Genomic DNA, 57671 nt, shown 5'->3' with positions numbered 1-57671 from the left:
AGTTAAATATAAAACAGAAGATTTTCAAAATCATACTAGAAGTAAGACTTTAAATTTTTATACAAATAATTTTGATGACATATATAAGGTTTGTGAGGAAATATTAAATAATGAAGAAATTAGCGAAAATATAAGATTAATAGGTGTTACAGTATCATCTTTTAAGGAAAATATTGTAGAACAATTAACTTTATTTTAAAATTACTTTAATTATTAACGCTTTTACTATATAATGAGAGTGTTTGATATACAAGTATATATAGAGGAGGATATCTTTTTATGAACAAGAAAGATTTAGCAAGGATGATTGATCATACTATCTTAAAAGCAGAGGCTACTGAAAAAGAAGTTGAAAAGCTTTGTAAAGAAGCTTTAGAATATAATTTTGCATCAGTATGTGTTAACCCTTCAATGGTTGAAAAAGCTGCTAGTATATTAAAGGGTAGTGATGTAAAGGTTTGTACCGTAATAGGATTCCCTTTAGGAGCAACTACAACTGAAGTTAAAGCTTTTGAAACAGAAGATGTAATCAAAAAAGGTGCAACTGAAGTTGACATGGTTATTAATGTTGGAAAACTTAAAGAAGGAAATTTAGATTATGTTAAAAAAGATATAGAAGCTGTAGTTAATGCTGCTAAAGGAAAGGCGTTATCTAAGGTTATTATAGAAACTTGTCTTTTAACTGATGAAGAAAAAGTAACTGCTTGCAAATTATCAAAAGAAGCAGGCGCAGATTTTGTAAAAACTTCTACAGGATTTAGTACAGGTGGCGCTACTGCAAGTGATATTAAATTAATGAGAGAAACTGTAGGACCAGACCTTGGTGTTAAAGCTTCAGGTGGAGTAAGAAGCTTAGAGGATGCAATGGCTATGATCGAAAATGGAGCTACTAGAATAGGTGCTTCAGCATCAATTGCGATTTGTGAGGGAACTGAATCAAATGCTACTTATTAATATAAAAATAACAAAGGGCGTCTTAAAGACGCTCTTTGTTTTACTATTTATGAAATTATAAACTAAAGATAAAGGAGAAAAAATGGATTACATAATATTAATAATAGGTTTTATTTTACTAATAAAAGGAGCAGATATATTTGTAGAGGGATCTGCGAATATTGCAAAAAAATTTGGTATTCCACCTATTGTTGTAGGTTTAACAATAGTATCCCTTGGAACAAGTGCACCAGAACTTGCAGTAAGTTTAATATCTTCATTAAATGGTAGTAATGGAATAACTATAGGCAATGTACTTGGATCTAACATATTCAATACTTTAATGGTTCTTGGTATAACATCAATGATAATGCCAATATTAATTAAGAAAAGTACAATGTATAAAGATTACATAGTAAATATACTAGTTACAATTTTATTATTAGTTTTGACATTTGGAAGAACTTTGTTTAATAAGGAACCAGGACTAAGCAGAATATCTGGGATAATTTTGTTAATAGGATGTATAGCATTTACTATTTACTTAATAAAAAGTACTAAAGACGAAAGTGAAGATAATGAAAAAAGTGAAGAAATGAAAATTCTTCCTTCATGTATTAAAATATTAATTGGAATTATAGGAATAATAATAGGCGGAAATTTAGTAGTAAATTCAGCCTCAAATATAGCATATTCTTTTGGGTTAAGCGATAAATTGGTTGGTTTAACAATAATTGCTATGGGAACTTCACTTCCAGAATTAGTAACGTCTATAATAGCAGCAACAAAGGGCGAAAATGATATAGCAATTGGGAATGTTCTTGGTTCAAATATATTTAATATATTATTAATCTTAGGAGTTTCTTCAAGTATTAATCCTATTATAATTTCTTCAGCTTTATTTATAGATATTATATTTTTAATAGGAATATCGATACTTCTTGGAATTTTTATGTTTAAAGGAAAAAGTGAGAAATTATATTTAGGCCGAGTAGAGGGATTAATATTAGTTTTAATATATGTAAGCTATATGGCATATATAATATTTAGAAATTAGTTTGGAAATGAAAAGATTTCATTAATTATTAATCCATAAATGCAACATTTTTAGTAACATTAAATCTATTAAAAAACAAATAATAATAGTGTAAGTTATAGGAGGTGTTTGCATTGAATAAAGGTAAATGTGAAAGTAAGCATAAGAAAAATGAAGACATAAAACATGATTCAAATTGTGGATGTCATCACGAAGCTGAAAAAACAGCTACAAATAATCAATGGGGAAAGTAATGGTCAATTAACTATTTAAAACTTATATAAATTAAAAAGTAACTCGACAGTTTTGTCGGGTTACTTTATTTTTAAATATTATATTTTAATTTCAAATAGAAATTTGTTTTAGTAACTTTTTCATAAGGTTCAACCCATAGACTACCTATACCTAATGTTAATGCTGCTACTAACCACCAGCCAATAAATGAAATTTCTAATACAAAGAATTCCCATTTATAGCCGTACATAAGATTTGAACTTTCTCTTAAACATTCTATTATTCCCTTTTCAGGATCTTCAGCTAAAATATAAAAGGCTTGTGAATACATTAGAGCTACTATAATTCCAGGAACAATAAGTAAAAATGAAGCCAAAAGTATAGCTAATAATATTAAAATATTTAATCCGAGTGCTTTAAAAAATATATTAAATTGAGAAAATAAATCTGTAAATTTAGGCTCATCTCTATTAGTTATAAAGTTTAAAAGAAATTTACTCAATCCAACAGATATAACACCGCCCAAAATTATTGAAATTAAATCCAATGATGAAGTTAAATTATCTGATACCTCTACTATATAATCTAGTCCGTTTGTTATGTTTGAAGCATTTATAAAGAAATTTCCTACAAGCACAGTAATAATTGCTAGTCCCCAGCGACCTCTTAGTTGGTCTCTTGCTTTAGATTTTAATTCAGCCCTATTCATATAGTTACCCCCATAAATTATATATTAGGTAAATTATATAGTATTTACTATGAAAGGTTAATATAATATTGTAAATTAATATAAAAAGTAAAAAAAATATTTACAAATGATATTAAATACTATATTATATATTATATCATACTGATAAACGAAAATTTTAGGGGGATTAAGATGGAAAATCTAAGAGATTTTAAACCGAAAAAAAGCTCTTTTATAAAGTATTTAGGGCTATTAATTATTGCCTATATAGTTTCAGCAATAGTGTTAGTCTTTAACAGTAGTTTAATATTAGATGTAAGTTTAAGCATATCTTATATTGTAGGAGTATTTGTTATTATAACAGCAATTTATGCTTTTTTAACCTTTAATAAAAAATATGGATTAGCTGCATTAATAGTAGCTGGAATTTATATAATTTCTTTAATAGTATTTAGTCCGATATTTAGTTATAAAGCTCATAGAGGTTTAATTGGACAGGTAGAAGGTGTTGAGTTTAGTAATGAAATTGAACATATAGATTTAAAGCAATTACCAACTATAGATAAAGATGTTGCATATAAGTTAGCAGATAAGAAGTTAGGTGAAATACCTAGTTTAGGTAGCCAAGTTACCATCGGTGATTTAACGTTACAAAGTGTTGATGGACAACTTTACTATGTTGCTCCTTTAGAACATTCATCATTATTTAAATGGTTAACTAATAGAGAAGGAACAACAGGATATATAAAGGTTAGTGCAACAAATGAAAGTGATGTTCAATTAGTAACAGAGGTAAATGGAAAAGATATTAAAATCAAATATTTAGAATCCGCATATCTTTTTAGCGATTTGCACAGAGCAGCTTATTTTAGAGATATGAAAGCGGGACATACCGATTATACATTTGAATTAGATGATGATGGAAATCCATACTGGGTAGTTACAAGATATGATAATGCTATTGGAATAACAGAAGCAAAAGCAATAGGAGTACTAGTAATAGATGCTCAAACAGGAGAATCTAATACTTATGGAATAGAAGATGCACCAAAATGGATAGATAGAATTCAGCCAGATAGGTATATAAGAAATTATATAGATAAATGGGGAGAACTTGTTCATGGCGTATTTAACTTTAGTGATAAAGATAAATTAAAATCTACAGATGGAATGAATTTAATATTTAATAATGATGAGTGTTATTATTATACTGGAGTAACATCAGTAGGAAATGATGAAGGATTAGTAGGATTTACTTTAACTAATACAAGAACAGGTGAAACAAGCTTATATAAAACATCAGGAGCAACAGAAACTGCAAGTATGAAGTCTGCTGAAGGGAAGGTTCAACAATATGGATATACAGCAACTTTACCATATTTAATAAATATACAAAATGAACCTACTTACTTTATGACGTTAAAAGACTCTAATGGATTAGTTAAACAATATGCAATGGTAAATGTTAAGAATTATAATATAGTAGGTGTAGGAGATTCATTGCAATCAACTCTTAATAAATATTTAGAAGGCTTAACTAATACTAATATTTCACTTGAGGGAAGTAATAGTGAAGAGACCTTAGAAGGTGAAATTGAAAGAATTGGATTAGTTGTCAAAGATGGAACTAGTATCTATGATATAAAGATTAAAGGACAAGATAATATATTTTCAGTTTCCACAGAAACATCAAGAGAAGTAGCACTAAGTTCTATTGGAGATAAGGTTAGGATAAAATATATCAAAGTTGGAGATGGAAAATATATATTAACAAATTCCTTTGAAAACTTAAATACAGATAGTAAAGAAAACTAATAGAATTATTGAATAAAATATAATTAACAATGAGGAAATATCTATTGCATAAAAATGTTATCTATAAAGTGCAATAGTATGTTTCCTCATTTTTTTGGAATAAATCTATCTATTAAATCATAAAATGTGAAGAACATAATAAGATTTATATAGAGGTGAAATATGAAAATAAAAATAGATATTTTTTCAGGATTTTTAGGTGCAGGAAAAACCTTTCTTATTAAAAAGCTTATAAATGAAGGTGCATATAATGAAAATATTGCTATTATTGAAAATGAATTTGGAGAAGTAAGTATAGATGCATTAATTTTAAGAGATTCAAATATAAAAGTAAAAGAAATTAATTCAGGATGCATTTGTTGTGAAGTTACTGGTGACTTTAAAGAAGCTATTTTAGAGGTTATTAATAAGTATAATCCATCTAGGTTAATCGTTGAGCCTTCAGGAGTTGCAAAACTTACTGATATTATTAAAATTTTTAAAGAACCAAAATTAAAGGAAAAAATTCAAATAGATAATATAATTACTGTTATTGATCCAGAAAAATTTGATACTTACTTTAAAAATTTTAAGGATTTTTATGAGGATCAAATCTTAAATACAAAAAAAATAGTTATAAGTAGAGCACAAAACTTAGAAAAAGAAAATTTAGACAACATACTTATGAAGATCAAGAAGATTAATAAAAAAGCAGTAATAATAAGTGAAGATTGGAGAAAAATTAAAGGCATTAACATTTTATATAATGAAGAATCTAATAATATAAATATTAATGAGTATAGTGGAATAAAAGCTAAATTAAGGACTATAGAAAGTACAAAAGCTAAGGATGTCTTTGAAAGTTTTGCTATCTATCCAAATGATAAATTTTCAAAGTTAGAATTATTATCTAAATTTAAATTTATTTCTACCACCAGTAGTTTTGGCGATGTTATTAGGGCTAAAGGAGTAGTGAAGTTAAAAGATAATAGCTTTGGGCAATTCGATTTTGTAAAGGATGAGTTTGAAATTAGAAAAATAAATAATAGTAGATCTAGTGTTATTTCATTTATAGGGGTTAATTTAAATAAGAAAGAGATAGAAAAACTATTTCTTTGAGGTTTGAAATGAAGGCAAAACTTGAAGTGGTGAGCGGATTTTTAGGCTCAGGTAAAACATCCTTTATAAATGCGTATTTAAATACAGAGATGTGTTTAGGAAAAAATATATTAATTATTCTTTTAGAAAGTGGAGCAAGTAGAATTAGAAGCAATTTAAAAAATGTGAAGGTAGTATATCTAGAAGAGACAGAAAAATTGAAGAAATTATTACTTAAGGAAATTATAGAAAATGAATATAGTAAAATAATAATAGAATTAAATGGAACAAACAGTTTAAATATAATTGGTGAAGTTTTAAAGGACAAACAGTTGAGGCAAAAGATTAATTTTTATGGGAGTTATTATATAGGAGATTGTAAGAATCTAAAGTTATATCTTAAAAATTTAGGTGAAATAATTATACCATTTATTCAGTCTAGTAAATTAATTATATTAAATAATATAGCAATATTAGAGAAGAGTGAGCAAAATGATTTAATAAATATTATTGAGGAGATTAACCTTACTGCACCTATAGTATTATCTAATTCTCCATCAACTTTAGATACAGAAATAAAGTCATCTAAATATTTTAAAGAGGGGACTTCAATAAAAAAAATAAAATCCTTGCTGTACAAGAAGGAGGTAGTTAAATGATAAAATGGGCTAATATATTTATAAGTATGATATTAGAAGCACTTCCTTTTATATTAATTGGATCTATACTTTCCTCAGTGATACAAATGTATATATCTGAGGATGTGGTAAAAAAAATTCTTCCTAAAAGTAGAATTATATCCATAATATTTGCAGCTTTTCTAGGGATATTTATTCCTATTTGTGAATGTGCTATTGTACCTATAGCAAGGAGCTTAATAAAAAAAGGAGTACCTATTGCAGTTGCAATAGTTTTTATGCTGACAGTACCAATAGTAAATCCAATAGTTATTTCATCTACTTACTATGCTTTTAATGATATAAATATTGTATTAATAAGAGTATTCGGAGGAATAATTTCGGCTATAATAATTGGATTATTAATCGAATTATTAACTAGTAAAAAGGAACAGGTAGTCAATATTAAAAACGATTATAAAAATATATGTGACTGTGGCTGTGAGACAACGGACTATTTCTACAATAAATCAAAGCTAAGATTATGTTTAGAACATTCCAATAAAGAGTTTTTAAATATCTTTAGATACTACATATTTGGATCATTTTTATCTAGCTTATTTATTGTACTAGTTAAGGAAACATTTATAGAAAGCTATTCTGAAGGGGTAATAGTACCAATAGTTATTATGATGATATTAGCATTTTTACTATCTTTATGCTCAGAAGCAGATGCTTTTATAGCTAAGGGGTTTTTAAACTATTTTGGAGTTCCTGCGATATCAGCTTTTCTAATATTGGGACCTATGTTAGATCTAAAAAATTCTATAATCATGTTATCTTACTTTAAAAAGACCTTTGCTATTAAGTTAATTTCATTGATAGTATTAATTGTACTAGCCTTTTCTATAAGCTTAACTTTTATTTTTTAGGAGGCTAGCATGAGAAAATTTAATGTAGAAGAATTTATTTGGCTGCTTATATTAATTTTATTAACAATTTATGTAGGATACTTAATGTTATCAGGCGATATATATAATTATTTAAGTATAGAAACTGCAAAGAGTTTAAATATAGTATTTGTAATACTACCAGTGTTTATTATAGTTCAAGCTATGAGGGTTATTAGCTTTAATTCAAGAGTAGATACTTCATTAAAGTTTTTACCAATCATATTTACATTAGTAGTAGGTGTATTACTTTTAATAAGAGGATATATATATAATGATAACAGTAATCTTGTAAGTTTTAATAATATATTTGCTAATGATGCGATAGAAATAAATCATGAAACACACCATATTTTAGAGGAGTTAGAAGAAGATGGAGATAGATACTTAGGTAAATATATAGTCTTTACTGGTTTTGTATATAAGTATGAAGATGAGAAGTTCATCTTAGCAAGGGAAGAAATGAATTGTTGTGCAGCGGATTCATTTATTATAGGAATAAAAACCTTATCTGATGAGAAGTTTGAAGAAGGTCAGTGGATAAGAGCTTTAGGGAAAATATCTTATGATGGCGAATATTACTTGCAATTAGAAGAGTATAAAAAGGTGAATATACCTAACAATATATATTTTTAACGGAAAGTGACTAGCTCTATGTTAGTCACTTTTACTTTATATTAGGTTCAACATGGATAATTAAATCTACTTTTTTATTTAGTTTAGTATTTAAAGCATTTTCAATCTCATGAACTAAAGTATGAGCTTCGTCTACATTTAAATTTGAATCTACCTTTATATGCATATCTAAGAATATATGATCATTATATCCTCTAGATCTAATATTATGCACATCTTCAATGGCGGTAAATTCTTTAACAATATTAGCTATGACATTCTCTTCAACCATGACTTTATCAGTTAAAGATGAAATATTATCTCTTATTATTTCATATGCTGCATGCAAAATAAAGAAAGATATTATAAATGATGTTATAGTATCTATTATTGGGGGGAGACCAAGCCTTACAGTAATTAAAGCAACTAAAACGCCTAGTGATACAAAAATATCACTTTTAGTATGAAGAGAGTCGGCTATTAGAATCTTGCTATTAAGTTTATGACCTTGATTATTTTCGTATTTAGAGACGAATATATTGATAGCTAATGTTGCTGCTATTATTACTAAACTTTCAAGTGTAATATTCAGCACAACTGGTACAAATAGCTTGACTACAGAACTTTTAATTATATTAAATCCCAGTAATAATAACATTAATCCAATAATAATACTTGATATAATTTCAAACTTCTTATGTCCATAGGGATGTTCTGTATCTTTAGGTTTTGAAGCTAATGTAACACCTATTATACCTACTATATTTGATGCACTATCAGAAATAGAATGAAAGCCATCAGCCATAACACTAGAGCTATTAATAACATAGCCTACTATAATTTTAGATATTGCTACAAGTAGGTTAGCAGCTAAAAGCACTAGCAATATTTTTTTCACTTTCTTATAAGTAGCTTCGATTTTAATCTCTCCTTTCAAATAATATAATGTATACTATTCCTATAAAAATAAAAAGTTACAAAATAGAATAATAGGTATTTCAGAAATGATATTGGTTAAACTAATGATGAAATTTACTAAAGGTTGGTGTTCTATAGTGACAATAATAAATTTTATTATCTTCAGTTTTATATTATATTCCATTGTAGGTTTTTTAATTGAAGAAATTTACAGCTATATTACAAATGGGAAATTTAAGAAAGACGGATTTTTAAAGGGGCCCTATAAGCCTATGTATGGAATAGCTTTTACTGTACTTGTCTTAACAGATAATTATTATAATTTAAGTATAGTGTCTAGATTGATTATGTATTTAATTGTCCCAACCACTGTAGAATTTCTTAGTGGTTTTTTACTTTTAAAAATATTTAATGAAAGATATTGGGATTATTCAAATTTAAAATTTAATTATATGGGCTTGATGACTTTAAGATTTTCAATATATTGGATGATTCTTTGTTATTTAGGAATAAGATACATAGTACCATTTATTAATAATTTCTATATTAGTTTAAATAATTTATTTAGAGTGTTTAATATGATTTTATTATTGGTTATGATTATAGATTTTATCTATACTATAACAGTGAAATTAGAATTTAAAAAATCAAGGTTGATTAATCCTTAGTATTTTTATATGATATAGATAGGAAATTAATTTAAAAAAGGAGAATACTATGTCATTTGAATTAATAGATACAAAGGAAACTAAAGCTAATGATGGGAGAAGTTGCATATTATTATGCAATTTTAATATTAAGGAAATTAAAACTTTAAGTAATTTAGCAGCAATGCTTGGAATAAGAGATAAGGTAGTGCTTACTTATAAAAATGGAAATACTCTGATAAAAGATGTTTTAAGTGGAAATATAAAAAATGATTCAGAAGATGGAATGAAGAATAAAGCAATAATTTTTAACAATATTCCAGGAGCTAAAATAGGATTTTTTATAGATAGTTTAAAGAAGTTTAGGTTAAATAATGTTCTTAAAGCTGCAGTTACAGAAACATCACAAGAGTGGACAGTAAATGTACTATTAAAGAATCTAGAGGCAGAAAAGATAGCAATGCAAACAGGTCAAGAGTTTGATCACGAAGAATAATTAATAAATAACATAGTGGGTTGACTTGGAGCTTGCGAGGTCGAAACATAATTCCGAAGAATGAGGAATTATTACAATAAAATTAATAAAATAATTGGGTGCATATAGTTCCGAAGTATTGAGGAACTATTTCCTTTGGTTTGAAATAAAGAAATAACATAGTGGGTCGACTTGGAGCTTGCGACGGAGAAACCACTATGTTATTTCTTTATTTGTTAGATTTCGTTCATTACAGCAACAGCTAATAATCTTGGACCTGAGTGTATTCCAACAGCAGGAGTAATAGTTCCTTTATACATAAATGTAGTATTCTTATGTTCTTGTAAAATTTCCTTAAGCTTTTCTGCTTCTTCGTGCATAGTACCAGTCATTATAATAACCTTACTTTTACCTTTATTTAATATATCCGTTGCTAAAGAAGTAAGTTTATTAAAAGCTTGTTTTGAGCCTCTTGCTTTAGTATATGTTTTATAGGCACCATCTTCATCCATAGTGATTATAGGTTTTAAATTCAACAATTGTCCAATGCCACCAGAAACCTTACCTATTCTTCCACCTTTTATTAAGTATTCTAGGGTATCAACTGTAAAGTACAACCATAGATTTTCCCTTATCTTAGGAATCCTTTCGCAAATATATTCAAAACTCTTATTAGCTTCTATCATTTTTCCAACTTCAATTACAATTAAACCTACGGCCATAGATAGTATCTTTGTATCAAAAATAAATGTATTAATATTCTTATAATTTTCACTAGCAAGCCTAAAACTATTTATAGTTCCAGATAAACCAGAAGAAACAGGTAAAACAATTGCATGAGTATATCCATCTTTAACTAAATCTTCATATAAAGTAGAAACATCATCTACTGAAGGCATTGAAGTAGTAGGTAGTTCGTCTGGCAGTTTAGAATAAACTTCTTCAGGTGTAATATTAACTCCATCAATATATTCTTTTGTTTTGTATAGTATTTTAAGAGATACAATTTTAACATTATATCTCTCTACATATTCTTTAGGTAAACCACAAGTGCTATCAGTTATTAAAGCAATTTTATTCATACTCACATTCCTTCCATTTGTATTATATTAACATGATATCATGAAATGATTATAAATACAATATGTAGTCTTCTATACTATGTAATATTTAGTTCGTATCTAGGTATCAAAAAAGTAACTTATTCAATTAATTTATATATTATGATATGCTAATAAAAAAAGGAAAAGGAGTGGTTATTTGGATTATTTAATTCTTTTTTTAGAGGGGATTATAACTTTTATTTCCCCTTGTATTTTGCCGATGTTACCAATATATATTTCATATTTCATGGGAGAAAACGATGATAGAAAAAGTAGCAAAGCCTTAATTAATTCTATTGGATTTGTACTTGGATTCTCAATAATCTTTACTATTTTAGGTGCAGCAGCTGGAACCTTTGGCACTTTTATACAAAGATATATACAAGCTTTCAATATAATAGCAGGTATAATATTAATTGTATTTGGACTAAATTATATTGGTATATTTAAAATCTCTTTTTTAGAAAGAAGCTTTAAATTAAGGAACAAAACAAATTTAAATAAGTTGAATTTAGCTTCTTCAGTTTTATTTGGGATGATATTTGCAATTGGATGGACTCCATGCGTAGGAACTTTCCTAGGATCTGCTTTAATATTTGCAGCTAATTCACAAGATACTTTAAAAGGTGTTTTAATGCTTCTATCATATAGTTTAGGACTAGGATTACCATTTATTATATCAGCTCTATTAATTGATAGTATCAAGGCCACTTTGAAGTTTATTAAGAAAAATTATAAGATTATAAACACAATATCAGGGATACTATTAATAATAATAGGGTTAATGATGATGACTGGTTATTTAAACTTATTATTGTCTTGGTTAACATTTAATTAGGAGGGGATATTAGTGAAAGATAGAAATAGAATAATTGTATTAGTAGTTTCATTGGTGTTATTAATTGTTATTGTAAAGTTTGGATATGACTATTTATCAGGTTCATATACACCTAAAGAAAGTGATTCTACTACAATAGAAACAAAATTAGCTAAAGATTTTACAGTTTACGATGAAGAAGGAAATACAGTCAAGTTATCTGATTTTAAAGGTAAGAAGCCAGTATTAATAAATATATGGGCTAGTTGGTGTGGTCCTTGTAAAGCAGAGATGCCATATTTTGAAGAAGCAATAAAGAAATATGGTGATGAGGTTGAAATTCTTATGGTTAATTTAACTGATGGACAAAGAGAGACAAAAGAAAAGGCTTTAAAATTTTTAAAGGATAACAACTTAGAAATGGATGTAGTATTTGATGAAGATCTTAATACTGCCAATGCTTATAATGTTAGGGGGATACCTAGAACCATATTTATCAACATAGATGGAGAAATAACTTACGATAGAGAAGGCTTAATAGATGAAGATATGTTAAGAAATAATATTAAAAAGATAATAAGTCAATAAATATAATAGAGTGAAGAAATAGTTATATACTAATCATTTTATATTGATTAAAAAGAATATATTTCTATCACTCTATTTTTTTAGTAATATATTAATATAGACTTAAAATATTGGGGGGATCAAAATGGATAGCAGAAAGTTACTTAATCTAATAAAAAAAGAAGAAGGAGTAAAGCTAGACTTTAAATTAAAGCTATCCTTAGAGCATGAAAGTAGTAAAAAAGAGTTAGCAAAAGACATTTGTGCAATAGCTAATTCAAGAGGCGGAAGAGGTTATATAGTAATAGGAATTGAAGATAAGACAAAAAGGATAGTAGGATTAGATGAGAATGAAATAATAAGTGAAGAGCAAGTTCAGCAAATAATAACTTCAAGATGTGAGCCACCAATTCCAGTTTCAGTAGATGTCTTATTAATAGAAAACAAGAAAATATGTGTAATAACTATTTATGATGGTGAGCAAAAGCCATATCAAATAAGAGAAAGTGGAGCATTTTATATTAGAAGGGGTTCTACTACTGATACTATGAGAAAGCAAGAATTGATAGAAGCTTTTGAAGAAAATTTAGATTTTTTTATGGAAACTTCGAAGATAATAAAAAGTGATATTAGCTTTTTAAATGAAGATTTATATAAAGATTACTTTAAGAAAAAAGGTATAGAAATTAATGAAGATAATAAAGAATTTTTATTAGAGACATCAAGGATTATCTCTAGAGATAGGGAAAGTGGAGATTTTTATTGTACTTTAGGTGGATTACTTATGTTTTCTAATATTAATATTATGTGGTTACCACATAATATGATAAGAATAGTCAATAAAGTAAATAAAGATAAGAATGAAATTATTATAATTCAGGGAAATATATTAGATATGATTGATAAATCTGTAAAGGAAATTTCAGAAATACTTCCAAAGGATTATCCTTTAAATGCAATATTTGAATCTATAAATAATGCAGTATTATATAGGGACTATTCAGCCTTTGACAAGATAATTGATGTATATATTGGATATAAAGAAATTAGTATTAAAAGTCCTGGTGCTATTAGTAAAAGTAGTAGTTTAAGAAATGAAATAAATCAAAGTAAAAGAAATATGTGGCTATATGAAAAGATAATAACTATAGATAACAACAAGAGATTTTTAAATAATGGAATGGGACTTTTAAGAATAAAGAAATCTTTTAATAATAGTAGAAACGTTAAATTAATAAATTCTATTAAAGAGGATTATTTCAAAGTAATTTTACCAGGTATAAAGATATTTAATAAATAAATTTGTTAAATCTATAAAAAATGGCTCTAAATTAAAACTGTAGAATGTAAAATTTATTAGTTGAAAATCCACTATACTATGCTATAATAATCATTACTAAATAATAATATATTTAATTGTGTGATAAGGGAGTTTAATATGAATAGTAAAGTGGAATTAATATATGATAATAATGAGTATATAGTCACAGTGAATGGATCAGTTGTTAACAAAGGAAATGATTTAGACAAGGCATTTGAACAATTTAAAAATGTAATAGATAATAATAAAACAGCAGAAGCAAGAGCTTGGGATGATATAGTAGAAAAGTTTAAGGACATAGACAATAAGGATTTAGAAATAAATAATGAATATAGAACTATGACTTATGGAAATATGAAGTACTTTTATAATATGGGAAAAGTATTTTATATGGCTAATGGACAAATGATACCTTTAATTGGTGGGTATAGTTTATTTAAGTTTACTTTATTTGAAGTTTGTAAGGGCAATTTAGAAAAAGCTAATGAATTTATAGAGTTTTGTAAAGATGTTATGATAACAAATGTAAATTATAGAGTTACTGATTCTAGTATAATTGTTTCTAGTGCTAGTTTTAACTATGGATCAGCAGAGTACAATTTTTTAAGTGGAAAAATTAACAAGGGAGCATCTATAACTACAGGAAGTTTTGAAGATTTTAAAACTTATGTATTAGAAATTATAAAGAAATAGTAGTATTTATCATAAAAAGGAATCATTTATAATGATTCTTTTTTTATTTAATAAAATATAGAATCATTACTATTACTTTAAAAAAAAATAAATGCTTAAATTGCTATTATGTAAAATTTTAGTAATCAATTGAAGTAGTTTTAAAATATATAATATAATATGTATATAATTACTATTATATAGGAGGGTTAAACTTATGAATGATGGATATGAAAGCTTTGAATCGGACTTTAATATTTTCAATAATAGGATGTCATTATTAATTGATTCTAGAAATAAAGAAGAAATAATAAAGATAATTAAGGAAAAACATTCTTCAGAAATATATGATGAGGTTGATAAAGAACATAAAATAGATGATCTCATTATTTGGAATGCAATTTATACTAGAGAAATTATTAGGAATGGGATATCGAAGAAATATTTACATCCAATTTATAATAAGTTTTATAGAAGAATCAAAGAATCAAGTTCTATACATATCCTACAAGAAATAGAATTAGATATGATAAATGAATATATGGAACTACTTATTAATGATACAGAAATTACTGATAGTTTTACAGTTAATAAACTTCTACAAGCCCTTCATTTAAATATTGAAAATCATACATCACTAGAAGAAATATGTAAAAGTTTAAATATTTCAGTAGGATATGCTTCAACATGTTTTAAGAAATATAAGGGAGTATCAATAATGAAATATTTAAGAGAAATAAAAATTGAAAGGGCTAAAACTTTATTATTAAGCACTGAAAAAAGTATTTTAGAAATTAGTATTTTATTAGGATTTCATGATCAAAGTCATTTTACTAATACCTTTAAAAAGTTAGTTGGGGTTTCACCATTAAAGTTTAGAAATAAAAATTACTCAATATAAGTGGAAAATTATTGATAATATTATAAATAAATACTATAATGAGTAATAAAAATATATATAAGGGGGCAAGAATATGTCAGATAATTGGAGTTTGAAAGAACTTTATTCCTCATTTACATCTAATGATTTTCTTGGGGATTTAGATAAAGTTGATAAAAGTATTAATGATTTAATAGTCTTTTCAGAAAAATTAAATAGAGAAAGCGATGAGTTAAAATCATTAGAAGATGTAATAAATAAGCTTGAAAATCTATATCTTCTTATTAGCAAGATAGCATCATTTGCAAGCTTAACGATTAGCGCAGATTCAAAAAATGTAGAGGGAAGAAAATACCTAGATATTATTAATAATAAGATTAGTCTTTTAGCAGAACCATCAACTAAAATATATAAATGGGTTGCTAGCATAGAGAATATAGATGAAGTTATTAATAAATCAGAATTATTAAAAGAGCATGAGTTTATAATAAAAGAAATAATTTCTAAAAATAAATATATGCTAAGTGATAAGGAAGAGGCAATAATTGCTAAAATGAGAACTACAGGCTCAGAAGCTTGGTCAAATTATAAAGATTATTTAATATCAACTCATAAAGTAGATATTAATGTGGATGGAAAAGAAGAATCACTACCATTAACTGTTGTATTAAATATGGCTTATAGTAAAGATCCAGAAGTAAGAAAAAATGCCTATGAAGCTGAAATAAAATCCTATGAAAAAATAGAAGAAGGTGTAGCAGCTGCCCTAAATGGAATTAAAGGAGAAGTAATAACTACTTCAGAACTTAAGGGCTATAAATCTCCTCTTCATATGACATTAGAAGAATCTAGAATGGATGAAGAAATTTTAAATTCTATGCTTACAGCAATTAAAGAAAGCTTACCTACATTCAGAAAGTATTTAAGAAGAAAAGCTGAAATTTTAGGACATAAAAATGGCCTTCCATTTTACGATTTATACGCACCAGTAATAGAAAAAGAAATGAAGTTTGATTTTAAAGATGGAAAAGCCTTTGTTGAAAAGAATTTTAGAAAGTTTAGTGACAATTTAGCTAACTTTGCTTTAAAAGCTTTTGATAATAATTGGTTAGATGTTTATCCTAAGGAAGGTAAAGTAGGAGGAGCATTTTGTGCAAGTATTAAAGATATTAAAGAAAGTAGAATATTATTAAACTATGGAAATAGCTTTAGCGATGTTGTAACTATGGCTCATGAACTAGGTCATGGCTTCCATGGAGAATGTTTAAATAATGAAACTATGTTAAATTCGGAATATCCAATGACTTTAGCAGAAACAGCTTCTAACTTCTGTGAAATAATTATTAAGAAGAGTGCTGTAAAAGAAGCTAGTAAGGAAGAAGCTTTTGCTATTTTAGAAGCAGAAATTTCAGACTGTAATCAAGTAATAGTAGATATATATTCAAGATTTTTATTTGAAAGTGAAGTTTTTGAAAAGAGAAAAGAAAGCTCATTATCAGTAGAAGAAATAAATAATGCAATGCTTAGTGCACAAAAAGAAGCCTATGGAGATGGATTAGATAATAATTACCTTCATAAATATATGTGGACTTGGAAGCCACACTATTATTATGCAACTGCAAACTTCTATAACTTCCCATATGCTTTTGGAAACTTATTTGCTAAGGGATTATATGCAGAATACTTAAAGAGAGGCGATAGCTTCTGCAAGGAATATGAAGAGTTACTTGCAGTTACAGGTAAGAATAGTGTAGCCGATGTAACTAAGATAATGAATATAGACGTTCATGATGTGAACTTCTGGAGAAATTCATTAAAGCTTATTGAAGAAGATATAGAAAAGTTTATAGAATTAAGCTGTGAAATAAAGTAATAGAGATTAGTTAATAGAGAAGAGTTAAGATTGAAGAGTTAAGGAAAAAACTCTAAGGGAGTTTTTGAAATATAATAATAAAATTGAGCTGTTATTAAGACAGCTCAATTTTTCATTCTTTCATTCTTTCATTCCTAAGTTGATTTGTATTATTTCACTTCTACTTCCTAATCTAAGAGGTGGGCCCCAAGTGCCATAACCTGAGGAAACTACAACATTTAAATTATCTTTTTTAAAATATCCATAATCAACTTCAAATAGTTTATTGGTTACTATGTTACCAGGAATTATTTGACCTTTATGTGTATGACCAGAAAGCTGTAAATCAATATCAGCATTTAAACTTTCATTAATATACTTTGGATTATGATCAATAACTATTAATGGTTTAGATTTATCTAAATCCTTAGTTAATTTATCTAAGTTAGCTCGATAATTACTACTAATTGAATTTACAGTTATATCATCTCTTCCAATTATATAGAATTTATTATCAACTAAGGCAACTTCATCTCTTAAAATAGTAACAGAGTTTTCTTTAAGAATATTTACTATTTCAGATTCTTTTCTAGTGAAAATATCATGATTTCCTAAAGTTGCAAAAGTCCCATATTTAGATTTTAAATTAGAAAATTCTACTGCCATATTATTATTTAAAAAGGGCTCAATATCACTATCAATTATATCGCCTGCAATAATTACTAAATCAGGGTTAAGGTTATTAATTTCTTTCACCATGGATTTTAATCTATCATTCTTAACAATATTACCTAAGTGTATATCAGAAACCATAACTATATTTAAAGAATCTTCTAGGATAGCTTTTTCAATATTAATATCATAAGATTTCACATAAGAATTTCTAGCGTTATATGTACCAATTATAAGTACTACTATAAATATTAAAGTCATTAATATTGTTTCAATGGTATAAACTTTATTGCTGAAAATAGAGGCTTTTTTTAATATAAAGTTTACTAGGCCTAAAATTGGAAAGGTTAATAAGGAATACATTAATAAAATAAGCCAGTAAGAGCCAATTAATGAAAATAACTCTATTAAGTTGTAGGGCAAATATTTGTTTAAGAGCATAGAAAGTATATAGGATAGTGATAAAGTCAAAAATATTATCCAAAATATTATGGGGGAGATATTAAAAATATTATTAAAACCTTTTAAAATCACCTTTCCCACATAATAATTTAGAGTAAAATATAGACTGAAAAATATAGCAAAATAAATAATATATTTATCTTTCATATGTATCAACTCCAAAGCGTTTTTCTATAATTATAGCATATTGGAAATTTTTACAGTAGTAGTATAATATAGTGTGAAGATAGGAAATAAGTAAAAGAAAAGTTGTAATAAGCTATAATTGCAACTTTTTTTATTACTAGAAAAAATAGTATGATAAAATGTAATTATAACTAGGAGGTGGTAAATATGGCCTTAAATAAAGAGCAATCTTTAGTTGTAAATGAATTAGAAAAAAATATTTTACTTCTTGCTTCTGCAGGAACAGGAAAAACAAATACATTATCAAGCAGAATTTCTAATATTATTAATTCAAATAAAGCCAAGGCTGAAGAAATACTATGTATTACTTTTACTAATAAGGCTTGTGCAGAAATGAAGGGTAGAATTGAAGATATTGTTGGAGAAAATGCCGAAGGTATAACGATTAGAACCTTTCATAGCTTTTGTTTCGATTTAATTAAAAGTGAAGCTAAAAAAAGAACAGATATATTTACTGATTTTCTAGTATTTGATGAAGAAGATTGCAAAGAAATAATTAAAGAATGTAATTTTTATAATTACCCGATAAATAAGCTTCAGCAATTTATAGAACTAGTTAAAATAGAAAAAGCTAGGATGAATTTAAAAGAAAAAGATGTAATTAAGAATTATAATGAAGTTGTTAATTATCTATTTAAATTTCATGGTGAAAGGATTAAATCTATTTGTAGTAATAAAGGAAATCAAGATTTAAAAATGCGAGAATATCTAGAAAATAAAGGTGGAGAGCTTGTAACACTTTATAATTCTTTGCTATATAACAATCATGGATTGGATTTTGCAGATTTAACAACAAAAGCAAAGGAACTAATGACAGATGAAAATTTAGTAGAAGCTTTAAAAGGTAAATTTAAATATATTAATATAGATGAAGTACAAGATACCAGCACTTTAGAATATTCAATTATTAAAAAAATATTTGGAGATAATAATATTTTACTTTGTGGAGATATGTTCCAAACAATTTACGGGTGGCGAGGTTCAGAACCAGAAAAGATATTAGATTTATTAAAAAAAGAATATTCTCCATTGGAAGTTATTTTTACTAAAAATTATAGATCTACAAAACAAATTACTGATGGCTCTCTAAGCTTTTTAGAAAATGCTTTTAATAAGAAGTATTCAGCTATATATAAGGAAAAGATTACATCTATTACTGAAGTAGAGGGTCAAAAAATCAAATTAAAGAAAAGTAATACTTTAAGAGAAGAAGCAAGATTTATCTTTGAGGAAATAAGAAATCTAGAGAGAAAAGGAGAAGATCTTTCTAAAATTTGTATATTAAGTAGGGATAACAATTATAATATAAGCTTAAGTAGAGAATTAGGAAATATTATAGGCTATGAAGGAGCTAATTTTGAATTTATATTAGTTGATCAATTTAAGTTTTTTAGAAGGCAGGAAATAAAGGATATAATAGCCTTTTTAAAGCTTATTGCTAATAGATATGATAATGTCAGTTTGAAAAGAATAGTAAAAAGATTACCTACTGGTATAGGTGAATCAACTTTAAAAGCTATTGAATCTAAAGAATATAAAGAAGTAGGGATATCACTTACAGACTTTATTGATGAAAATGCAAAAGTATATGGAGAAAATTATTCTTTGTTGATTGAAGAATTTCAAAAAGATAATGTAATAGTATTTGATGTTGAAAGTACAGGAACAGATGTAACTGAAGATGAAATAATTCAGATTGCAGCTATAAAGATTAATTCAAAAGGGGAAGTAATAGAAAGCTTTGAAAAATTTTTAAAGAATAAAAAATCAGTAGAAAGTTCATTTAAGGTACATGGATTTAGTGATGATTTTTTAAGAGTAAATGGAGAAGATAAGAAAAAGGTATTAGCAGAATTTATAGAGTTTTCTAGGGATTCAGTTATTGTTGGTCACAATGTACAATATGATATAAATATATTAACAAGTGAACTTAATAGAAATTATATGGGTGGACCTAAGTTTAGAACTTTCTATGATACCTTGGATATATATAGGAGATTTCATACTAAATTACAAAATTATAAATTAGAAACCTTAAGTACTGTATTTAATACAAAGAATAAACCAAGCCATGATGCTATGGATGATATATTAGCAACTAAAGATTTATTAGTTAGAGCTATAAATGAAGATTTAATGCCAACATCTTTCAAAAGAATTAGCTTAATTAGTAAACATATAAAGTCATTTAATAAAATTAATACTGCTTTAAATCAATTATTTGAAAGAGCAAAAGATAAAAGACCACAAGATATAATAGTTGATATAATTAAAGGCTTTAATATACAAACTTTATATAGTGGTAGAAGTAGTGAACTTGAAAAAGAAGCAAATGAAAAAATGGAAAGGCTAAGGGATTTCTACGTATTAGTTAAGGAACTAGATGATAAAGGCAAAAGTAATAGAGATTCTTTATTAGATATTATTAGAATAACTGGACTATCTAATGGAGAATTAGAAAGCCTAATTGTAAATAGGACTAATAAAAAAAGAATACCTATTATCACAGTTCATCAAGCTAAAGGATTAGAATTTGATACTGTGTTTATATGCGGTTTACAAGAGGGGGTATTCCCATCCTATATGTCATTAAAATCAAATAATATTGAAGAAGAAATGAGAACTTTTTATGTAGCATTAACAAGGGCAAAAAAACATCTTTATTTAACATATCATCAATACGAAGATTATGGTAGAGAAAATAATATTAGTAAATTTATCAGCTATATAAATAAAGAATATATGGATAATAATTATTGATTATAGTATAATTAATTGAATTTATTTATACAGTGAGGAAGAAAGTAATGAAATATGAATTAAATATTTATGAGCTTGGACAATTATTATCTAAGGTTACAAGCACATATAATGTAGATGTATTAACTAAATTAAAACTAAGTGGTGGATGGATGACTATAACTGGAGCAGCTCAAGTAGTATCAGTACCAGAAAATAGAGTAGTATTAAAAGGTAATAATATTATTACTTTAAAAATAAAGGATACTGGATATGAAGGAAGTTCACTTAAGATAACTGGAGCAAAGGGTGGTTCATTTAACATAGATTTAGCACCAACTAAATATAGAGAATTCGGTAATTCAGGGCTTAGCTTAAATAAAGTAAAGATTAATAATAATGAGTGTAAGCTTAGAATTGATGAAGATATGATTTTTACAATTAGAAATGCATCAGTAGAAGATATAGATAATATTCTTAAAAGTATATAATTAATTTTGAAAACTCCATTAGGAGTTTTTCTTTTATATTACTATTATTCAGTTACATTGATTAATATCAATTTATATTATTTAATAATTTGAATAAAATCAATATAGACATTAGAAATATAGGGTTGTATAATATATGAGGTTAAAAATTAGAAGAGGGGAAGTAATATGGAGATAAATGAAATACTTGAAGTCGCTAGCTATGCAGGAAAAATAATGTTAGAGAGTGGTGCAGAGGCATATAGAGTAGAAGAAACTATGAATAGAATTTGTACATCTTTAGGCGTGGAATCTTCAAGCAGTTATGCAACCCCAACTGTAATAATATCTTCTGTATCACATAACGGTTCTATAAAATCTTTAGTAGAAAGAATTTCAAATAGGTCAGTAAACCTACAGAAAATTCATAAAGTAAATGATTTAGCCAGAAATATAAATAAGGAAAATATTACATTAGAAGAATTAAAAAAGAAACTTAATGAAATTGATAATGAAAAAAGGTACTCAAATAAGACAACTATTTTATTCTCAGCAATAGGGGCATTTGGATTTGTATTTTTATTTGGAGGTTCTTTTATGGATGCTGTTGCAGCATTTTTAATAGGACTAGCAGTAAAATATGTTTCTATAAAATGTGATAATATTGGAATAAATTCATTCTTTAATACAAGCATATCAGCAGGTATTTTAGCTCTATTGGCTATAATATCTATAAAAATTAATTTAGCTAATGATATGGACAAGGTTATTATAGGGTCTATAATGCTTTTAGTTCCAGGGCTATCAATTACAAATGCCATAAGAGATACAGTTGCAGGAGATTTAGTATCTGGGCTTGCAAGAGGTGCGGAGGCATTTTTAACAGCTATTGCAGTAGCTATTGGAACTGGTGTTGTTTTAAGCTTCTGGATTAGTATCTTTGGAGGAGTGTAAATGTTAATAGAAGTTATAGCTGCTTTTATAGCAGCATTTGCATTTGGAATAGTTTTTAATATAAAAGAGAAAAATTTGGTTTTTGCAGCTTTATGTGGTGCATTAGGATGGTTTGTATATAAATTTGCTTTAATTTTAGGATGTTCTGATATAACATCATTATTTTTTGCCTCACTAGCCCTTAGTATATATTCAGAAATATTTGCTAGAATACTAAAGACGCCTGTAACAACATTTGTTATTGCAGCTTTAATTCCTTTAGTTCCTGGAGGCGGTATGTATTATACTATGGTCGAAGCAATAACTGGCGATATTATGAAGTCATTAGAAATTGGGTTAGAAACTATGGCATCAGCAGGAGCATTAGCACTTGGAATTATATTAGTTTCAACACTTACAAAGACATTATTTAGAAATAATAAAGTAAAAATAGATATGAATAAAAATACTATTAGCCACAAATAATAGGTTTATAGTCACAAGTTATTTATTATTTTTTATTTGACTATGACTATGGGGCACTGCAGGACAAAATGTAGTGCCTTTTGACATTTTTGGAACTAGTAAATATAATATAATAATCCATAAATAAAGTAGGGGGAGTAAATTTTGACGAAAGAAAAGGATATAAAAAATGCTTTTGTAAAAAGTATGAAAAGGCATAAAGGAAATAAAAAAGCCCAGTTAATTACTATAATTGTATTTGCAATTATTGTAATATTTTCTGCTTTTTTTGGTGAAGATATTTTAGAAAATAATATAGGAACACCAAGTGGTAACATACAAATCTCTTATTTAGATGTTGGACAAGGAGATGCAGCATATATAAGGGTAAATGATTTTGATATTCTTATAGATGCTGGACCTAGTAGTGATTCTGACAAGCTAATGGAGCAATTAGAGGATAAAAATATAGATGATTTTGAAATAGTTATAGCAACACATCCACATGAAGATCATATTGGAGGTATGACAAAAGTTTTTGAGAAGTATGAAGTTAAAAGTTTTTATATGCCAAAAGTAACACATACTACAAAAACCTTTGAAAATATGATGAAAGCAGTAAGTAATGAGGGGTTGAAGGCTAAGGTGATAAAGGAAGGAACAAGTATTGATTTAGGAGAAGGAGCTAAATTTGAAACGTATTCTCCTATAGAAGATACTTATGATAATTTAAATAATTATTCACCTATTATGAAATTAACTTATGGAAATAAAACTTTTCTTTTCACAGGTGATGCTGAAAAGGAAGTTGAGACAGAAGTTGCTAAAAAATATTCTGATGAATTGAATGCAGATGTTATTAAGTTTGGTCATCATGGGTCAAGTACCTCTTCTTCTGCAGATTTTATAGAAGCAATTTCGCCACAGTATGGAATAATTAGTTGTGGAGTAGATAATTCTTATGGGCATCCACATAGAGAAACTTTAGATGTAATTAACAAATTGGGAATTGAAACTTATAGAACTGATAAGCAAGGCCAAATTACAGTTACATCTGATGGTAATACTATAAATATTACAACACAAAAATAAATAAAAGTAGTATAAAGAGGAAGATAGCTAAATTTTATCTTCCTCTTTGTTTTATTTAGAAATTTTCTTTTCATAAGATGAATATAAAACAATTGCTATAATGCCAAAAATTATTGGTCCAGCAATTTGAAATAATGTAGATACATAATCTTTAGTTTCTAATGCTGGCTGTAAAATTGTAAATATATTTGCAAAGCCTACAGTTAAAGTAACTATTATAGCAGCAGCAGTAGCAAAGGTGGTACTCTTATAGATTTCAAATGGTTTTTCTATATCTTTTTTCTTTTTAAAGTTGATAAAAGAAAAGGATAAGAACATATAAGGTATTGTCATTGCTACATTTCCCATTAATACGAGATAATTCAAAAATACACTAGCACTTTTACCACCAAAAGAAGAAATTAGAATAATAGCAACTACAATAGTGCATTGAACCCACATAGCATTTTTATGCATATTATTTTTATCTTTCATGGTCCAAGATTTTGGCCATATTTCAGATGGAGTTCCTTCAATTAATTGCTTAAGAGGGGAAAATGCCAATGTGAAAAAAGCACCAAGTAGAGCTAAGAACATTGCAAGACCAATATATCTGGCAAATAAGGAGCCTAAAAACATAATAGTATTTTGAGATAGGTTAAGTGATTTTCCAATCTCTATTCCAAGGTTCTTAATCACTATATAAGACACATTTGCCATATTGACCTCTTCACCTTTTAATACTTCATTCCAATTGATGAAAAAGCCTTCAAATAGAATTGCAAGAGAATAACCAATTCCGATGACTATAGCTGCAATCTTTACACCTTTAGGAAATGTCTTTTCTGGATCTTCCGTAGAATCAACTAATCCACCAACAACTTCTAATCCACCATATGCAAATAAAGCAAATACTAAAAAACCTAATATGCCAAGTGGAGTTTGATAAAATGGATTTGGAGATACAGTAAAAGCTTTTATATCTATAGGCTCCGCTAGTTTAAATTTATTTGCTACCAAAACTATTAATCCTCCTATTAGTAAGACTAAATTAGCACTAGTAACAAATATTCCTCCAATAGAAGCAACTTTTGCAATACTTTTTAATCCTTTTGAAGATATAAATGTAATTAAAATTACAAAAATTGAACCCAATATACCTAAGGTTCTAGGTGCATTAAGGCCTAATATAGACCAAGTTGATGTAGTATCAGTTCCAAATATCAAATTTGAAAATGGAACCCAAATAGAAGAAGATACATTAACCATCCATATTAAATAGGAACTATACCACATAAAGGTTCCTACAAATGCATATCTTGGTCCGATAGATTTATCCATCCAAGTATAGATCCCCCCCTTTTCCTTTCTAAAAGCAGCACCGAATTCTGCCATCATAAAGGCATAAGGAAGAAAGAAAAATATTGCTGAAAATATGTACCATGGAATTGCCGAATAACCCATTAAATAAAAGGCTCTTGGAATATTATTAAAGCCGAATACTGATGTGAAAATCATTAATATAAGTGCTGATAAGGTGAGTTTATCTTTGTTAGAATTTGACATTTATTTGACCTCCTTTATTTAGACCTAGTATATTTTGCTCAGAATTAAGCAAATACATTAAGGAAAGTTTAACCATTTTCAATATTTATAAGCTGAATAAGAATATTCGTATATGTCATAATTAACTTATTTATTGATAAATATAGGAGGTACAAATTTGGATACTGTTAAGTTGGGAGATGACCTAGAGTTTTCTATAATAATTCATGGTTACTGGAGGTTAATGGTTTGAAATATATGTTGCATCAAGAGGAGTAGATATTATATAAGAGTAATGAAAAAATGAAGAAATGAAAAAATGAAGAAATGAAAAAATGAAGAAATTAAAGAAGAAACTCCTTTCGGAGTTTCTTGAACTAATATGTTTTCAGTAATTCTACATTTTACATTATTAATTTTGAACTATTTAATATAGCTCAATGTATATTTTAAGTTCTAAAATCAAATTTATGTAAGCAACGCTTGCAAGTTACAACTATTTTGCCTTTTTTTCTTGGTAGTCTTAGTTTTTGACCACATTGTGGACATTTAGTGATTTTATAATTTTTCATTTCATTAAGTTTACTTTTAATTATTCTAAATGAATATGAAAAACTAGTAAAATCAATTGGTTGACTATTGTATGGGATTCGTACTCCTAACTTAGATAAAGGTTTATTTAGAAAAGTAATTAAAGAATTATTTTCAGCTTGTCTCTTAGCAATGTTTCTTGAAAAAATTCTTAATAACGATATTATTACTAGAGCAAATCCTATAAAATTTGTATATCTTGAGATATTAAATAGTGAAGCTACTAATAATAAAACTAAAGATAATAAATCAATACCATATATTCCATGTAAAAATTTCATATTAACACCTCTTAATATTATAATAAATATATTATATTACAAAGATATATTTCTAGCAATTAAGAGAATTTTACTTTTTCATAAACAAATTGGTATAGGCAATGATTATATAATCGTTATTTCAGAATTTATACATCAATTAGTTGCAAGTTTAATAAATAGATTTTTAAATCTTACTATTATAATAATTGTATCTGTGTTATTATTTATATTTGTAATGGATATTTCATTAACTAAACTAAAGATATTAATTAAGGAATCTATAGAAAATAGTTTGAAATTATAAAGTGGAGGTAATTATGTATATAGCTTTTGGAAGAAAAGTAGTTGATACTGAAGAAATAAAAGAAAAAATAGAAAAAAACTCTGAATTTAAAGTGTTAAAGGATATGAGTAAAGGAACTAAGAGAGAAGACACCTTTGCATATAACCTAAGTGTATCCATAGATATTTTAAATGAAATCATTCGTGATGACTATAATATAGACGATTTAAATGAAGATGAATTATTTGATGAATATATGAGCTTAAGCGAAGAACTAGCTACAGATATGGAAGAATTATTACCAGAAGAGTCTATAATAGATGTGAAAGCTTATAAATGGGATTTATCAGAAAATGATATAAGAGTAGTAATTGCAGGAGTTAATGAAGAAGTAGGAGAAGGAAAGCTAAAGGATGTAATGAGGAGATTAATAACTCAATTGGAGTAATTCTATATTTAAGTATACTAATCTATTGACTAATGAAAATTGAATAATGTAAAATGCAAAATTTATGTAAAAACTCCTTAAGGAGTTTTTTTTGTTTATATATTTTTAGTAATTTAGAACAAATTATATTAATAATTCTATATTTTGCATTCTACACTTTTAATTTGGTGCTGTTACAAAATTACTATAAATATTTTGTAACAGCTTCTGATTAACAGAGGCCACCGCCTCCACCGCCCATATTATTACCTCCACCACACATATTCATATTATTTTGTGAATTGTTTTGATTGTTGTTTTGTGAAGGATTTTGATTATTATTTTTTTGATAATAATTAATAATTTCACCGGATCTATTCCTAAGTGTTGTCAAAGTACTAGAATATTCATTATTTGATGGATCTAGCTCAATTGCTTTAAGTATATGCTGAATTCCAATATCAAACCAACCTTTTTTGAAGTAAACAAATCCCATTAAGTAGTTCCATTCTGCTGAGGTTTTCAAATCTAATAGATTCAACTTACTTTCTGCTATTGCAATATTGTTATTATCAATATAGGATCTAATTTCTTTATAGAAGGCTCCATTAACTAAAACATCATATGCCATGTTAGCATCGTTAATAACACCTTCAGCTAAAGGCCTAGAATCAATAGAAGAATTACCTAATGCATATTCTTCTAATATGTTTTTATAAGCTTTTTTTATTTCATCTTTAGAAGCTGTTGGAGAAACTCCTAAAACTTTGTATGGATCCAAATCTGTTTCACATCCTTATCTATTATTTTATTTATCTATACATCATAATATTAAATATATTGGAAGAATGAAAAGAATATGATAAATTAATTTTATAAAAGAAAAAAGGAGATTAGTAATGCCAAGATTTAAAAAAATATATATAGAAACAACCAACATATGTAATTTAAGCTGTAATTTTTGTCCTAAGACTAGTAGAGAGCTAGGATTTATGAATATAGAATCTTTTAAAGAAATAATAGATAAGGTAGAAGGGTACACAAATCATATATATCTTCACTTAATGGGGGAGCCGTTTTTAAATAAGAATTTAGAAAGTTTTATTAAGATAGCAAAAGGAGCAAATATAAATGTAAATATAACTACTAATGGAACTTTAATAAATAAGGTAAAAGATATACTAATTAATTCTGCTGGAGTTAGGCAAATAAATATCTCACTTCATAGTTTTGAGGCAAATGAAAATAATATAAGTTTTAATGATTATATAAATGACATTTTGCAATTCATTGAGGAAGCAAATGAAAAAACTGAAATTATATGCTCTCTAAGATTGTGGAATATTGATACTGAAGAATTAAAAGCAAATAATAATTTGAATTTAGATATATTGAAAATGATTGAAAAAAAGCTAAAAGTTGAATTTTCAATAAAGGATGCTTTATTAGATAAAAGGGGAATTAAACTAAAGGATAGAGTTTACTTAAATATGGCTGAAAAGTTTAACTGGCCTGATTCTACTATTTCACTAATAAGTGAAGAAGTTTTCTGTCATGGATTAAGAGATCAAATAGGAATTTTATTAGATGGTACTGTAGTACCTTGTTGTTTAGATAGCGAGGGGAAAATACCTTTAGGAAATATATTTAAAGAAAATCTTGAAGATATAATTAATTCAAAAAGAGCTAGAGATATATATGATGGATTTTCACAAAGACGTGCAGTAGAAGATCTTTGCAAAAGATGTGGTTATGCTAAAAGAAAATTTTAATAGGGAGGGGATTGTTTGAAATATATATATAATTTAGCATTTAAAATGTCTATATCGGCTACAATTGCCTTAGTCTTAGCAAATTTTATAAATTTAGAGTTTTCAACTGTAGCAGCTGTTATTGCCATCTTAAGTATTCAAGACACTAGAAAAAAGGCATTAATAGTTGGTAAAAATAGAATTATAGCATGTACAATAGCTATCTTTCTATCGTTGGTAATATATAAATTCATTGGACAAAATCCTATAACATTTGCATTATTTCTATTAATATTTATACCTTTCACATCGAAATTTAATATATCAGAAGGCATGGTACCAGCTGTAGTTTTATCTACTCATATACTAGTAGCAAACGAAATATCACAACAATTAATAATAAATGAGCTTTTAATAATGATAATTGGAGTTGGGGTAGCTTCTATAGCAAATTTATATATGCCTTCACTAAATCACGAATTTGAGAAGGATAAGGAGTATATAGAAAAAAGCTATAGACTTATATTAACTAAAATGTCTAAGTCCTTATTGACTTACACTGTGGATATGGATGAAGAAATAATTATTAGAGATATAGAAAATAGGTTAAATGAAAGTTTAGAAAGGGCATATAAGATTTATAATAATAATTTTTTTAAAGGTAACTACTATTATGTAGATTATATGAATATGAGAAAAAATCAGTTTGAAATAATTAAAAAATTAAGATCACATTTCAAAAGATTTTATATGTCCTTTGAACAAACTCATATGATATCAAAATTTACTAAAAATGTTGCTGATCAAATCAAAGATAAAAATGATTGCAGAGAACTTTTAGAAGAACTAAAATTACTGAAGTTAGGGTTTAGAAAAATGGCATTGCCTAAAACTAGAGAAGAGTTTGAAAATAGGGCACAGTTATTACAATTTTTAAATGATATGGAAGACCTATTAATAATGAAAAGAAACTTTATACTAACATATAATTTATATGACGAAAAAAATAATAGAGCTAAATTATAAATTTACAATTTGGTATATATTGGGTAAAATTATATAAGGGGTGATAATATGGATAATACTACGGTATTAGAGTTAATTGATTTAAGAAAAAGCTTTGCAGATAAAGAGGTTTTGAAAGGTATTAATTTAAAAGTTAATAAGGGGAGCATTATAGGATATATTGGACCTAATGGAGCAGGGAAAAGTACAACTGTAAAATTAATACTAGGATTACTTAAAGGTTATACAGGAGAAATAAAAGTTTTTGGAGAAGAAATATCAAAAAGTGATGAAAGTTATAAGAAAAGAATAGGATATGTACCTGAAGTGCCAGAAATTTATGATAGTTTAACTGGAAAGGAATATTTGACATTTGTTGGACAACTTTATGGTATGGACTATGATAGAGCAGATGAAAAGGCGAAAAAATTAATGGAGATTTTAGGTATCTTAGATGCATATGGGAAGAGAATTTCATCTTATTCTAAAGGAATGAAGCAAAAACTTATTTTAATATCTAGTTTAATTCACAATCCAGAAGTTCTATTTTTAGATGAACCGCTAAGTGGGTTAGATGCCAATAGTGTAATGATTATAAAAGAGATATTAGCACATCTTGCAAATGAAGGGAAGACTGTATTCTACTCATCACATATCATGGAGGTAGTAGAAAAAATAAGTGATAGGATTATTTTAATAAATAATGGTGAAATAGTTGCTGATGGTAATTTTGAAGAACTAAAAAACAGTTATAAAGAAAGTTCTCTTGAAAATATATTCAATGAAGTTACTGGTTTTCATGAGTATAAAGAACTTGCTGAAAGTTTTATTTCAATAGTTAAAGAGGTATAGTCATGAAAGAATTTAAGGTTTTGAAAATCGTAGACAAGCTATCTTTTCTATATAAAAAAGCTGGTGTGGATTATGATATGTTTAGATTAATATTAAATATAAAATTAACTATGGATGGAAGAAGAAAAGCAACTGTTTTTAATGATACTAGAAAAAGTAAGAAAGATTCTAATGAATTTTACAAAGCACTAATTATGTATGCTTTTTTGGGAACCTTTATAGGTCTTATGCTTATATTTAATATTAATAAAATGTATATAATGACAGTGTATTTTACAGCAATTATGTTTATGGTTTTAATGGTTTTTATTTCAGATTTTTCTTATGTAATATTAGATGTAAGAGATAAAAATATATTATATACCAAGGGTGTTGATAGTAAAACTATAAATGCTGCAAAAATAACTCACGTTTTTATTTATATGCTTTATTTGACATTAGCTTTAGTAGGGGTTTCTTTTATAATATCTTTTAAATATGGAGTAGGATATAGTTTGATCTTCTTATTAGAGATTATATTATTAGACATATTTATGATAATTATAACTGCTTTAGCTTATCTTTTAGTGTTAAAATTCTTTGATGGGGAAAAGCTTAAAGATATAATTAATTATGTACAAATTGCATTAAGTATCTTTATGGTAGTGCTTTATCAAATAGTCCCAAGATTCTTTGGAGTTATCGATACTTTTAATATTACTTATAATGAAAAGTTATGGCATTTATTAATACCACCAATGTGGTTTTCAGCACCATTATCTATTATTTCAGGAGAGGGAATTACATTATTAAAGATAATAATGTGTGTTTTAGCTATAACTGTTCCAATAGCATCTATTATTATTTATATAAAACTAATACCATCCTTTGAGAGGAATCTTCAAAAGTTAAATAATAATGAAGATAAAGTAAAAGAAAAAAATAAGTTATGGATACAAATTAATAATATATTTTGTAATGATAATACAGAAAGAGCATTTTTCAATTTTTCTCTTGGTATTATGAATTCAGAAAGAGAATTTAAGCTTAAGATTTATCCAAATTTAGCTTTAGGAATAGTTTTACCATTAATTTTTCTTTTTCCTGGGGTAAGTAGTAATGGAAGTGAAATATTCGAAGGCTTAAGAAACTCAAGATTTTATTTATCTATATATGCATTTGCACTAGTTATTCCTAATATTATTGTTATGCTTAGATATTCAGAAAAATATTTAGGTGCATGGATATATGAAGTTGCACCAATAAGAAATACATCATCAATATTTAGAGGTGTAATAAAAGGTGCTTTATATAAACTTATGTTAGGACCGTATATAATTATTTCTATTATATTTACTTTCATATTTGGACCTAAAGTGATTATTCATTTAATTGTAGCATTTTTAGTTTTTATATTATTAATGATAATAAATTTTGGAGTTTTTAAGAAGGAGTTTCCATTTTCGAAAAAGTTTGAGGCAACTAATACTGGAGAAAGTATGTTGGCTTTAATGGTTTCTTTTGGGGGTATTATTATGCTTCTTGCTATTCACTTTTTGATTAGTAAAAATATATTATTAATATTTATATACTTAATCTGTTTAATTATAGTTGACTTATTATTATGGAAATTTGCATTTAATATTTCAAAGGATAAATTAAAAAGTTAAAACAAATATGTTGTGTGAAATATAGTATTTTTAGTTTTTATAAAAACACTAGAAGGAATATTATATTTCACTCTTTTTATTTTTAGTATATAATAGATTTCAAAGATTTAGATAAAATTAAGGAGAAACGATATGTCAAAGGTTATAGTAGTTGGAGCTGGACCGGCAGGAATTATGGCTGCACTTTCAGCTTCGAAAAATAATGAGGTTATTTTAATTGAAAGAAATAACGAAATAGGTAAGAAGTTAAAGCTTACTGGTGGGGGAAGATGTAATATCACCAATAATAGAGATATAGAAGAGTTTTTTGATAAAATAGTTACTAATAAAAAGTTTTTATATAGTGCACTTTATACTTTTTCTAATACAAATTTATTAGAGTATTTTTCTAGTAAGGGCTTGGAGTATAAGGTTGAATATGATCAAAAAGTATTTACTAAAAGTGATAAGGCAGATGAAGTAATTGAAATATTTAAAAGAGATCTTATGAAAAATGATATAAGAGTTTTTTATAATACTAAGGTTGCAGATTTAATAATAGAAGAAAATACAATTAAAGGTATAGTAACTGAAGAGGGAAATGATATTTTAGCTGATAAGGTTATAATTACAACAGGTGGAAAGAGTCACCCTACAACAGGCTCTGATGGGAGTATGTTTGAAATACTTGATAAACATGGTCATACTATAAATAATTTTTATCCAGCGTTAATACCTTTAGTTACTAAAGATGGTTTTGTTAAGAATCTTCAAGGTATAGCTATGAAAGAAGTAGTAATAAGCACTACAATAAAAAAGAAAAAAATTCAAAGACAAGGAGATATGATTTTCACACATTTTGGAATATCAGGTCCAGGTGTATTAAAGTTTTCTTCTTACATAAATAAAATATTAAAAGATAGAGAAGTTGATATAAAAATAGATTTCTTACCTGATCTATCGAAAGAAGAAATATCTAATATAATAAGAAGTAATAATAAAAGCATATTAAATAATTTAAAAGAGTATTTACCTCAAAATTTTATAAAAGAGATATTAAATATTTTAAACTTAACTGAAGTAAAAACTGCAGAGTTAAAAAAAGAAGATGAATTAAAATTAATAGAATATATTAAAGAAATGAAGCTAACAATAGAAGATACTATTACTATAAAAGCCGCTATGGTTACAAGTGGTGGGGTTAGCGTAAAAGAAATAAATTCTTCCACTATGGAATCTAAAATAATTAATAATTTATTTTTTGCAGGAGAAGTCATAGATATAGACGCTGAAACTGGTGGATATAATCTACAAATGGCTTTTTCAACTGGGTATCTAGCTGGAATGTTAGGAGAGTAATAAAAAAAGATAATTTGCAGCTGCAAATTATCTTTTTTTACTAATTGTTTGGAAGTGGTTGGTAAGTACTTCTATCTAGATATTGATTAAAGACTAGTTCACCATTTGAATTATATCCATATAAATAAGCATCTGCACTTAACGGACCTAAAGGTACAGAAACAGGTTCATATGTAATACCGTTTTTAACAGTATCATTAGACCATAATTCTATAGTTAAAGTGCCATTACCTGCATATGAATTTATTACTATAGGATAGTCAAAATCATTAACAAATTTTAAGTCTATAAGATTATCAGCTAATGTTGCATCTAGGCCAATAGGAACATAAGAAACTTTCATCATATGATTAAGTCTTTCAGTAGGTATTATACCGGCTCTTAATATACTGTTGTATAAAGTTGAAGCAACTTGACAAACACCACCACCAACACCAGGAACTACTTCACCACCAACATAAGTGTTAGCTTCAACAAAACCATTTTCTATAGTTGTTGGACCAATACCCTTCTCAGTTGAAAATACCTCACCTGGCATAACTAAAGTATTGTCAATGTTTCTAGCAGCTAATTGAAGATTTGTCCCACTTGGACCAACGGTATAATGTGTTGTAAAAGTAGAAATTTTATTGTTAACAGTTGCCAAAGTACTGGCTTTTATGTTTGCTTCTACAACCTCTATATTTCCAGTAACTTCTACAATATTAGGAGCCTTCATATCTTTAATTTTACTTTTAATATTTTCAAGCAATTCAGATGAATTTAATTTAAGTCCTGTTGAATCATTTGAAATACTAACTCCTCCATTAATACTAATAGAAGCATCAATAGGTAAAACATCTACTGTAGTTGATATATTAGATACAAAATTAGTTAAATTCTCTTCATTGAAAAGAACTTCGAATTCATATTCTCTATTAGTAGGTTTTTTTATTAAGTTAAGTTTATTAAAGAACCCCTCATTTTTACCGAAGCTTAAGATTTCTTCTTCTAGCTCATTGTAGTTTATATTAGCATCTAAATCTTTATAAGAAATATTGAACTTTTGATCTTTTGCAGTTACAGATATTTCTTTATTACTTATATCATTAAGTAAAGCAACAAGAGTATTGTGTAAATCTTCACTATTTAATCCGGATAAATCTTTATTTAATATATAGGCTCCTGGATAAACTTTATCACTATAACTATTAATTAAATTACCATTCCTAAAAAACCAATAGCCTATACCAATAGACAAGATTAAACAAACTATAAGTATAATTTTAAAGAACTTCGATTTGAAAATTGTACTTTTCTTTTTACCTTCTACCACTTCCTTTGGTGTTTCAGTGTTAAGATTATTATTTTCCATAAGTACCAACTTCCTTTTATTATTTAAATAATACATACATATATAGTTTAACTCGAATGGACAAATTTTTCAATGAAAAATGGTAAAAAATGCTATAATATTATATATTTTTTTTATTTATAAAATGTTTTTATTTACAAGATGTTTGCAAATAATTACAATTATAGAATATATTTATTTTAATGGGGGGCAAATATGATGTTGAAAAAGAGAAAGAAAGAAGAAACTAAGTCGAAAAGTATAGGTAGAAAGATACTTACAACAACCATTATAGTAACTGTTATAGCTATGGGGGCACTCCTTTCTATTAACACATTAAATTTTGACAATTTATTAAGTTCTATAGAAAAAAACGTAATGACACATGGCAAGAATGTAAGGGGGGCCGTATCAACAGCAGATATAGAAGTAGTTTTGAAAAATAAAATTACAGGTAGCTATGATTATGAGAAATTAAAAAAGGATTTAATAAATGGGAAAAGTAATGAAAATATTAATTACGCTTCAATACTAATTAAGGATAGCAATGGGGAAGGTGAAATACTAGTTGATACAGAAAGCAATCTTCTTAACTTTGGTAAAAAAATAAAAATAGCTAACGAGGCTAATAAAGCATTTAATGGTGAGATAATTTCTGTTGAGATGAAAGAGAAAAATAAAACAAGTATTAATGTTTATTATCCTATGAAAACTTCTAATGGAGAAATAATTTCAGTACTACAAATAAGTAATGATATTACCGATATAATCATGATAAGAAATACAATTTTATTACAACTTTCAATAATATCATTAGTATTACTACTTACATATTCTATAATGTCTTTATTAATTTCAAAGTCTATTAATAAAAAGGTCAAAGATATTATTAGTAGCTTAGTAACAATTTCAGAAGGAAATTTAACTAATAAGATTAATATTAAAGGGAATGATGAGATCAATTTAATAGCAAACTATATAAATAAACTACAAGATAAAATATCTATAATGATAGATAAGATAATGATTTCTTCAGACAAGGAAATTGAAAGTATAGGGGTTCTATCTGACTCTAGTAAAGAAATGGCAGCAGCTGCTGAAGAGGTTACAGCAATAATACAGGAAGTAGATTCAAATATTTTTATTCAAAATGAAGACACAAAAAGAATTAATAGTCTATTATATGGGTTTGGAAAATTAATTGAAGAAGTAAAAATATCTGTAAGTGAAATAAATAAATTGTTATTATCAATTAATAATAAATTAGATTTAAATAACAAATCTTTAATAGAGCTACAATCATCTAAGAGAGATATACAAGATTCATCTCTTACCATGAATCAAAAACTTGAAGGGTTACATAATTCTCATAGTAAAATTAAAGATATAACTACTTTTATAGATTCAATTGCAGACCAAACTAATTTATTAGCATTAAATGCTGCTATAGAAGCAGCTAGGGTAGGAGAAAGTGGTAAGGGGTTTACAGTAGTAGCAAATGAAATAAGAAAGCTAGCAGAGGAAGTTAAAAGTTCATCTTTAGATATAAATAATATTTTGAGAAATGTAATTTATGAAGGTGAGGAAGCACAAGCTTTATCTTTAGTGGTTAATAATAAATTATTTAATCAATTTGAAGTAATAGATAATTCAATAGTATCATTTAATGAAATAGTAAATAGTTTAGTAGAACTATTCCCGAAAATAGTAATTGTTAATAATGAAATGGATACTGTTTTAGAAGAAAAGAATATAATTTTAAAAGCTATAGAAAAATCAAGAGATTTATTAGATGGAATTTCTAGATCTTCTGAAGAAATCAAAAACTTCTCAAAAGAATTAAGTATAATGGCACAAGGGATTGCTAATGTAGGAGAAGAACTTAGTGAAAATACAAATGGAATGAATGAAGAGATTAATAAATTTACGGTAAAATAATATAAATATAAGTATTAATATATTGAATGTAAGGTACTTTTATGCTTTTTATAATTATAAAAGAAAAGGCAAATACCCATATTAATAGATTTAATAGATTATATTAATAAGTTGAGTAAAAGAGTTCATAATAGTAAACTGTTATTAAGAATGTGATTTAAGGAGTGATATTATGAAAGCGGAAAACAAAATGCTTAAATTTTCAGCTTTTGGTGGATTGTTCTTCGCTATATTAGGTATAGCATGGGGATGAGCTATAAATTCTGAAATGATTCAATTTGATGGTCTATACTCATTTATAAGTTTGGGACTAGCTTTATTTGCAATAACAGCAACTAATTTTATTAATAAGAAGGATATCATTAAATATCCTTTTGGAAAGTGTAATGTAGAGCCTATAATAGTTATTGTAAAATCTTTAGTTCTTTTAATAATGTGTTCAATAACTATGTTATCAGCAATTAAGCAAGTTATGAATGGTGGAAATAATGTAGAAGAAGGTTTTGCTTTAGGGTATGCCTTGATATCTTCTGTTGGATGCACATTAGTATATTTATATATGAAAAAAACATCAAAAAATCTTAATTCAGAAATTGTAAAGGTAGAGAGTAATCAATGGCTTATGGATGCTATGCTGAGTATAGGTGTATTAGTTGGATTCTTAGTTTCAATATTACTTAAGTATATAGGATTAGCAAGTATTTCAAAGTATGTTGATCCAGGTATGGTAATATTATCTTCATGTATATTTTTAAGAATGCCATTAACATCTATAATAGAGGCCTTTAAGGAACTTATTTACTCAAGTGCAAATGAAGAGATAAATTATGATATAAAAACTTTAGTAAAAGAGATAGAAAAGGAATATAACTTAGAAGATTCAATATCAAGAGTAGCTAAGATAGGAAGAGAATTAAGAATTGAAATAGACTTTATTATATCTAATGAATCTAAAATAAAATCAATCGAGGATATGGATAAAGTAAGAGAGATTATTGATAAAAATACAAATCATTTTGATTTGAAGAAATGGTTAAATATATCATTTACTAAAAACAAAAAATGGGCAATTTAAATCGTTATAATGTGTACTTTATATTATATGCTTTTGTAGCTATATATAAAGTACATTTTTTTATATATAAATATTTTACTATTTCATAAATTTATGATATTTTTATAATAATTAAAATTTTTTGAAGAAAATGTTAGGAGGCTATGTCGAAAATGAAATACTCTGATAACAATATAAAAGAGATTGTTAATAATGTTATCGAAGAAATAAGTTTAGGGAAAAGTAAAATTTTTAATATTTCAGATAAAATGAGAGATGAACTTCAAAGAAAAAAAACTGAATTGAATGAAGTTAAAATAAAGCTATATAAAGTGATAGAAGAGGTAGACTATTTAGAAAAAGTTGATAAATCTATGAGAATTAAACTAGTAGAAGAGTCTAGGAATATTTTGTATTCTGATCAAGAAGGCTTTAAAAGTATTTATGAACAAGCTTTAGAAATAAGGGTTAAGTATATTACTAAACAAAGTGAAGAAAAGGAACTGATAACAAGAAGAGATGCATTAGAAAGATCACTAAAGAGATATTATTCAAGTATTGAAGAGGCAGAAAGTGCTGTTAATCAAATAAATATTGCACTTGGATATTTAGAAGGAAATATTCTAGATGAATTAAAGGAAGAAAATAAAAATTCTAGAATGATAAATGAAATTAATATATTAGAAAAACAAGAGATAGAAAGAAGAAGGATAGCAAGAGAAATACATGATGGTCCTGCTCAATATATTGCCAATGCAATGATGAGAATAGATTTTTGTAAGGTAGTAGTGAGAAAAGATTTAGAAAAGGGAATAAAAGAACTTGATGATGTAAAAGGAAATGTAAAAATGGCCTTAAAAGAAGTTAGAGGAATAATCTATGATTTAAGACCTTTATCTATAGAGGAGAGGGGATTAACGGAGGCAATTAAAGAGATGATTGGTATTGTATCTTCAGAGAATAATATACAAATTAATTATTCAGTTGAAGAATTTCAAGGCGATATAAATAAAATAATACAAATAGCAGCATATAGAATAATACAAGAAATACTTAATAATATAAAAAAGCATTCTAAAGCAAAAATAGTAGACTTAAGAATTAATTTTACAAAAGAATATATATTTATATTTGTAAAAGATAATGGTATTGGTTTTAATCTTAAAGAAACTTTAGCAAATACTAAAACAAAAGGAAATTGTTATGGATTATTAGGTATATATGAAAGGGTAAAGTCTTTAGGAGGAAGAATAGAAATAAAATCTTCTCCTAACGAAGGAACTGCGTATAAAATAAAACTCCCAATAATAGAAAGGTGAAAAAAGATGAGTAATAGTAGAATTAATGTTATGGTAGTAGACGATCATGATTTAATAAGAGAAGGACTAAATAGAATAATTAGCTTTGAAGAGGATTTGATGATAATTGGTCAATATAATAATGGAAAAGAGTTCTTAGATGATATAGAGAATAAGAATCCAGATGTAGTATTGTTAGATATAAATATGCCCATAAAAAATGGGTTGGATACTTTAAGAACTTTAAAAAACTTTCATATGGATATTAAAATTGTAATGTTAACAGTAGAAGATGATAAAGATACTATCATGGAAGCTATAGATCTTGGTGCAGATGCATACATATTAAAGGAATCAGCAGGAGCTGAGGTTGTAACAGCAATTAGAACTGTATTTTTAGGGGATAAGTATATAGATAAATCTTTAGTAAAAGTAATATTTTCTGATTATAAGCGTGGAGGAACTTTTATAAATAAAGAAAATCATACTCTAAATTTATTAACGAATAGAGAATTAAGTATTTTATATGAAATATCTAGAGGGTTAAAAAATAAAGAAATTGCGGACAAACTATTTTTATCTGAAAAAACTATAAAAAATTATATAACAAACATTTTTAAAAAAATAAATGTAGAAGATAGAGTACAAGCCACTATATATGCAATAAGAAATAATATAGATGAGTTCTACAAAAATAAATTTAAGTAAAGATTATGTTAAATAAATAGCATAATATGTATGTAATTCGATTAAAATGTAATATGATAAAAAATGATAAAATAATTAGTAGATTTCATGAAATATAGTATTTTAATAATAAATTTATGGTTTTATGGAGATATTATCAAAATAAGTGAGATATTATTAAAATTTTAACAAAAAATGGCATATAAGATAGATAATTTATCATAACAAGATAGATTGTTAATTAACAAACATATTGAAAAATGTACAAACTAATTATACAATTATTTTGAGTTAAAAGTTAGGGGGAAATTTTATGAAATCAAAAAAAATAATTGCAATTTGTTTATTATCAACTGCTTTATTAGTTGGTTGCGGAAGCAAGAATGAAGAAGGCACAAATACTAATGGATCTAATGTAGAGCAAAGTGAAAAATTCACAGGTACAAAGACTTATGAAAAATTGTATGATGAAACTGGTAAAAAAGGTGATGTTGTACTAGCTGAAGTTGAGTTTAAGGATGGAGAAGCTGTAAAGGTTTCACTAGATGTTCGTCAAGAAAATGGAACAATGAAAAAAGAAGAAGCTAAAAAAGGTAATTATGTAATGAAAGAAGGCGAAGCTAAAAACTGGGGAGAACAAATGGAGTTATTAGAAGCTTTCTTAAATGAAAACAAAGTTGATACTTCTAAAGTAAAATTAACTAATGATGAAGGAAATACAGATGCAGTATCTGGTGTATCAATTAAGGTTGGTGCATATGTTAATACAGTTAAAGAAGTTATCGATGCAGTTAAAGAAGGTAAGGAATTAGAAAGTGGATTCACTGGAGCTAAAATAGCAGAAACTCCATATGATCCAAGTGGAAAGAAACAAGATATGGTAGTTACAAAAGTTGTATTTAACCATGGAAAACCAGTTGCAGTTAATGTTGATGTTAAACAAGAAGATGGTTCTATGAAGAAAAAAGCTTCTGAAGAAGGTAAGTATGTAATGAAGGAAGGCGAAGCTAAACATTGGCATGAACAAATGGCATTATTAGAAGCTTTCATAGTTGAAAATAACTTTGATCTTTCAAAAGTTAAATTAACTAACGATGATGGAAATACTGATGCAGTATCAGGAGTTTCAATAAAAGTTGGAACTTATGTAAAAGCTGTTCAAGATGTTTTAGATTCAGTTAAATAGACATATTATAGCCACCTATTTTAGGTGGCTTTTTTTATTTTATCTGAAAATAGAATACCTTAACTGGAATATTATTACCTTTCATTTATTATAGTAGATAATTTGTATATTAATGAGGAATATTATTGACATTGCAAATAATAATAGTATAATAACATTATACCACACCCCTGGGGGGTGGATTAGGAGGGGTTAATTTGAAAGAAGATAAAGTTAAGATATCAGGAATGACATGCACTGCATGTGCAAGCAGGATTGAGAGAGTAATAAATAAACTTGAAGGTGTAGATAAGGCAAATGTAAATTTTGCAACAGAAACTTTGAGTGTTAAATATGATAACTATAAATTGAATAGTTCTGATATTGAAAAGGCTATAGAAAAAGCAGGATATGGGGTTGAAAAAAACACTAAGAACTATAGCTTTAAGGTTGAAGGGATGACTTGTTCAGCATGTGCAAATAGGGTTGAAAGGGTTACTAAAAAAGCAGATGGAGTTGTAAGTTCATCAGTAAATTTTGCAACAGAAAAATTAAATATAACTTTTGATGAAAATAAGATATCTATTAGTGAACTAAAAAGTATAGTAGAAAAAGCAGGGTATAAATTAATAGTAGAAGAAAAGAAGGATAGTAAATCAAATAAGATTCCTGAGCATAAAAAGCTTTGGTATAGATTTATTTTATCTATAATATTCACAATTCCATTATTAATAATATCAATGGGCCATATGGTAGGGATGCATTTGCCAGACATTATAGATCCTATGATGAATCCATTAAATTTTGCATTAATTCAGCTTGTATTGACTTTACCTGTTATGATAGCAGGATATAAGTTCTATGTCATAGGTTTTAAGAATTTATTTAAATTAAGTCCTAATATGGATTCCTTAATAGCTATAGGGACGTCAGCAGCTGTGATTTATGGGCTATTTGCTATATATAAGATAAACATGGGAGACCATGATTATGCAATGCATTTGTATTTTGAATCAGCAGCAGTAATACTTGCATTAATAACCTTAGGAAAATATTTAGAAGCAGTTTCAAAGGGTAAAACTTCAGAAGCCATTAAGAAACTTATGGGGCTAGCGCCTAAGACTGCTAATATTATTAGGGATGATGAAGAACTTACTATTCCTATTGAAGAAGTAAAAGTACTTGATATTGTAATTGTAAAGCCTGGAGAAAAATTACCTGTTGATGGAGAAGTTATAGAAGGAAATACATCAATAGATGAGTCTATGCTTACAGGAGAAAGTATTCCAGTAGAAAAGAGTGTAGGAAGTAAGGTAATTGGAGCAAGTATAAATAAAACAGGATTTATAAAATATAAAGCCACTAAAGTAGGCGATGATACAGCACTTGCACAAATTATTAAATTAGTAGAAGATGCTCAAGGCACAAAAGCACCAATTGCTAAACTTGCAGATGTAATAGCAGCTTATTTTGTACCAACAGTAATAGGATTAGCGATTATAGCAGCATTAGCTTGGTATTTATCAGGTGAATCAGCAGTCTTCTCTCTAACTATATTTATAGCAGTTTTAGTCATAGCATGTCCATGCGCTTTAGGGTTAGCAACTCCTACAGCAATTATGGTAGGGACAGGTAAAGGTGCAGAAAATGGTGTTCTTATAAAAGGTGGAGAAGCTTTAGAAACAGCCTACAAAGTTGAAACTATAGTCTTTGATAAAACAGGAACTATAACCGAGGGGAAACCTAAAGTAACTAATATAATTACTAAAGATATAAGCGAAACAGATATTCTTATATTAGCAGCAAGTGCTGAAAAGGGTTCTGAGCATCCATTAGGAGAAGCTATAGTGAAGGCTGCTGAAGAGAAAAATCTTAAGTTAAAGCAAATAGAAGATTTTAAAGCTATCCCTGGTCATGGTATAGAAGTAAAAATAGAGGGCAATATTATTGCTTTAGGAAATAAAAAATTAATGATAGAAAGAGCAATAGAATTAGGAGACCTACAAGAAGAATCTAATAAGTTAGCAGAAGAAGGAAAAACTCCTATGTTCTTAGCTATAGATAATCAGATTAAAGGTATTGTAGCTGTTGCTGATACAGTTAAAGAAAATAGTAAAAAAGCTATAGAGGCTCTTCACAATATGGGAATAAAAGTAGCTATGATAACTGGTGACAATGAAAAAACAGCAAGAGCAATTGCAAGAGAAGTAGGTATAGATATTGTATTAGCAGAAGTTTTACCTGAAGATAAGGCAAATGAAGTTAAGAAGTTACAAGGTGAAAATAAGAGAGTTGCTATGGTTGGTGATGGAATTAATGATGCTCCGGCATTAGTTCAAGCTGATGTAGGAATAGCCATAGGTTCTGGAACAGATGTAGCAATAGAATCTGCAGATATAGTATTAATGAAGAGTGATTTAGTAGATGTTATAAAAGCAATACAATTAAGTAAATCAACTATTAAAAATATAAAACAAAATCTATTTTGGGCATTTGCTTATAATGTTTTAGGAATACCGGTTGCAATGGGTGTACTTCATATTTTTGGTGGGCCGCTACTAAATCCTATGATAGCAGCAGGTGCAATGAGCTTAAGTTCTGTTTCTGTATTATTAAATGCTCTAAGACTTAGAAATTTTAAAGCAAACATTTAATTATCAAATAAATATAGACAAATCTATAAATTCTGATAAACTTAGATTTTGTAATCAATATAGTTTATATAGGTTTCAATAATTAAAAGTATTATTAATTAAGTAATCAATAGATTTATTTTAAAGTAAATATTACTAAAGTATATTAATTATATTTGTAATGTGACAGTTTTGCATAAAATCTATGCAAAACTGTCACAATAAATTTATGGAGAAATATCTATGGAATTTCTAAGCTTATTAATAAATACAAGTTTTAAAATTTTTAGAGCATATTTAGGAGATAAAGATGAAAGAAAAACAAATGAAAAAAGAAATTAGCTTATTTATGGCAACAATGCTTGTATGTGGAAATATGATAGGCTCAGGTGTATTTATGTTACCAGCTACATTAGCAGAAGTTTCTGGGCCTTTTTCCACTATGATTGCTTGGGGAGTAACAACTTTAGGATCCATATTAATAGCAATATCATTTGCAAATTTAGGAACTAAATATCCTTCAACAGGAGGAGCTTATCAATATGTTAAGGAGGCATTTGGAGAATTCGCTGGATTCTTAAGTGCTTGGCTATATTGGAATGGATCATGGATAGGAAATGCAGCAATAATTGTAGCTTTAGCTAGTTATAGTTCTGCAATAATACCTGCTTTAAACAATCCAACAATATCAATAATTTATACAAGTTCAATTTTGTGGATTTTCACTTTTATTAATATCGTAGGTGTAAAGAAGGCTGGGAAAATTCAATCCTTTGTAACTGTATTTAAAATAGTCTTTTTTGCTCTATTTATAATAGTAGCATTTCTTAATTTTGATAGTTCAAACTTTTTACCTTTGATGCCAGAAGGAAAAGGAATTGAAACTATCCCACTTGCGGCTACATCCACACTATGGGCTTTTGTAGGTTTAGAAAGTGCAACAGTAACAGCAGGCGAAATAAGAAATCCAGAAAAGAATATTAGGAAAAGTACAATTTATGGGCTATTAATTTCAGCAATAATTTATATATTAATTAGTGTAACTAGCATGGGTGTTATGTCTAATAATGAATTAGCAGTAAGTTCAGCACCATTAACTGACATATTAACAAAAGTGCTTGGAAATGGAATAGGAAAGCCATTAGCTATTTCAGTTGTAATCTGTATATTAGGTACAACTATAGGTTGGCTTTTATCTACAGCTAGAGTATCTTATGCGGCAGGAGAAGATGGAGTTTTCCCGAAGGCATTCGGAAGACTGCATCCAAAGTATAAAACTCCATCAAATTCATTAATTATTGGTTCTGTGTTAGTAAATATATTATTAATTATGAATTTCCAAAAAAGTATGGTATCAACATTTACTTTCATAACAATTTTAGCAACATTAACTTTCTTACCAGTTTATTTATTAACAGCTGCAGCTGAGATTATGCTTATTTTTAAAGATGAGAAAGAGATTAATTTAAAACTATTTATTAAGAAAAGTATAATACCACTTTTAGCATTTATATATGCATTGTGGACAATATATGGTTCTGGTGCAGAAATAGTTATGTGGGGATTTATATTAATGTTAGTAGGTGTTCCATTTTATATTTATAATCATCATAAAAACAAATAAATTATTAGAAAGCTATATTTTATGCTACATAAAATATAGCTTCTTATTCATATTTATATTAGTGCAAAATATATACATATATGCTAAATTGAATTAATAAATAAATCTATGTTAAAATTAAATATAGAATAATTAATTCAAGAGATAGGAGGGAATAAAATGAGTAGAATATTATTAGTTTGTTTAGCTGGAATGTCTACATCATTATTGGTTACAAAGATGCAATCGGTTGCAGATGAACACGGAATAGAATGCTCTATAAAAACTGTAGGTGAAGCTGAATTAAAGAAATATGAGAATGAAATAGATATATTATTGTTAGCCCCACAAGTCAGGTATTTACTAAATAAGATGAAAACCAGATTTGAGACTAGAGGAATACCTGTTGAGGTAATAAATACTTTAGATTATGGTACAATGAATGGAGAGAAAGTTTTAAAACAGGCACTTTCAATGATAAATAAGTAATATAATAGAATAAAAAATGAGGGGGAATGTAAAATGCGTAGATTAGGTATTTCGATTTATCCTAATAATTCAACTGTTGAGGAAACAAAAGATTATATAAGGTTAGCAGCTAAATATGGATTTGAAAGAATATTTACATGTTTAATATCAGCGAGTAGTAAGAATATAGATGAAGTAGTAAATGAATTTAAAGACATATTAAAAGTTGCTAATGAAAATAGTATGGAGGTCATTGCAGATATAGACCCAACGGTATTCAATAAACTAAATGCGTCAATTTCAAATCTAAAAGTTTTTAAGGATATGGGACTTTCAGGCATAAGGTTAGATATGGGGTTCAGTGGCTATGAAGAGTCAGTAATGTCTTATAATGAGTATGGACTAAAAATTGAACTTAATATTAGTAATGGTACAAAGTATGTTGATAACATAATTTCATATAAATCAAACATAAATAATATATATGGATGTCATAATTTCTATCCTCATATTTATACAGGATTATCTTATGATAATTTTATAGCTTCAAGTAAACAATTTAAAGAATTAGGTATAAGAACGGCTGCTTTTGTAAATTCTCCATCTGCAAAGTTTGGACCTTGGCCAGTATCAGAAGGATTATGTACATTAGAAATGCACAGAGACTTACCTATAGAAGTTCAAGCGAAGCATTTATTTGCAACTGGATTAATAGATGATGTGATTATAGCAAATGCATTTGCATCTGAAGAAGAACTTAAGTCATTAAGTAAAATTAATAAGGAAATGTTAGAGTTTGAAGTTGAATTAATTAATGAAATAAGAGATTTAGACAAAAAAATAGTTTTAGAAGAATTTCATTTTAATAGAGGGGATTCTTCAGAATATATGGCAAGAAGCACTCAAAGTAGGGTGAAGTATAAAGGTGAAAGTTTTCCACCATACAATGTAGTAGATATAAAAAGAGGAAATATATTAATTGATACAGATTTATACACTAGATATGCAGGAGAATTACAATTAGCTTTAAAGGATATGAAAAATACTGGGAAAACTAATGTAGTAGGTAAGGTTATAGATGAGGAAGTATTTTTACTTGATTACATTAAGCCATGGAGTAAATTTTCATTTAAAATTAAAGGGTAATACTTTATTTTTCATTTGATTAATATATAAAATTTGTGCGACTAATAAGTTTATTATTAGCACTCTTTTAATTAATAGAAAAAAAGTAAAATCATAAATAATTTATTTAAATATGGGAAAATTATTAATGATTAAATTTTAGGAGGTTTTTAATATGAAATTTAAGGCATTAATAATACCTTTAGCTGTGATAACTTTATTATCTGTTGGTTGTGGGAGAACTAATAATACAAATGAAAGTAATCCTGATAGTAATAAAACTGAAACTGATAAGAATGGTGGAAATGTTGATACAGTAACAGCACCATCTAGGGTAACAGATGAAGCAAAACTATTAAAAGCAGTTAATGAAAGTTGGATAGTTATCTTAGAAAATGATGTAGCAACTTCTAAAGATATAGTTTTAGAGTCAGGTTTTCAAAAGACAGATAAAGATAATAAGAAGGTTGACACTTCAAGAGTAGTTGCTCTATATAAGTCTAATGATAGTAATGAAAAAATTGCAGATTACACTTTAACAGTTCCTAAATTAACTATTAAAGATGAAAATGCTAAAGTAGAAGGTGGAACTATTAAAGGTGATGTTTATATTGAGGCAAAAAATGTAAAATTAGAAGGTACGACTATTGATGGCAATGTATATTTCAATAATGAAGAAGAACAAAGCACATTCCATATGGACGAAGCTTCAAAAGTGACAGGTGTTATGGAAATTAAATAAATTTAAAAGAGTAAATGAAGTTTCATTTACTCTTTTTATATGAAAATTAGTAAGACTGTAATAGAAATTACAGTCTTACTAAATTTTCCAATGCTCTTTAAATTTTAAGACTTCTTTTAAACTTTTAGCTGACATTTGCTGAGTTAAAACTAATTCATCTTCAATTTCAGTAATTCTCTTACCTAAAACTTGATCTAAAATATTCAAGTCTTCCTCTATTTTATCTATATTTGAAAATTTGTTTGAAACAATATTTAAAGCACGAGTTACATCCTTTTTAAATTTTTCTTGCTCAGATTTCATTATATTAACTTCAGCCTGGAGTAGAGCCAAGTTGTTATTAGTACTTAAAATTATGTTTTTCATTTGATTTAGAATTTTAGGTAGTTGTTTCAATACCTCATTGGTTTCATATAATGTAAGATAAGTATTATCATTAGGTTGAACTTTTTCATTGTTATTATTTATATTTTGCTCTTCCACGACTTATCACCTCATTATAGTATATGTTCTTTAACTTATAAGTTACATAAAATATTATAATAGAAGTTTGTAATGAATAGTATTTTGCAACTAAATACAATATAATATATAATGAATATCAAATAAGAATATTTTTCTTCATTATGTAGCAAAAGGAAAAATGGAGGAGTTATTTTGGAAACTAATTCAAAAGTAATTGAAAGATCAAATATTAAAGTTAAAGTACCAAAGAAATATAGGGTTATTATGTATAATGACGATTTTACAACTATGGAGTTTGTAGTTGCCATTTTAAATATCATCTTTAATAAGGATTTTGAACAGGCTAATAAAATTATGATGGAAGTCCATAAAACTGGTAGAGGTATTGCAGGGGTATATCCTTACGACATAGCGATGACAAAGGCAAATAAGGCAATGGCTATGGCAAAAGATGAAGGATTTCCATTTAAACTTACAGTAGAGGAGGATTAAAATGGATATAAGTAAAGTAGTAAGAGATGTTTTGCTAAGAGCTTATAGCACGGCAAAAGATTATAAAAATGAATATGTTACACCAGAGCATTTGCTTTTAGGTGCATTAGAAGATGATGTATTCAAAGATGTAATAATTAAATTAAACGGAAATATTGATGAGTTAAAAGAAGACTTGATAAGTTATATTAATGATAATTTAGACAAAATAGAGGATGGTGAACCAGAAGAGAGTTTTGGTATTAAAAATGTATTAATTGTTGCCACTCAACAAGCTGCATTTAGCGAAAGAAACTATGTTGCATTAGAGCATATTATATCAGCAATTTATGCTTTGAAAGACAGTTATGCAGTATATTATTTAGAAAAGCAAGGAATAAGTAAACAGGCCCTATTATTTGAACTTTCACACAATAAGTCAGAAGAAGATAATTTAGCAAAAGATGCGATAAAAATTATTAAAGTTAATAAAAATGAAGAAAAAAAAGAAGCAAGTATAGTAAGTAATTTTTGTACTAATTTAACTGAATTAATTGAAGAAGAAGATAATTATCCTTTAATAGGAAGAGAAGATATAATAAACAGAACTATACAAATTTTATGTAGAAAAACTAAAAATAATCCAATTCATATAGGTGAACCAGGAGTTGGGAAAACTGCAATCACAATGGGGCTTGCTAGATTAATTAAAAAGGGGAAAGTTCCACAAAAATTAAAGAATGCACAAATATTTTTACTAGATGTAGGAACATTGCTAGCTGGAACAAAATATAGGGGAGATTTTGAAGAAAGGATTAAGCAGATATTAGATGAAATAAAAACTTATGATAATCCTGTAGTTTATATTGATGAAATTCATAATATAGTTGGGGCAGGGGCTTTAAATGGAAGTTCATTAGATGGGGGAAGCTTAATAAAAGGATATTTACTAGAAGGTAAAATAAGATTTATAGGGGCAACTACCTATGATGATTATAAAAAGTATTTTGAGAAAGATAAGGCCTTGGTAAGAAGATTTCAAGTAATAGAAGTTAAAGAAACTTCAATTGATGAAACTATAAATATTTTAAAGGGCATTAAGGAGAGTTTCGAAGAGTATCATAAGATTACTTATACTAACGAAGCTTTAGTATCTGCAGTTAACTTAAGCTCTAAATATATAAATGATAGATTTTTACCAGATAAAGCTATTGATATTATAGATGAAGCTGGTGCATTTGTAGATATAAATAGAGAAAAATATCCAGATGCCATTGTGGATGAATTAGTAATTGAGGAAATTATATCTAATATATGTCATATTCCTAAACAAACAATAGAAAAAACAGAGATAAATTCATTGAAGGTATTAGAAGATGAACTTAAAAACAGAATATTTGGTCAAAATCAAGCGATACAAGAAGTCGCAAGATGCATTAAGTTATCACGAGCAGGATTAAATGACGAGAATAAACCTGTGGCATCTATGCTGTTTGTAGGACCTACTGGTGTTGGTAAAACTGAAATAGCAAAAGTTTTAGCAAAAACTTTAGGAGTAGAATTAGTAAGGTTTGATATGAGCGAATATGGAGAAAGACATGCAGCATCTAAACTTATAGGTTCTCCGCCAGGATATGTTGGATATGAAGAAGGTGGATTATTAACAGATACAATTAGAAAGAAACCTAATTCTGTACTATTATTAGATGAAATAGAAAAGGCTCATCCTGATATATTGAGTGTGCTATTACAGGTGATGGATTATGCAACATTAACTGATAATAAAGGTAGAAAAGCTGATTTTAGAAATGTAATCTTAATTATGACATCTAATGCTGGGGCAAGAGATATTGGTAAAAACTTAGTCGGTTTCGCAAGAGGGTCTATAAATATAGAAGCTATAGGGGATGAAGTTAAAAGAACTTTTACTCCTGAGTTCAGAAATAGATTAGATAAAATAATTGTATTTAATCAAATAAATAAGGAAATGAGTATAGATATAACTAATAAAGAATTAAATAAATTTAAAGACAAATTAAAAGAAAAAGAAATAGAGCTAAGTTTTAGTGATAAAGTGATTGAGTTTATTAGTGAAAAAGGGTTATCTAAAGAATTTGGCGCAAGAGAAATACTAAGGGTTATTAATTCAGAAATAAAACCATTATTAGTGGATGAACTGCTATTTGGAGATCTTTCTAATGGTGGGGAATGTAGAATAGATTTAGAGAATAATAAGTTTAAGATTAGTAAGATATAAATTTAAGGCCTATTTGCTAAAAATAGGCCTTATTTTAGGTATATAGTTTAAAAAATATATAATATACTATAAAATATATATGATATATATAAATCAAAATGGAGGGGTAATCTTGACAATAAATATATTATTATTAATATGGGGCTTAACAGAACTTATAATAGGTGGAATCGTGGTAGCAAAGAAGGATTTATTAATATTGAAATCAATAGTAGAGAGCTTTTCTTTTATAAATAGAGAATTTAAACTTGAAAAAATTACTGATATTAAAGGCTTTTCAAGATGGATTGGTGAAATAGTTCTTGTTGAAGGGGCAATATATATATTTCTCGCTTCAGCAGCGATATACTTTAATATGAATTTTTTGATAGTTATTATTTTTATTTGTATTATTGAAGTAACATTTTTTAATATAATTATAAAAGGAATACAAATTATATCAAAAGAATAAAGAGGTGAAAAATGTCAGATAAAAGATATCTATTTGAGAATAACTTAAATATAGCAAGAAACTTTGTTACTGAAAAGGAATATGTAAAAGCATTGAAGTTTTATAAAAAATCATATAGGCATAATGAAGGGAAAAAAGATATAGAGCTTGTACTTGATATAGCATTACTATATGATAAGCTTGGATACAAAAATGAAGCAGAAGAAAAATATAGAGAAGCTATAGAATTAGATAAGAATGATGCAAGAGCATATTATGGTATTGGAGTTTTATATGATGAAGATGGATTTCTGGAAGAGGCAATAGAAAATTATAAAGTTGCAATAGAATTAGATAATAAATATGATAGAGCTTACTTCTTTTTGGCTAATGCATATGATGAACTGAAAGATGTGGATAATGCAATTAAATATTATAATGAAGTCCTTAATTTAATATCTAATGATTTATGGGCTAATGCTAACTTAGGTTGTATTTATGAAGAGCTAGGTAACTATGAAAAGGCTTTGGTATATATGGAAAAAGCTTTAGAAATAGATTCAACTAATTTTAGAGTTTTATTTAATATGGGAGTATTACTTAGAAATTTAAATAGAGAAGATGAGTCAAAAGAGTTTTATCGTAAGTCAATAAGTGAGAATCCTGAATATCCATACAGTTATTTAAATTTAGCAGTAATATACAGAGAAAATAAAGATTTTAAAACTGCTATAGACATAATTAGTAGTGGAATAGATAATAATCCAGATTCGAGTTTTTTATATTATAATAGATGTTGTTTTTATACAAATATTAATGAGCTTGAGCTAGCTTTTAAAGATTTATTAAGAAGTATAGATAAAAATGATTTGTTTTTTGAATATATGAAGAAAGATGATGAATTGCAGAAATTAAGAGAATTACAAGAATATAAAGATTATATAAATAGTAAGCTTTGATAATAGCTTACTATTTTTTTATAACCGTAAAAAATATAAGATTATTAGCAGAAAAATGGAGAATTTTTTAGAAAAAGTGACAATTTATAGGAGTTTTTTAAAGCAAACTTAAAATTTTGAATAAAAAAATTATTAAAAGCAATACAAAAGTTGTGAAAAGGCGTTATTTGTGATAATATGAAAATGTTCGTCAATTTATGCGCTAAATTAGTGTGTTTAATGGTAAAGATTATATATAGGAGGTTTTTATAGTGTTAATTAATCTTTTTAATAGTGTAGATGTTTCAAATAAATTATTTACATTAACTGACTCTAAATTATCACAAACTTTAGTAGAGAAAAACAACTTAGAAGAATCAACTGCTAGAGAAATTGATGAAAGTTTAAGCTTATATTATGAAAAAAACAAAGGTAAACAAGTAATAATTAAAGCATTTAGCTTTCAACCAAATTTAAATGGATATGAAATTATAGTAAATGAAAAAAAAGAAGAGTTAAAGAAGGGATTGGAGAAAATCAATTCTTTAAACGAAATAAAATTTGTAGTTAATAAAAAAGATAAAAGATTATTTGAAAAATTAAAAGTACATGGAGACGTTATTAAAGTTCCTGCTATGACAGATTTATATGATAACAAACTTATAAGTAAAGTTTATGGTGAAACTAATAACGTTATAATATACGACATTTTAGATGTTATTAAACTTGGACAGGCATTGTTAGGAAAAGAAATTGAAAGTTATGTTACAGTTTATGGTAGTGCGGTTGAAGGCAATAAAGTGATTGTTATTAATAGTGATACAACCTACAATGACGTTTTTAAAGCATTAAACGGAAAAGAAGATATTCTTACAAAAGTTATAGATGGAGGAAGTTTAAATGGTACTCCAGTATATGACATAAATTCAAAAATAAATAAGGATTCAAAGGGATTGTTATTTTTAAGTAATGCAGACTTACCATCAAGTGAAAAATATAGTTGCATTAATTGTGCTAAATGCTTAAGAGTATGTCCAGAAGGTTTAAGTCCTGTTAAACTTATGGAATTATCAAAAAGAAATGAAAAAGAAGAGTTTATTAAATTTGGAGGAGACAAATGTATAGATTGCGGATTATGTAGCTTTGTATGTCCTTCAAATATTGAAGTTGCACAAATAATAAAGACTTCAAAAGTATTTAACTAAAAAAATCTGAATAGGAGTGAAAAGTGTGGAAAATAGAAATCTTAAAGTATCACCAGCACCTTATGTTAAAAAAGGGCTTGAGATTAATAAGATAATGATTGATTTTATTATAGCATTAATTCCAGCTATAATTGCAGGTATTTACTTTTATAAGATAGATGCTGTTAAAATAATTGTTGCTACAGTTTTAACTAGCATTATTGTAGAAGGTATTTGGAATAAATATGTTAAGAAAACTTCATTTTTAACAGATTTAAGTCCAATAGTTTTAGGTATAATATTGGCATTAATTATGCCAACGTATGTTCCATTATGGATACCAATTATAGGATCAGTTTTTGCAACTATCGTTGTAAAACAATTCTTTGGTGGATATGGACAAAATTTCATGAATCCAGCAGCAGCAACTAAGGCTTTCTTGATAGCTTCATGGGCAGGTGTTATGGCGAAACCTGCAACAGATGCAACTTCTTCAGCATCAGGAACAACAGAAGTAGCTTTATCTTTAGTAGATAAAATTATAGGGCAAGCTTCTGGAAGTATTGGAGAAGTATCTATTTTAGCCTTATGTTTAGGGGGACTGTACTTAGCACTTAGAGGAAGGATTAGTTTAAGAGGTCCAATTACATTTATTTTATCAGCAATGATTATGTACAATATTTTTGATAGAGATTTATTATTACCAGGTACATTTTTTATGGCAGCAATTTTTATGACTACAGATTATGGAACAACTCCAATGACAAGAGTAGGACAATACATATTTGGAATAATTGCAGGCATCTGTGCTGCATTTATTGCAGTAAAGGGATTTAATCCTGAAGGCCCATATTATGCTATCATAATTATGAATTTATGTACTCCTCTAATAGAATATTTAACTACTAAAAAAATTAAGGTTAAGAAGGAGGCTTAAGAATATGAAAAGAAATTTTAAGCTAGGAGGAATCCTTCTAATAATAACTATGATTTCAGGTTTATTACTTGGATTTGCTAATGACTTAACTAAAGAAGCAATTATTGAAAATTCTAAAATAAGTAAAGAGGATTTGAATTATATAATGCCAGCAGCAGAAAAAATTCAAGATACAACTATTGAATTAGATTCTGAAAGTGGTATTAAAGAAATATATGAAGCTGTAACTGGCAATGATGTAATAGGTTATGTTTTTAAAGTAACTAGCAAGGGTTTCCATGGAGCAATTGATTTTGTTGTGGGTATTTCTAAAGATGATAAAGTTACTGGTATTAAAGTATTAGCACATAATGAGACACCAGGTCTTGGGGCAAAAATAACCGAGGATAAATTTACGGAAAGATTTAAAGATAAACCTGCAACTGATTATTTAGAAGTGGTAAAAGTAACTCCTAATAAGGATACTGAAGTGGAAGCTATATCAGGAGCTACATCTTCAAGTAAAGCATCTGTACATGCGGTTAATGAAGCTATTACTTTCTATTTAGAAAATATAAGGGGTGAAGTAGTAGAGCCTCAAGAAAATACCGATGCAGATACAGGAGCTAGTGCAAATTAATATTTAATTGGGAGGAAAGCAATGAATAAGTTAATTGAAAGATTAAAAAATGGGATAGTTACTGAAAATCCAATTTTTGTGCAAGTTTTAGCTATGTGTCCAACTTTGGCTGTTACAACAAGTGCGGAAAATGCTTTAGGTATGGGACTAGCTTCGACTATAGTATTAATATTTTCTAATATGATAATTTCAGCGATAAGAAAATTAGTTCCTGATGAGATAAGAATACCAGCGTATATAGTAGTTATAGCATCCTTCGTTACAATAATTGATATGTTAATGCAAGGATATCTTCCAAGTCTTTATTCTTCACTTGGATTATTTATACCACTAATAGTTGTTAACTGTATAATATTAGGAAGAGCTGAAGCATATGCTTCAAAAAATCCAATATTACCATCTATCTTTGATGCTATTGGAATGGGACTTGGATTTACAATTGCATTATTTTTAATTGGTACTTTCAGAGAAATTTTAGGTGCTGGACAATTTTTAGGAATTCAAGTTATTCCTGAAACTGTTAAACCAGCTTCTATTATGATATTAGCACCGGGAGCTTTCTTTACTTTAGGTGGACTTATGGTAGTTTTAAATGCTTATAATATGAAAAAAGCAGCTAAAACAGGTGAAGAAGTTAAGCCATTAGAGCATAATTGTGGAAGCTGTTCTGGATGTGGAACTGGATCTTGTGGTACTTCTTCAGGAATTGAAATTAAAGAGACTAATAAAAACTAAGAGGGGTGGAACTTATGGAATTATTTATGATTTTTATAGCAGCAATGCTTGTAAATAACTTTGTACTTTCAAAATTCCTAGGGATTTGTTCATTCCTTGGAGTTTCTAAGAAAAAAGATGCAGCTATAGGTATGGGCTTAGCTGTTACATTTGTTATGACATTAGCATCTATAATGTCATGGCTTGTTTATAATCAAATATTAGTTAGATTTGAACTTGAATATCTAAAAACCATAGCTAATGTATTAGTTATCGCAGCGTTAGTTCAATTTGTAGAAATGGCTATGAAGAAATTTTCTCCAGCACTTCATAAGGCTTTAGGTATATATTTACCACTTATTACTACAAACTGTGCTGTATTAGGAATGGCAACATTAAATATACAAGAAAGCTATAATTTTATAGAAGCTATAGTAAATGGATTAGGTGCTGCATCAGGATATATGTTATCTATAGTACTATTATCATTTATTAGAGAAAGAATAGACAATAATGAAAATATACCAGTTGTTCTAAGAGGATTACCAATTACATTATTTACAGCAGCATTAATGTCAATTGCCTTTTTAGGATTCCAAGGATTAATTCACTAGGGGAGGTTTAGTATGAATATTTTATATGCAACTTTAAGCTTAGGGATTTTAGGTTTAGTTTTTGGAGTGCTTTTAGGATTTGCCTCAAAGACTTTCGCTGTAAAAGTAGATCCTAAAATACCAAGATTAAGAGAATGCCTTCCAGGAGCAAACTGTGGAGGGTGTGGCTTTGCAGGATGTGATGCTTATGCTGAAGCTGTGGTAATGGAAGGCGCAAAGCCTAACTTATGCTCAGTAGGGGGAGCTAAAACTGCCGAAGATATAGGAGAAGTTTTAGGAATAAAAGTAGATGCTACTGAAAAGATGACTGCTTTTGTTAAATGTAATGGGAATTGCGATTCAGCTAAAATTAAATACGATTTAGAAGGTGTTACTGATTGTCTTACAGCTTCACTAATGGTAGATGGTGGTTCAAAAGCATGTTCATATGGATGCTTAGGACTTGGAAGTTGTGTTAGTGTTTGTGAATTTGGCGCATTAGAAATAGTTAATGGTATAGCTAAAGTTAATGTAGAAAAATGTACAAACTGTGGAGCTTGTATAAATATTTGTCCAAAAGGACTTATTGAATCAGTACCAGTTTCTAAGAAAGTAAGAGTTGAGTGTAATAACATAGAAATTGGTAGACATGTTAAAGAAAACTGTTCTGTAGCTTGCATAGGTTGTAAATTATGTGAAAGAAACTGTCCAAAGGATGCGGTGCACGTAGTTAATAATTTGGCTAAAGTAGATTATGATAAGTGTGTAAATTGTCAAATATGTACTAAGAAGTGTCCAACAGGAGCAATTAAAAATATATATTTAGCATAAGAAAAGGAGCTGCTTAAGCGGCTCCTTTAAAAATTTAGAATTAAAAGTGTAGAATTATTTATGTAATTTCAAAGAAATTACATAAATATATTTATTTTTAGAAACTCCGAATAGTATAATCCCCTTATGGTAGACAAATATAAAAAGACCTTTATAATTAGGTTAAATATTTGTTTATTATAAGGGGGATTTTTTTATGAGTAGAATTCAAAGGAAATATAGCAAGGAAACCAAATTAAAAGCAGTTGATATGTACTTAAATCAGCA

56 protein-coding genes (1 of these 56 running past the window's edge) are annotated in these 57671 nt (G+C 27.2%); 47 read left to right on the top strand and 9 right to left on the bottom strand.

Annotation, left to right across the window (positions count from 1 at the left end; all coding sequences use genetic code 11):
• The 3 genes from QK892_RS02365 to QK892_RS02355 form a co-directional block, all read left to right on the top strand.
• Positions 1 to 199: the final stretch of a DNA polymerase IV gene (locus QK892_RS02365; RefSeq protein ID WP_317271919.1), read on the top strand. The gene continues 848 nt to the left of window position 1, outside the view; only the last 199 of its 1047 coding nucleotides appear in the window; the start codon falls outside the window, past its left edge; its stop codon occupies positions 197 to 199.
• 80 nt (positions 200 to 279) lie between these two features.
• The gene (gene deoC / locus QK892_RS02360) at positions 280 to 954 is read left to right on the top strand and encodes a deoxyribose-phosphate aldolase (protein ID WP_317271918.1); all 675 of its coding nucleotides are present in this window, start codon (positions 280 to 282) and stop codon (positions 952 to 954) included.
• 82 nt (positions 955 to 1036) lie between these two features.
• Positions 1037 to 1990, top strand: coding sequence for a calcium/sodium antiporter (locus tag QK892_RS02355; protein WP_317271917.1), 954 nt, complete (start codon positions 1037 to 1039; stop codon positions 1988 to 1990).
• A gap of 304 nt (positions 1991 to 2294) precedes the next feature.
• Here QK892_RS02355 and QK892_RS02350 read toward each other — a convergent pair whose 3' ends face one another.
• Complete coding sequence (locus tag QK892_RS02350; protein ID WP_317271916.1) at positions 2295 to 2912, bottom strand: DUF975 family protein; 618 nt, start codon at positions 2910 to 2912, stop codon at positions 2295 to 2297.
• 171 nt (positions 2913 to 3083) lie between these two features.
• On the opposite strand from QK892_RS02350, the gene QK892_RS02345 reads away from it, so the two are divergent.
• The 5 genes from QK892_RS02345 (at position 3084) to QK892_RS02325 (ending at position 7986) form a co-directional block, all read left to right on the top strand.
• On the top strand, positions 3084 to 4706 hold the full coding sequence (locus QK892_RS02345) for a G protein-coupled receptor family protein (RefSeq protein WP_317271915.1): 1623 nt from the start codon (positions 3084 to 3086) through the stop codon (positions 4704 to 4706).
• A gap of 162 nt (positions 4707 to 4868) precedes the next feature.
• Positions 4869 to 5804, top strand: a complete 936-nt coding sequence (locus QK892_RS02340) for a CobW family GTP-binding protein (protein ID WP_317271914.1) — start codon at positions 4869 to 4871, stop codon at positions 5802 to 5804.
• 8 nt (positions 5805 to 5812) lie between these two features.
• The gene (locus QK892_RS02335; protein WP_317271913.1) at positions 5813 to 6442 is read left to right on the top strand and encodes a GTP-binding protein; all 630 of its coding nucleotides are present in this window, start codon (positions 5813 to 5815) and stop codon (positions 6440 to 6442) included.
• Positions 6439 to 7332 carry a permease gene (locus QK892_RS02330; protein ID WP_317271912.1) on the top strand — a complete coding sequence of 298 codons (894 nt, stop codon included), beginning with the start codon at positions 6439 to 6441 and terminating at the stop codon, positions 7330 to 7332. Before QK892_RS02335 ends, QK892_RS02330 begins: the two co-directional genes overlap by 4 nt.
• Before the next feature lie 9 nt (positions 7333 to 7341).
• Positions 7342 to 7986: a TIGR03943 family putative permease subunit gene (locus tag QK892_RS02325; RefSeq protein ID WP_317271911.1), complete on the top strand. Its 645-nt coding sequence runs from the start codon at positions 7342 to 7344 to the stop codon at positions 7984 to 7986.
• Positions 7987 to 8017: 31 nt separating this feature from the next.
• Here QK892_RS02325 and QK892_RS02320 read toward each other — a convergent pair whose 3' ends face one another.
• Positions 8018 to 8851, bottom strand: coding sequence for a cation diffusion facilitator family transporter (locus QK892_RS02320; protein WP_317271910.1), 834 nt, complete (start codon positions 8849 to 8851; stop codon positions 8018 to 8020).
• Between the two features lie 118 nt (positions 8852 to 8969).
• On the opposite strand from QK892_RS02320, the gene QK892_RS02315 reads away from it, so the two are divergent.
• Entirely contained in the window at positions 8970 to 9551 is a 582-nt protein-coding gene (locus QK892_RS02315; RefSeq protein ID WP_317271909.1) for a putative ABC transporter permease, read from the top strand.
• A gap of 49 nt (positions 9552 to 9600) precedes the next feature.
• Entirely contained in the window at positions 9601 to 10026 is a 426-nt protein-coding gene (locus QK892_RS02310; protein WP_317271908.1) for a DUF3783 domain-containing protein, read from the top strand.
• 215 nt (positions 10027 to 10241) lie between these two features.
• On the opposite strand, the gene QK892_RS02305 is transcribed toward QK892_RS02310, so the two are convergent.
• The gene (locus QK892_RS02305; protein WP_317271907.1) at positions 10242 to 11087 is read right to left on the bottom strand and encodes a DegV family protein; all 846 of its coding nucleotides are present in this window, start codon (positions 11085 to 11087) and stop codon (positions 10242 to 10244) included.
• Positions 11088 to 11265: 178 nt separating this feature from the next.
• On the opposite strand from QK892_RS02305, the gene QK892_RS02300 reads away from it, so the two are divergent.
• The 6 genes from QK892_RS02300 (at position 11266) to QK892_RS02275 (ending at position 17238) form a co-directional block, all read left to right on the top strand.
• Complete coding sequence (locus QK892_RS02300) at positions 11266 to 11946, top strand: cytochrome c biogenesis CcdA family protein (RefSeq protein ID WP_317271906.1); 681 nt, start codon at positions 11266 to 11268, stop codon at positions 11944 to 11946.
• A 12-nt stretch (positions 11947 to 11958) separates the two neighbouring features.
• Positions 11959 to 12513 (top strand): TlpA family protein disulfide reductase, encoded by a 555-nt coding sequence (locus tag QK892_RS02295; protein ID WP_317271905.1) that lies wholly within the window; start codon positions 11959 to 11961, stop codon positions 12511 to 12513.
• A gap of 124 nt (positions 12514 to 12637) precedes the next feature.
• A complete protein-coding gene (locus QK892_RS02290; protein WP_317271904.1) occupies positions 12638 to 13792 on the top strand; it encodes an AlbA family DNA-binding domain-containing protein in 1155 nt (384 codons plus the stop codon).
• Positions 13793 to 13930: 138 nt separating this feature from the next.
• A complete protein-coding gene (locus tag QK892_RS02285) occupies positions 13931 to 14506 on the top strand; it encodes a hypothetical protein (protein ID WP_317271903.1) in 576 nt (191 codons plus the stop codon).
• A gap of 196 nt (positions 14507 to 14702) precedes the next feature.
• The gene (locus QK892_RS02280) at positions 14703 to 15386 is read left to right on the top strand and encodes a helix-turn-helix domain-containing protein (protein WP_317271902.1); all 684 of its coding nucleotides are present in this window, start codon (positions 14703 to 14705) and stop codon (positions 15384 to 15386) included.
• A 73-nt stretch (positions 15387 to 15459) separates the two neighbouring features.
• Entirely contained in the window at positions 15460 to 17238 is a 1779-nt protein-coding gene (locus QK892_RS02275) for a M3 family oligoendopeptidase (protein WP_317271901.1), read from the top strand.
• 120 nt (positions 17239 to 17358) lie between these two features.
• Here the strand turns inward: QK892_RS02275 and QK892_RS02270 are convergent, their stop codons facing one another.
• Positions 17359 to 18150, bottom strand: a complete 792-nt coding sequence (locus QK892_RS02270) for a metallophosphoesterase (RefSeq protein ID WP_317271900.1) — start codon at positions 18148 to 18150, stop codon at positions 17359 to 17361.
• Positions 18151 to 18684: 534 nt separating this feature from the next.
• Between QK892_RS02270 and QK892_RS02265 the strand changes: the two genes are divergently transcribed.
• The 5 genes from QK892_RS02265 to QK892_RS02245 all read left to right on the top strand — a co-directional run bounded on the left by QK892_RS02265 (position 18685) and on the right by QK892_RS02245 (position 24236).
• On the top strand, positions 18685 to 21297 hold the full coding sequence (locus QK892_RS02265) for a 3'-5' exonuclease (protein WP_317271899.1): 2613 nt from the start codon (positions 18685 to 18687) through the stop codon (positions 21295 to 21297).
• 47 nt (positions 21298 to 21344) lie between these two features.
• Positions 21345 to 21767 (top strand): UDP-N-acetylglucosamine pyrophosphorylase, encoded by a 423-nt coding sequence (locus QK892_RS02260; RefSeq protein WP_317271898.1) that lies wholly within the window; start codon positions 21345 to 21347, stop codon positions 21765 to 21767.
• Positions 21768 to 21935: 168 nt separating this feature from the next.
• Complete coding sequence (locus QK892_RS02255) at positions 21936 to 22700, top strand: threonine/serine exporter family protein (RefSeq protein ID WP_317271897.1); 765 nt, start codon at positions 21936 to 21938, stop codon at positions 22698 to 22700.
• Complete coding sequence (locus QK892_RS02250) at positions 22701 to 23165, top strand: threonine/serine exporter family protein (RefSeq protein ID WP_317271896.1); 465 nt, start codon at positions 22701 to 22703, stop codon at positions 23163 to 23165.
• Positions 23166 to 23351: 186 nt separating this feature from the next.
• Positions 23352 to 24236 carry a ComEC/Rec2 family competence protein gene (locus tag QK892_RS02245; RefSeq protein WP_317272057.1) on the top strand — a complete coding sequence of 295 codons (885 nt, stop codon included), beginning with the start codon at positions 23352 to 23354 and terminating at the stop codon, positions 24234 to 24236.
• Between the two features lie 51 nt (positions 24237 to 24287).
• Here the strand turns inward: QK892_RS02245 and yjeM are convergent, their stop codons facing one another.
• Both yjeM and QK892_RS02235 read right to left on the bottom strand, forming a co-directional pair.
• Positions 24288 to 25781, bottom strand: coding sequence for a glutamate/gamma-aminobutyrate family transporter YjeM (gene yjeM / locus QK892_RS02240; protein WP_317271895.1), 1494 nt, complete (start codon positions 25779 to 25781; stop codon positions 24288 to 24290).
• A 428-nt stretch (positions 25782 to 26209) separates the two neighbouring features.
• Positions 26210 to 26632, bottom strand: coding sequence for a hypothetical protein (locus tag QK892_RS02235; RefSeq protein ID WP_317271894.1), 423 nt, complete (start codon positions 26630 to 26632; stop codon positions 26210 to 26212).
• Positions 26633 to 26931: 299 nt separating this feature from the next.
• Here QK892_RS02235 and QK892_RS02230 point away from each other — a divergent pair, with 299 nt between their 5' ends.
• Positions 26932 to 27345, top strand: a complete 414-nt coding sequence (locus tag QK892_RS02230; RefSeq protein WP_317271893.1) for a hypothetical protein — start codon at positions 26932 to 26934, stop codon at positions 27343 to 27345.
• A gap of 211 nt (positions 27346 to 27556) precedes the next feature.
• Here QK892_RS02230 and QK892_RS02225 read toward each other — a convergent pair whose 3' ends face one another.
• On the bottom strand, positions 27557 to 28105 hold the full coding sequence (locus tag QK892_RS02225) for a J domain-containing protein (RefSeq protein ID WP_317271892.1): 549 nt from the start codon (positions 28103 to 28105) through the stop codon (positions 27557 to 27559).
• A gap of 118 nt (positions 28106 to 28223) precedes the next feature.
• Here QK892_RS02225 and QK892_RS02220 point away from each other — a divergent pair, with 118 nt between their 5' ends.
• The 5 genes from QK892_RS02220 to QK892_RS02200 all read left to right on the top strand — a co-directional run bounded on the left by QK892_RS02220 (position 28224) and on the right by QK892_RS02200 (position 33919).
• Positions 28224 to 29096, top strand: a complete 873-nt coding sequence (locus QK892_RS02220; RefSeq protein WP_317271891.1) for a radical SAM/SPASM domain-containing protein — start codon at positions 28224 to 28226, stop codon at positions 29094 to 29096.
• Positions 29097 to 29111: 15 nt separating this feature from the next.
• Complete coding sequence (locus QK892_RS02215) at positions 29112 to 30101, top strand: aromatic acid exporter family protein (protein ID WP_317271890.1); 990 nt, start codon at positions 29112 to 29114, stop codon at positions 30099 to 30101.
• Positions 30102 to 30149: 48 nt separating this feature from the next.
• A complete protein-coding gene (locus tag QK892_RS02210; RefSeq protein WP_317271889.1) occupies positions 30150 to 30932 on the top strand; it encodes an ABC transporter ATP-binding protein in 783 nt (260 codons plus the stop codon).
• Positions 30933 to 30934: 2 nt separating this feature from the next.
• On the top strand, positions 30935 to 32581 hold the full coding sequence (locus QK892_RS02205) for a hypothetical protein (protein ID WP_317271888.1): 1647 nt from the start codon (positions 30935 to 30937) through the stop codon (positions 32579 to 32581).
• 132 nt (positions 32582 to 32713) lie between these two features.
• Complete coding sequence (locus QK892_RS02200) at positions 32714 to 33919, top strand: BaiN/RdsA family NAD(P)/FAD-dependent oxidoreductase (RefSeq protein WP_317271887.1); 1206 nt, start codon at positions 32714 to 32716, stop codon at positions 33917 to 33919.
• Between the two features lie 40 nt (positions 33920 to 33959).
• Here QK892_RS02200 and QK892_RS02195 read toward each other — a convergent pair whose 3' ends face one another.
• Entirely contained in the window at positions 33960 to 35273 is a 1314-nt protein-coding gene (locus tag QK892_RS02195; RefSeq protein WP_317271886.1) for a VanW family protein, read from the bottom strand.
• A gap of 195 nt (positions 35274 to 35468) precedes the next feature.
• Between QK892_RS02195 and QK892_RS02190 the strand changes: the two genes are divergently transcribed.
• The 10 genes from QK892_RS02190 to QK892_RS02145 all read left to right on the top strand — a co-directional run bounded on the left by QK892_RS02190 (position 35469) and on the right by QK892_RS02145 (position 47965).
• On the top strand, positions 35469 to 37190 hold the full coding sequence (locus tag QK892_RS02190) for a methyl-accepting chemotaxis protein (RefSeq protein ID WP_317271885.1): 1722 nt from the start codon (positions 35469 to 35471) through the stop codon (positions 37188 to 37190).
• 268 nt (positions 37191 to 37458) lie between these two features.
• On the top strand, positions 37459 to 38265 hold the full coding sequence (locus tag QK892_RS02185) for a cation diffusion facilitator family transporter (RefSeq protein WP_317271884.1): 807 nt from the start codon (positions 37459 to 37461) through the stop codon (positions 38263 to 38265).
• A gap of 152 nt (positions 38266 to 38417) precedes the next feature.
• Positions 38418 to 39563: a sensor histidine kinase gene (locus QK892_RS02180; RefSeq protein WP_317271883.1), complete on the top strand. Its 1146-nt coding sequence runs from the start codon at positions 38418 to 38420 to the stop codon at positions 39561 to 39563.
• A 6-nt stretch (positions 39564 to 39569) separates the two neighbouring features.
• Entirely contained in the window at positions 39570 to 40250 is a 681-nt protein-coding gene (locus tag QK892_RS02175) for a response regulator transcription factor (RefSeq protein ID WP_317271882.1), read from the top strand.
• Positions 40251 to 40542: 292 nt separating this feature from the next.
• Positions 40543 to 41415 (top strand): hypothetical protein, encoded by an 873-nt coding sequence (locus tag QK892_RS02170; RefSeq protein ID WP_317271881.1) that lies wholly within the window; start codon positions 40543 to 40545, stop codon positions 41413 to 41415.
• Between the two features lie 197 nt (positions 41416 to 41612).
• Positions 41613 to 44048 carry a heavy metal translocating P-type ATPase gene (locus tag QK892_RS02165; protein ID WP_317271880.1) on the top strand — a complete coding sequence of 812 codons (2436 nt, stop codon included), beginning with the start codon at positions 41613 to 41615 and terminating at the stop codon, positions 44046 to 44048.
• Between the two features lie 289 nt (positions 44049 to 44337).
• Positions 44338 to 45651: an APC family permease gene (locus QK892_RS02160; RefSeq protein WP_317271879.1), complete on the top strand. Its 1314-nt coding sequence runs from the start codon at positions 44338 to 44340 to the stop codon at positions 45649 to 45651.
• 159 nt (positions 45652 to 45810) lie between these two features.
• Entirely contained in the window at positions 45811 to 46119 is a 309-nt protein-coding gene (locus QK892_RS02155) for a PTS sugar transporter subunit IIB (RefSeq protein ID WP_317271878.1), read from the top strand.
• Positions 46120 to 46152: 33 nt separating this feature from the next.
• Entirely contained in the window at positions 46153 to 47244 is a 1092-nt protein-coding gene (locus QK892_RS02150; protein WP_317271877.1) for a DUF871 domain-containing protein, read from the top strand.
• Between the two features lie 154 nt (positions 47245 to 47398).
• A complete protein-coding gene (locus QK892_RS02145; RefSeq protein WP_317271876.1) occupies positions 47399 to 47965 on the top strand; it encodes a hypothetical protein in 567 nt (188 codons plus the stop codon).
• A gap of 78 nt (positions 47966 to 48043) precedes the next feature.
• Here the strand turns inward: QK892_RS02145 and QK892_RS02140 are convergent, their stop codons facing one another.
• Positions 48044 to 48448 (bottom strand): hypothetical protein, encoded by a 405-nt coding sequence (locus tag QK892_RS02140; protein WP_317271875.1) that lies wholly within the window; start codon positions 48446 to 48448, stop codon positions 48044 to 48046.
• Between the two features lie 174 nt (positions 48449 to 48622).
• Here QK892_RS02140 and QK892_RS02135 point away from each other — a divergent pair, with 174 nt between their 5' ends.
• The 10 genes from QK892_RS02135 to QK892_RS02090 all read left to right on the top strand — a co-directional run bounded on the left by QK892_RS02135 (position 48623) and on the right by QK892_RS02090 (position 57404).
• Positions 48623 to 48922 (top strand): ATP-dependent Clp protease adaptor ClpS, encoded by a 300-nt coding sequence (locus QK892_RS02135; protein ID WP_317271874.1) that lies wholly within the window; start codon positions 48623 to 48625, stop codon positions 48920 to 48922.
• A 1-nt stretch (position 48923) separates the two neighbouring features.
• Positions 48924 to 51158, top strand: coding sequence for an AAA family ATPase (locus QK892_RS02130; protein WP_317271873.1), 2235 nt, complete (start codon positions 48924 to 48926; stop codon positions 51156 to 51158).
• A gap of 112 nt (positions 51159 to 51270) precedes the next feature.
• A complete protein-coding gene (locus QK892_RS02125; RefSeq protein ID WP_317271872.1) occupies positions 51271 to 51609 on the top strand; it encodes a hypothetical protein in 339 nt (112 codons plus the stop codon).
• Positions 51610 to 51620: 11 nt separating this feature from the next.
• Positions 51621 to 52547: a tetratricopeptide repeat protein gene (locus QK892_RS02120; protein ID WP_317271871.1), complete on the top strand. Its 927-nt coding sequence runs from the start codon at positions 51621 to 51623 to the stop codon at positions 52545 to 52547.
• Between the two features lie 251 nt (positions 52548 to 52798).
• Positions 52799 to 53731: a 4Fe-4S dicluster domain-containing protein gene (locus QK892_RS02115; RefSeq protein WP_317271870.1), complete on the top strand. Its 933-nt coding sequence runs from the start codon at positions 52799 to 52801 to the stop codon at positions 53729 to 53731.
• 25 nt (positions 53732 to 53756) lie between these two features.
• Positions 53757 to 54647: an RnfABCDGE type electron transport complex subunit D gene (locus tag QK892_RS02110; protein ID WP_317271869.1), complete on the top strand. Its 891-nt coding sequence runs from the start codon at positions 53757 to 53759 to the stop codon at positions 54645 to 54647.
• 4 nt (positions 54648 to 54651) lie between these two features.
• The gene (locus tag QK892_RS02105) at positions 54652 to 55266 is read left to right on the top strand and encodes an RnfABCDGE type electron transport complex subunit G (RefSeq protein ID WP_317271868.1); all 615 of its coding nucleotides are present in this window, start codon (positions 54652 to 54654) and stop codon (positions 55264 to 55266) included.
• Between the two features lie 21 nt (positions 55267 to 55287).
• Complete coding sequence (locus QK892_RS02100; RefSeq protein WP_317271867.1) at positions 55288 to 56001, top strand: electron transport complex subunit E; 714 nt, start codon at positions 55288 to 55290, stop codon at positions 55999 to 56001.
• A 14-nt stretch (positions 56002 to 56015) separates the two neighbouring features.
• The gene (gene rsxA, locus QK892_RS02095; RefSeq protein WP_317271866.1) at positions 56016 to 56594 is read left to right on the top strand and encodes an electron transport complex subunit RsxA; all 579 of its coding nucleotides are present in this window, start codon (positions 56016 to 56018) and stop codon (positions 56592 to 56594) included.
• 12 nt (positions 56595 to 56606) lie between these two features.
• Positions 56607 to 57404 (top strand): RnfABCDGE type electron transport complex subunit B, encoded by a 798-nt coding sequence (locus QK892_RS02090; protein ID WP_317271865.1) that lies wholly within the window; start codon positions 56607 to 56609, stop codon positions 57402 to 57404.
• Positions 57405 to 57671 lie beyond the last annotated feature (267 nt).

The sequence above is a fragment of the Clostridium lamae genome, assembly GCF_033043255.1.
In the GTDB taxonomy this organism is placed as follows: domain Bacteria; phylum Bacillota; class Clostridia; order Clostridiales; family Clostridiaceae; genus Clostridium; species Clostridium lamae.
This window is presented reverse-complemented; position numbering and strand designations above follow the sequence as displayed.

Coding starts and splice junctions, on each gene's coding strand:
- deoC (WP_317271918.1), top strand. CDS start 280: ATGAACAAGAAAGATTTAGCAAGGATGATTGATCATACTATCTTAAAA.
- QK892_RS02355 (WP_317271917.1), top strand. CDS start 1,037: ATGGATTACATAATATTAATAATAGGTTTTATTTTACTAATAAAAGGA.
- QK892_RS02350 (WP_317271916.1), bottom strand. CDS start 2,912: ATGAATAGGGCTGAATTAAAATCTAAAGCAAGAGACCAACTAAGAGGT.
- QK892_RS02345 (WP_317271915.1), top strand. CDS start 3,084: ATGGAAAATCTAAGAGATTTTAAACCGAAAAAAAGCTCTTTTATAAAG.
- QK892_RS02340 (WP_317271914.1), top strand. CDS start 4,869: ATGAAAATAAAAATAGATATTTTTTCAGGATTTTTAGGTGCAGGAAAA.
- QK892_RS02335 (WP_317271913.1), top strand. CDS start 5,813: ATGAAGGCAAAACTTGAAGTGGTGAGCGGATTTTTAGGCTCAGGTAAA.
- QK892_RS02330 (WP_317271912.1), top strand. CDS start 6,439: ATGATAAAATGGGCTAATATATTTATAAGTATGATATTAGAAGCACTT.
- QK892_RS02325 (WP_317271911.1), top strand. CDS start 7,342: ATGAGAAAATTTAATGTAGAAGAATTTATTTGGCTGCTTATATTAATT.
- QK892_RS02315 (WP_317271909.1), top strand. CDS start 8,970: ATGATATTGGTTAAACTAATGATGAAATTTACTAAAGGTTGGTGTTCT.
- QK892_RS02310 (WP_317271908.1), top strand. CDS start 9,601: ATGTCATTTGAATTAATAGATACAAAGGAAACTAAAGCTAATGATGGG.
- QK892_RS02305 (WP_317271907.1), bottom strand. CDS start 11,087: ATGAATAAAATTGCTTTAATAACTGATAGCACTTGTGGTTTACCTAAA.
- QK892_RS02290 (WP_317271904.1), top strand. CDS start 12,638: ATGGATAGCAGAAAGTTACTTAATCTAATAAAAAAAGAAGAAGGAGTA.
- QK892_RS02285 (WP_317271903.1), top strand. CDS start 13,931: ATGAATAGTAAAGTGGAATTAATATATGATAATAATGAGTATATAGTC.
- QK892_RS02280 (WP_317271902.1), top strand. CDS start 14,703: ATGAATGATGGATATGAAAGCTTTGAATCGGACTTTAATATTTTCAAT.
- QK892_RS02275 (WP_317271901.1), top strand. CDS start 15,460: ATGTCAGATAATTGGAGTTTGAAAGAACTTTATTCCTCATTTACATCT.
- QK892_RS02270 (WP_317271900.1), bottom strand. CDS start 18,150: ATGACTTTAATATTTATAGTAGTACTTATAATTGGTACATATAACGCT.
- QK892_RS02265 (WP_317271899.1), top strand. CDS start 18,685: ATGGCCTTAAATAAAGAGCAATCTTTAGTTGTAAATGAATTAGAAAAA.
- QK892_RS02260 (WP_317271898.1), top strand. CDS start 21,345: ATGAAATATGAATTAAATATTTATGAGCTTGGACAATTATTATCTAAG.
- QK892_RS02255 (WP_317271897.1), top strand. CDS start 21,936: ATGGAGATAAATGAAATACTTGAAGTCGCTAGCTATGCAGGAAAAATA.
- QK892_RS02250 (WP_317271896.1), top strand. CDS start 22,701: ATGTTAATAGAAGTTATAGCTGCTTTTATAGCAGCATTTGCATTTGGA.
- QK892_RS02245 (WP_317272057.1), top strand. CDS start 23,352: ATGAAAAGGCATAAAGGAAATAAAAAAGCCCAGTTAATTACTATAATT.
- yjeM (WP_317271895.1), bottom strand. CDS start 25,781: ATGTCAAATTCTAACAAAGATAAACTCACCTTATCAGCACTTATATTA.
- QK892_RS02235 (WP_317271894.1), bottom strand. CDS start 26,632: ATGAAATTTTTACATGGAATATATGGTATTGATTTATTATCTTTAGTT.
- QK892_RS02230 (WP_317271893.1), top strand. CDS start 26,932: ATGTATATAGCTTTTGGAAGAAAAGTAGTTGATACTGAAGAAATAAAA.
- QK892_RS02220 (WP_317271891.1), top strand. CDS start 28,224: ATGCCAAGATTTAAAAAAATATATATAGAAACAACCAACATATGTAAT.
- QK892_RS02210 (WP_317271889.1), top strand. CDS start 30,150: ATGGATAATACTACGGTATTAGAGTTAATTGATTTAAGAAAAAGCTTT.
- QK892_RS02205 (WP_317271888.1), top strand. CDS start 30,935: ATGAAAGAATTTAAGGTTTTGAAAATCGTAGACAAGCTATCTTTTCTA.
- QK892_RS02200 (WP_317271887.1), top strand. CDS start 32,714: ATGTCAAAGGTTATAGTAGTTGGAGCTGGACCGGCAGGAATTATGGCT.
- QK892_RS02195 (WP_317271886.1), bottom strand. CDS start 35,273: ATGGAAAATAATAATCTTAACACTGAAACACCAAAGGAAGTGGTAGAA.
- QK892_RS02190 (WP_317271885.1), top strand. CDS start 35,469: ATGATGTTGAAAAAGAGAAAGAAAGAAGAAACTAAGTCGAAAAGTATA.
- QK892_RS02185 (WP_317271884.1), top strand. CDS start 37,459: ATGATTCAATTTGATGGTCTATACTCATTTATAAGTTTGGGACTAGCT.
- QK892_RS02180 (WP_317271883.1), top strand. CDS start 38,418: ATGAAATACTCTGATAACAATATAAAAGAGATTGTTAATAATGTTATC.
- QK892_RS02175 (WP_317271882.1), top strand. CDS start 39,570: ATGAGTAATAGTAGAATTAATGTTATGGTAGTAGACGATCATGATTTA.
- QK892_RS02170 (WP_317271881.1), top strand. CDS start 40,543: ATGAAATCAAAAAAAATAATTGCAATTTGTTTATTATCAACTGCTTTA.
- QK892_RS02160 (WP_317271879.1), top strand. CDS start 44,338: ATGAAAGAAAAACAAATGAAAAAAGAAATTAGCTTATTTATGGCAACA.
- QK892_RS02155 (WP_317271878.1), top strand. CDS start 45,811: ATGAGTAGAATATTATTAGTTTGTTTAGCTGGAATGTCTACATCATTA.
- QK892_RS02150 (WP_317271877.1), top strand. CDS start 46,153: ATGCGTAGATTAGGTATTTCGATTTATCCTAATAATTCAACTGTTGAG.
- QK892_RS02145 (WP_317271876.1), top strand. CDS start 47,399: ATGAAATTTAAGGCATTAATAATACCTTTAGCTGTGATAACTTTATTA.
- QK892_RS02130 (WP_317271873.1), top strand. CDS start 48,924: ATGGATATAAGTAAAGTAGTAAGAGATGTTTTGCTAAGAGCTTATAGC.
- QK892_RS02120 (WP_317271871.1), top strand. CDS start 51,621: ATGTCAGATAAAAGATATCTATTTGAGAATAACTTAAATATAGCAAGA.
- QK892_RS02105 (WP_317271868.1), top strand. CDS start 54,652: ATGAAAAGAAATTTTAAGCTAGGAGGAATCCTTCTAATAATAACTATG.
- QK892_RS02100 (WP_317271867.1), top strand. CDS start 55,288: ATGAATAAGTTAATTGAAAGATTAAAAAATGGGATAGTTACTGAAAAT.
- rsxA (WP_317271866.1), top strand. CDS start 56,016: ATGGAATTATTTATGATTTTTATAGCAGCAATGCTTGTAAATAACTTT.
- QK892_RS02090 (WP_317271865.1), top strand. CDS start 56,607: ATGAATATTTTATATGCAACTTTAAGCTTAGGGATTTTAGGTTTAGTT.